Origin of the sequence: Halalkalibacter oceani (assembly GCF_040544555.1) — a bacterium.
Classification (GTDB): Bacteria; Bacillota; Bacilli; order Bacillales; family Bacillaceae_D; genus Halalkalibacter; species Halalkalibacter oceani.
Genome location: NZ_JBEPKD010000002.1, coordinates 171,608 through 229,278, shown reverse-complemented (window position 1 = coordinate 229,278; position 57,671 = coordinate 171,608). Strand labels below are relative to the sequence as shown.

At 48.3% G+C, this 57,671-nt stretch carries 58 protein-coding genes (2 of these 58 running past the window's edge); 47 read left to right on the top strand and 11 right to left on the bottom strand.

The genetic code is table 11. The features are described 5' to 3' along the window. From dnaJ to ABMB67_RS04540, 17 genes are all read left to right on the top strand, one after another. Window positions 1–896: the 3' portion of a molecular chaperone DnaJ gene (gene dnaJ / locus ABMB67_RS04620; RefSeq protein WP_251221652.1), read on the top strand. The gene continues 211 nt to the left of window position 1, outside the view; only the last 896 of its 1,107 coding nucleotides appear in the window; its start codon lies off the left edge, out of view; the stop codon is at window positions 894–896. Window positions 897–932: 36 nt separating this feature from the next. After that, window positions 933–1,871, top strand: a complete 939-nt coding sequence (gene prmA / locus ABMB67_RS04615) for a 50S ribosomal protein L11 methyltransferase (protein WP_251221802.1) — start codon at window positions 933–935, stop codon at window positions 1,869–1,871. A gap of 17 nt (window positions 1,872–1,888) precedes the next feature. Next, complete coding sequence (locus ABMB67_RS04610; protein ID WP_251221653.1) at window positions 1,889–2,641, top strand: 16S rRNA (uracil(1498)-N(3))-methyltransferase; 753 nt, start codon at window positions 1,889–1,891, stop codon at window positions 2,639–2,641. 5 nt (window positions 2,642–2,646) lie between these two features. Then, window positions 2,647–3,996, top strand: coding sequence for a tRNA (N(6)-L-threonylcarbamoyladenosine(37)-C(2))-methylthiotransferase MtaB (gene mtaB / locus ABMB67_RS04605; protein WP_251221654.1), 1,350 nt, complete (start codon window positions 2,647–2,649; stop codon window positions 3,994–3,996). A gap of 367 nt (window positions 3,997–4,363) precedes the next feature. Then, the gene (helD, locus tag ABMB67_RS04600; RefSeq protein ID WP_354571249.1) at window positions 4,364–6,700 is read left to right on the top strand and encodes an RNA polymerase recycling motor HelD; all 2,337 of its coding nucleotides are present in this window, start codon (window positions 4,364–4,366) and stop codon (window positions 6,698–6,700) included. A gap of 354 nt (window positions 6,701–7,054) precedes the next feature. Next, the gene (locus tag ABMB67_RS04595; RefSeq protein ID WP_354571248.1) at window positions 7,055–8,305 is read left to right on the top strand and encodes a M20/M25/M40 family metallo-hydrolase; all 1,251 of its coding nucleotides are present in this window, start codon (window positions 7,055–7,057) and stop codon (window positions 8,303–8,305) included. Window positions 8,306–8,357: 52 nt separating this feature from the next. Beyond that, on the top strand, window positions 8,358–9,947 hold the full coding sequence (locus ABMB67_RS04590; RefSeq protein ID WP_354571247.1) for an ABC transporter substrate-binding protein: 1,590 nt from the start codon (window positions 8,358–8,360) through the stop codon (window positions 9,945–9,947). A 98-nt stretch (window positions 9,948–10,045) separates the two neighbouring features. After that, window positions 10,046–11,005: an ABC transporter permease gene (locus ABMB67_RS04585; protein WP_251221658.1), complete on the top strand. Its 960-nt coding sequence runs from the start codon at window positions 10,046–10,048 to the stop codon at window positions 11,003–11,005. Window positions 11,006–11,024: 19 nt separating this feature from the next. Beyond that, window positions 11,025–11,957: an ABC transporter permease gene (locus ABMB67_RS04580; protein WP_354571246.1), complete on the top strand. Its 933-nt coding sequence runs from the start codon at window positions 11,025–11,027 to the stop codon at window positions 11,955–11,957. Between the two features lie 31 nt (window positions 11,958–11,988). After that, window positions 11,989–12,999, top strand: coding sequence for an ABC transporter ATP-binding protein (locus tag ABMB67_RS04575; protein WP_354571245.1), 1,011 nt, complete (start codon window positions 11,989–11,991; stop codon window positions 12,997–12,999). After that, window positions 12,983–13,969 carry an ABC transporter ATP-binding protein gene (locus ABMB67_RS04570; protein WP_251221661.1) on the top strand — a complete coding sequence of 329 codons (987 nt, stop codon included), beginning with the start codon at window positions 12,983–12,985 and terminating at the stop codon, window positions 13,967–13,969. Before ABMB67_RS04575 ends, ABMB67_RS04570 begins: the two co-directional genes overlap by 17 nt. Window positions 13,970–14,003: 34 nt before the next feature. After that, window positions 14,004–15,308 carry a CapA family protein gene (locus ABMB67_RS04565; RefSeq protein WP_251221803.1) on the top strand — a complete coding sequence of 435 codons (1,305 nt, stop codon included), beginning with the start codon at window positions 14,004–14,006 and terminating at the stop codon, window positions 15,306–15,308. A gap of 40 nt (window positions 15,309–15,348) precedes the next feature. After that, window positions 15,349–16,761, top strand: coding sequence for a M20 family metallopeptidase (locus ABMB67_RS04560; RefSeq protein ID WP_251221662.1), 1,413 nt, complete (start codon window positions 15,349–15,351; stop codon window positions 16,759–16,761). A gap of 26 nt (window positions 16,762–16,787) precedes the next feature. Continuing rightward, complete coding sequence (locus ABMB67_RS04555) at window positions 16,788–18,056, top strand: MFS transporter (RefSeq protein WP_354571244.1); 1,269 nt, start codon at window positions 16,788–16,790, stop codon at window positions 18,054–18,056. 168 nt (window positions 18,057–18,224) lie between these two features. Beyond that, window positions 18,225–18,740: a type 1 glutamine amidotransferase domain-containing protein gene (locus tag ABMB67_RS04550; protein ID WP_251221664.1), complete on the top strand. Its 516-nt coding sequence runs from the start codon at window positions 18,225–18,227 to the stop codon at window positions 18,738–18,740. A 308-nt stretch (window positions 18,741–19,048) separates the two neighbouring features. Next, entirely contained in the window at window positions 19,049–19,723 is a 675-nt protein-coding gene (gene deoC / locus ABMB67_RS04545; protein ID WP_251221665.1) for a deoxyribose-phosphate aldolase, read from the top strand. 147 nt (window positions 19,724–19,870) lie between these two features. Further along, window positions 19,871–20,131, top strand: a complete 261-nt coding sequence (locus tag ABMB67_RS04540) for a metal-sensitive transcriptional regulator (RefSeq protein ID WP_251221666.1) — start codon at window positions 19,871–19,873, stop codon at window positions 20,129–20,131. A gap of 529 nt (window positions 20,132–20,660) precedes the next feature. On the opposite strand, the gene ABMB67_RS04535 is transcribed toward ABMB67_RS04540, so the two are convergent. The 8 genes from ABMB67_RS04535 to ABMB67_RS04500 all read right to left on the bottom strand — a co-directional run bounded on the left by ABMB67_RS04535 (window position 20,661) and on the right by ABMB67_RS04500 (window position 27,713). Further along, complete coding sequence (locus ABMB67_RS04535) at window positions 20,661–21,848, bottom strand: chromate transporter (RefSeq protein ID WP_354571243.1); 1,188 nt, start codon at window positions 21,846–21,848, stop codon at window positions 20,661–20,663. Between the two features lie 16 nt (window positions 21,849–21,864). Next, window positions 21,865–22,173, bottom strand: a complete 309-nt coding sequence (locus tag ABMB67_RS04530; protein WP_251221668.1) for a PadR family transcriptional regulator — start codon at window positions 22,171–22,173, stop codon at window positions 21,865–21,867. Between the two features lie 374 nt (window positions 22,174–22,547). Then, window positions 22,548–23,216, bottom strand: coding sequence for a helix-turn-helix transcriptional regulator (locus ABMB67_RS04525; protein ID WP_354571242.1), 669 nt, complete (start codon window positions 23,214–23,216; stop codon window positions 22,548–22,550). A 288-nt stretch (window positions 23,217–23,504) separates the two neighbouring features. Next, a complete protein-coding gene (locus tag ABMB67_RS04520) occupies window positions 23,505–24,290 on the bottom strand; it encodes an ABC transporter permease (RefSeq protein ID WP_354571241.1) in 786 nt (261 codons plus the stop codon). A gap of 3 nt (window positions 24,291–24,293) precedes the next feature. Beyond that, window positions 24,294–25,085: an ABC transporter permease gene (locus ABMB67_RS04515; RefSeq protein WP_354571240.1), complete on the bottom strand. Its 792-nt coding sequence runs from the start codon at window positions 25,083–25,085 to the stop codon at window positions 24,294–24,296. Next, window positions 25,082–26,092, bottom strand: coding sequence for an ABC transporter ATP-binding protein (locus ABMB67_RS04510; RefSeq protein WP_354571239.1), 1,011 nt, complete (start codon window positions 26,090–26,092; stop codon window positions 25,082–25,084). The genes ABMB67_RS04515 and ABMB67_RS04510 overlap by 4 nt, the downstream gene beginning before the upstream one ends. A gap of 256 nt (window positions 26,093–26,348) precedes the next feature. Next, window positions 26,349–26,744 (bottom strand): DUF4395 family protein, encoded by a 396-nt coding sequence (locus ABMB67_RS04505; protein WP_354571238.1) that lies wholly within the window; start codon window positions 26,742–26,744, stop codon window positions 26,349–26,351. A 39-nt stretch (window positions 26,745–26,783) separates the two neighbouring features. Then, window positions 26,784–27,713: a Na/Pi symporter gene (locus tag ABMB67_RS04500; RefSeq protein WP_354571237.1), complete on the bottom strand. Its 930-nt coding sequence runs from the start codon at window positions 27,711–27,713 to the stop codon at window positions 26,784–26,786. Between the two features lie 277 nt (window positions 27,714–27,990). On the opposite strand from ABMB67_RS04500, the gene rpsU reads away from it, so the two are divergent. The 29 genes from rpsU to ABMB67_RS04355 all read left to right on the top strand — a co-directional run bounded on the left by rpsU (window position 27,991) and on the right by ABMB67_RS04355 (window position 53,791). Then, window positions 27,991–28,164 carry a 30S ribosomal protein S21 gene (gene rpsU / locus ABMB67_RS04495; protein ID WP_003323311.1) on the top strand — a complete coding sequence of 58 codons (174 nt, stop codon included), beginning with the start codon at window positions 27,991–27,993 and terminating at the stop codon, window positions 28,162–28,164. A gap of 20 nt (window positions 28,165–28,184) precedes the next feature. Then, window positions 28,185–28,628: a GatB/YqeY domain-containing protein gene (locus ABMB67_RS04490; protein WP_251194224.1), complete on the top strand. Its 444-nt coding sequence runs from the start codon at window positions 28,185–28,187 to the stop codon at window positions 28,626–28,628. A 169-nt stretch (window positions 28,629–28,797) separates the two neighbouring features. Then, window positions 28,798–30,138 carry an NfeD family protein gene (locus ABMB67_RS04485; RefSeq protein ID WP_354571236.1) on the top strand — a complete coding sequence of 447 codons (1,341 nt, stop codon included), beginning with the start codon at window positions 28,798–28,800 and terminating at the stop codon, window positions 30,136–30,138. Between the two features lie 23 nt (window positions 30,139–30,161). After that, window positions 30,162–31,157 (top strand): flotillin-like protein FloA, encoded by a 996-nt coding sequence (floA, locus tag ABMB67_RS04480; protein ID WP_251221676.1) that lies wholly within the window; start codon window positions 30,162–30,164, stop codon window positions 31,155–31,157. A 38-nt stretch (window positions 31,158–31,195) separates the two neighbouring features. Next, window positions 31,196–31,738 (top strand): YqfB family membrane protein, encoded by a 543-nt coding sequence (locus tag ABMB67_RS04475; protein WP_354571235.1) that lies wholly within the window; start codon window positions 31,196–31,198, stop codon window positions 31,736–31,738. Between the two features lie 214 nt (window positions 31,739–31,952). Then, window positions 31,953–32,243: a sporulation protein YqfC gene (yqfC, locus tag ABMB67_RS04470; protein ID WP_251221678.1), complete on the top strand. Its 291-nt coding sequence runs from the start codon at window positions 31,953–31,955 to the stop codon at window positions 32,241–32,243. 39 nt (window positions 32,244–32,282) lie between these two features. Continuing rightward, window positions 32,283–33,470 carry a sporulation protein YqfD gene (yqfD, locus tag ABMB67_RS04465; protein WP_354571234.1) on the top strand — a complete coding sequence of 396 codons (1,188 nt, stop codon included), beginning with the start codon at window positions 32,283–32,285 and terminating at the stop codon, window positions 33,468–33,470. A 5-nt stretch (window positions 33,471–33,475) separates the two neighbouring features. Continuing rightward, window positions 33,476–34,438, top strand: a complete 963-nt coding sequence (locus ABMB67_RS04460; RefSeq protein ID WP_354571233.1) for a PhoH family protein — start codon at window positions 33,476–33,478, stop codon at window positions 34,436–34,438. A 6-nt stretch (window positions 34,439–34,444) separates the two neighbouring features. After that, the gene (locus ABMB67_RS04455; RefSeq protein WP_285890064.1) at window positions 34,445–34,567 is read left to right on the top strand and encodes a hypothetical protein; all 123 of its coding nucleotides are present in this window, start codon (window positions 34,445–34,447) and stop codon (window positions 34,565–34,567) included. Window positions 34,568–34,601: 34 nt separating this feature from the next. Continuing rightward, entirely contained in the window at window positions 34,602–36,776 is a 2,175-nt protein-coding gene (locus ABMB67_RS04450; RefSeq protein ID WP_354571232.1) for an HD family phosphohydrolase, read from the top strand. After that, window positions 36,773–37,243, top strand: a complete 471-nt coding sequence (ybeY, locus tag ABMB67_RS04445) for an rRNA maturation RNase YbeY (RefSeq protein WP_354571231.1) — start codon at window positions 36,773–36,775, stop codon at window positions 37,241–37,243. Before ABMB67_RS04450 ends, ybeY begins: the two co-directional genes overlap by 4 nt. Continuing rightward, entirely contained in the window at window positions 37,227–37,616 is a 390-nt protein-coding gene (locus tag ABMB67_RS04440; protein WP_251221683.1) for a diacylglycerol kinase, read from the top strand. The genes ybeY and ABMB67_RS04440 overlap by 17 nt, the downstream gene beginning before the upstream one ends. Window positions 37,617–37,666: 50 nt before the next feature. Then, window positions 37,667–38,407 (top strand): DUF502 domain-containing protein, encoded by a 741-nt coding sequence (locus ABMB67_RS04435; protein ID WP_251221684.1) that lies wholly within the window; start codon window positions 37,667–37,669, stop codon window positions 38,405–38,407. Further along, window positions 38,404–38,805, top strand: a complete 402-nt coding sequence (locus ABMB67_RS04430) for a cytidine deaminase (protein WP_354571230.1) — start codon at window positions 38,404–38,406, stop codon at window positions 38,803–38,805. Before ABMB67_RS04435 ends, ABMB67_RS04430 begins: the two co-directional genes overlap by 4 nt. Further along, complete coding sequence (era, locus tag ABMB67_RS04425; RefSeq protein WP_251221686.1) at window positions 38,798–39,709, top strand: GTPase Era; 912 nt, start codon at window positions 38,798–38,800, stop codon at window positions 39,707–39,709. The genes ABMB67_RS04430 and era overlap by 8 nt, the downstream gene beginning before the upstream one ends. A 464-nt stretch (window positions 39,710–40,173) precedes the next feature. Next, window positions 40,174–40,320, top strand: a complete 147-nt coding sequence (locus tag ABMB67_RS04420; RefSeq protein WP_251194211.1) for a YqzL family protein — start codon at window positions 40,174–40,176, stop codon at window positions 40,318–40,320. A 42-nt stretch (window positions 40,321–40,362) separates the two neighbouring features. Beyond that, entirely contained in the window at window positions 40,363–41,118 is a 756-nt protein-coding gene (gene recO, locus ABMB67_RS04415) for a DNA repair protein RecO (protein WP_354571229.1), read from the top strand. A gap of 318 nt (window positions 41,119–41,436) precedes the next feature. Continuing rightward, window positions 41,437–42,324 carry a glycine--tRNA ligase subunit alpha gene (gene glyQ, locus ABMB67_RS04410; RefSeq protein ID WP_251221688.1) on the top strand — a complete coding sequence of 296 codons (888 nt, stop codon included), beginning with the start codon at window positions 41,437–41,439 and terminating at the stop codon, window positions 42,322–42,324. Further along, a complete protein-coding gene (gene glyS, locus ABMB67_RS04405) occupies window positions 42,317–44,395 on the top strand; it encodes a glycine--tRNA ligase subunit beta (RefSeq protein WP_354571228.1) in 2,079 nt (692 codons plus the stop codon). The genes glyQ and glyS overlap by 8 nt, the downstream gene beginning before the upstream one ends. Window positions 44,396–44,491: 96 nt before the next feature. Then, entirely contained in the window at window positions 44,492–45,127 is a 636-nt protein-coding gene (ccpN, locus tag ABMB67_RS04400) for a transcriptional regulator CcpN (RefSeq protein WP_354571323.1), read from the top strand. A 47-nt stretch (window positions 45,128–45,174) separates the two neighbouring features. After that, the gene (locus ABMB67_RS04395) at window positions 45,175–45,987 is read left to right on the top strand and encodes a pyruvate, water dikinase regulatory protein (RefSeq protein WP_251221690.1); all 813 of its coding nucleotides are present in this window, start codon (window positions 45,175–45,177) and stop codon (window positions 45,985–45,987) included. 408 nt (window positions 45,988–46,395) lie between these two features. Beyond that, complete coding sequence (locus ABMB67_RS04390; protein WP_251221691.1) at window positions 46,396–46,896, top strand: YaiI/YqxD family protein; 501 nt, start codon at window positions 46,396–46,398, stop codon at window positions 46,894–46,896. Window positions 46,897–46,929: 33 nt separating this feature from the next. Further along, on the top strand, window positions 46,930–48,729 hold the full coding sequence (gene dnaG / locus ABMB67_RS04385; protein ID WP_354571227.1) for a DNA primase: 1,800 nt from the start codon (window positions 46,930–46,932) through the stop codon (window positions 48,727–48,729). Window positions 48,730–48,784: 55 nt separating this feature from the next. Beyond that, window positions 48,785–49,903: an RNA polymerase sigma factor RpoD gene (gene rpoD / locus ABMB67_RS04380; protein ID WP_251221693.1), complete on the top strand. Its 1,119-nt coding sequence runs from the start codon at window positions 48,785–48,787 to the stop codon at window positions 49,901–49,903. A gap of 100 nt (window positions 49,904–50,003) precedes the next feature. Then, complete coding sequence (locus ABMB67_RS04375; RefSeq protein WP_354571226.1) at window positions 50,004–50,558, top strand: hypothetical protein; 555 nt, start codon at window positions 50,004–50,006, stop codon at window positions 50,556–50,558. A gap of 145 nt (window positions 50,559–50,703) precedes the next feature. Beyond that, window positions 50,704–51,075: a cytochrome c550 gene (gene cccA / locus ABMB67_RS04370; protein WP_251221695.1), complete on the top strand. Its 372-nt coding sequence runs from the start codon at window positions 50,704–50,706 to the stop codon at window positions 51,073–51,075. 205 nt (window positions 51,076–51,280) lie between these two features. Next, a complete protein-coding gene (locus ABMB67_RS04365) occupies window positions 51,281–51,988 on the top strand; it encodes a tRNA (adenine(22)-N(1))-methyltransferase (protein ID WP_251221696.1) in 708 nt (235 codons plus the stop codon). After that, complete coding sequence (locus tag ABMB67_RS04360; RefSeq protein ID WP_251221697.1) at window positions 51,985–53,106, top strand: Nif3-like dinuclear metal center hexameric protein; 1,122 nt, start codon at window positions 51,985–51,987, stop codon at window positions 53,104–53,106. Before ABMB67_RS04365 ends, ABMB67_RS04360 begins: the two co-directional genes overlap by 4 nt. 247 nt (window positions 53,107–53,353) lie before the next feature. Beyond that, window positions 53,354–53,791, top strand: coding sequence for an NUDIX domain-containing protein (locus tag ABMB67_RS04355; RefSeq protein ID WP_251221698.1), 438 nt, complete (start codon window positions 53,354–53,356; stop codon window positions 53,789–53,791). Window positions 53,792–53,847: 56 nt separating this feature from the next. Here the strand turns inward: ABMB67_RS04355 and ABMB67_RS04350 are convergent, their stop codons facing one another. The 3 genes from ABMB67_RS04350 to ABMB67_RS04340 form a co-directional block, all read right to left on the bottom strand. Continuing rightward, on the bottom strand, window positions 53,848–54,792 hold the full coding sequence (locus ABMB67_RS04350) for a 4-hydroxy-3-methylbut-2-enyl diphosphate reductase (protein WP_354571225.1): 945 nt from the start codon (window positions 54,790–54,792) through the stop codon (window positions 53,848–53,850). Window positions 54,793–54,954: 162 nt separating this feature from the next. Further along, window positions 54,955–55,449, bottom strand: coding sequence for a CarD family transcriptional regulator (locus tag ABMB67_RS04345; RefSeq protein ID WP_251221700.1), 495 nt, complete (start codon window positions 55,447–55,449; stop codon window positions 54,955–54,957). Window positions 55,450–55,595: 146 nt separating this feature from the next. Then, entirely contained in the window at window positions 55,596–56,132 is a 537-nt protein-coding gene (locus ABMB67_RS04340; protein ID WP_251221701.1) for a YqfQ family protein, read from the bottom strand. 416 nt (window positions 56,133–56,548) lie between these two features. Here ABMB67_RS04340 and ABMB67_RS04335 point away from each other — a divergent pair, with 416 nt between their 5' ends. Further along, on the top strand, window positions 56,549–57,671 hold the 5' portion of the coding sequence (locus ABMB67_RS04335) for a DEAD/DEAH box helicase (protein WP_251221702.1). The gene runs 233 nt beyond the window's last position; 1,123 of the gene's 1,356 nt are visible here — the first part of the coding sequence; its start codon is at window positions 56,549–56,551; its stop codon lies beyond the right edge, outside the window.

The following is a 57,671-nucleotide window of genomic DNA, read 5'->3' as shown; positions in this document are numbered from 1 at the left end:
CGGATCCAAATCAAGGCTTCGGTGGAGCTGGCGACTTTGGCGGGGGCTTCGGCGACATCTTTGATATGTTCTTTGGCGGCGGGGGACGTCGGAACCCGAACGCGCCACGGCAAGGAGCCGATTTGCAATATACGATGACGCTTGAATTTAAGGAAGCGGTATTTGGCAAGGAAACGGAGATCGAAATTCCGCGGGAGGAAACATGCCAGACGTGTACAGGTTCGGGCGCAAAGCCTGGAACGAAGCCAGAAACATGTTCGCACTGTGGCGGAAGCGGCCAATTAAACGTCGAACAAAACACACCATTCGGCCGTGTTGTCAATCGTCGCGTTTGTCATCATTGTCAAGGAACAGGGAAATTCATTAAGGAAAAATGTACAACATGCGGCGGCAAGGGGAAAGTTCGCAAGCGTAAGAAAATTAATGTGAAGGTCCCTGCCGGCATCGATCATGGTCAGCAGCTGCGCGTTTCCGGGCAAGGGGAAGCCGGGACGAATGGTGGACCTCCGGGTGACTTGTTTGTTGTCTTTAATGTGAAGCCGCATGAATTCTTCGAGCGCGATGGAGACGATATTTACTGCGAAATGCCGTTAACATTTGCCCAGGTAGCATTAGGGGATGAAATCGAAGTGCCGACATTAAATGGAAAAGTGAAGCTGAAAATCCCTGCCGGCACCCAGACGGGAACAAACTTCCGCCTGCGCGGCAAAGGAGTGCCGAATGTCCATGGTCGTGGGCAAGGAGATCAGCATGTGAAAGTCCGTGTCGTCACGCCGAAGAATCTGACGGAAAAAGAAAAAGACCTGATTCGTGAGTTCGCGCAAATGAGCGGCGGTCGGCCAGACGAGCAAAATGATAATTTCTTTGCCAAAGTGAAGCGGGCCTTTAAAGGATAATTGGCTGGAATTGAAAGGATGGAGTTGGAAAAGATGATGAAATGGTCGGAGTTCAGTATTCATACGACTGAGGAAGCAGTTGAGCCGATATGTAATATTCTGCATGAAGCGGGTGCAAGCGGGGTTGTCATTGAAGATCCATTGGACCTCGTAAAGGAATGGGGGATTCATTACGGCGAAATCTACCAGCTCTCTCCTGACGATTATCCTGAAGAAGGGGTGCGAATTAAGGCTTATTTCCCGGTGAATAGTTTTTTGGCGGAAACGATTGAGGAAATTAAAGAAGCGATTAATGGCCTGCTCGTCTATGATTTCGATCTAGGGCATAATCATGTGCAGATAGTCGAGGTTGATGAAGAGGACTGGGCAACGGCCTGGAAAAAGTATTATAAGCCTGTTAAAGTGTCAAAGTCGATCACGATTACGCCGACATGGGAAACGTATACCCCGCAGGAAGGGGAAACGATTATTGAACTTGATCCCGGTATGGCATTTGGCACGGGCACTCACCCGACGACGGTGCTCTGTATTCAGGCATTGGACCGGACGGTGAAAGGCGGGGAGAAGGTTGTCGATGTCGGTACAGGTTCGGGGGTATTAAGCATCGCTGCGGCAAAGCTCGGAGCAGAGCAGGTGCTCGCTCTTGATCTTGATGATGTCGCGGTTGTGAGCGCGAGACAAAACATAGCATTGAATCAGCTGGAAGCGAAAATTTCTGTCAAACAAAATAATCTCCTTCAAGGGATTTCCGGAACATTTGATATTGTCGTTGCCAATATTTTGGCGGAAATCGTTGTCCAGTGTATTCAAGATGCGGCAGCGATACTTAAACCGGGCGGCAGCTTTATTACATCAGGCATTATTAAGCGGAAGAAGCAAGAAGTAAAGGACGCGCTGCTCGAAGGCGGCTTTACGATCAACGAAGTCGTCGAAATGGAGGATTGGGTCGCCATTCTGGCGGAAAAGCAGGGATGAATAGAGGGCGATAAAAGATGCAACGCTATTTTGTAACAGAGGATCAGCTTTCACCAACGACGGCGATCATCACGGGTGAGGACGTCAAGCATATCTCACGTGTGATGCGGATGAATTCAGGGGATCTGATCATTTGCAGTGACGGAGCCGGCCGAACAGTGAAATGTCAAATTGAACAAATCGCCGAGAATCAAGTGACGGCGCGCATTATCGAAGAGCTGAAGCCAAACACCGAGCTTCCTGTTAAGGTGACAATTGCGCAAGGGCTGCCTAAAGGAGACAAGCTGGAATTCATCGTCCAAAAAGGGACGGAGCTCGGCGCTGTTGCTTTTCAGCCTTTTTCAGCTAGTCGCTCTGTTGTGAAATGGGAGCCGAAGAAGGTCGAAAAAAAAGTGGAACGTCTTGAGAAAATTGCCAAAGAAGCGGCGGAACAGGCGTACCGTGAACAAATTCCAGCTGTGCTGCCAGTAAAGTCCGCTGCCGGACTTGCCGCTTTCGCCGCTCAGTTTGATATGGTGATCATTGCCTATGAAGAGGAGGCAAAAGCCAATGAACAGCAGCGGTTTGCCCAATGTCTTCAAGCTCTCACTCCCGGTCAGTCAATCTTGATTATGATCGGCCCCGAAGGCGGATTGACGGAAGCGGAAGTCAGTCAATTCGTAGAGGCTGGAGCAGTGCCATGCGGCTTTGGGCCGCGAATTTTACGTACGGAGACAGCGGCGCTTTATGCACTTGCTGCGATCTCGTACCATTTCGAATTAATGAGGTGAACAAAATGCCTACTGTTGCTTTTCATACATTAGGTTGTAAAGTAAATCATTATGAAACAGAAGCCATTTGGCAGCTGTTTCAGCATGCCGGCTACGAAAAGACCGATTTTGAGGCCAGATCTGATGTTTATGTCATTAACACATGTACAGTGACAAATACAGGAGATAAAAAAAGCCGTCAGGTCATTCGCCGCGCGATCCGCAAAAATCCGGATGCTGTCATTTGCGTGACGGGCTGCTACGCCCAGACGTCGCCAGCTGAAGTGATGGCGATTCCAGGAGTTGATATTGTCGTCGGCACGCAGGACCGTGTGAAGATGCTTGATTATATTGAGCAATTCAAGCAGGAGCGCCAGCCGATTAACGGGGTTGGTAATATTATGAAGTCCCGTGTTTATGAAGAGCTTGATGTTCCGGCGTTTACAGACCGGACGCGCGCTTCGCTTAAAATTCAGGAAGGCTGTAACAATTTCTGTACGTTCTGCATTATTCCGTGGGCCAGAGGGCTAATGCGCTCCCGTGACCCGAAAGAGGTGCTGCGCCAGGCGAAGCAGCTTGTCGATGCCGGCTATAAGGAAATTGTTTTAACGGGCATTCATACAGGCGGATACGGGGAGGATCTGAAAGATTACAGCCTCGCCCGGCTGCTAGAAGACTTGGAGCATGTCGACGGATTAAAGCGCATCCGAATTTCTTCTATTGAAGCGAGTCAACTGACGGACGAAGTCATTTCGGTCATCGGCCGTTCAAAGAAGGTTGTCCGCCACCTGCATATTCCGTTGCAATCTGGCTCGAACAGTGTGTTAAAACGGATGCGGCGGAAATATACGATGGAGTTCTTTGGCGAGCGGCTGGAGCGGCTGAAGGAAGTTTTACCTGGACTTGCGGTTACATCCGATGTCATCGTCGGTTTTCCTGGAGAGACGGAAGAGGAATTTCAGGAAACATTTGAATTCATCGCTAAGCATAAATTCAGTGAGCTTCATGTTTTTCCGTATTCGAAGCGGACCGGCACTCCGGCGGCGCGGATGGAGGACCAAGTCGACGAACAGGTGAAAAATGAGCGCGTGCACCGGCTGATCGAGCTTTCAAACCAGCTGGCGAAGGAATATGCTTCCCAGTTCGAAGGCGAAGTATTAGAGATGATTCCGGAAGAAAGGGAGAAAGAAAATCCGGAAAGTGGCGTTTTCATCGGCTATACGGATAACTATTTAAAAGTAAGATTTAAGGGCGACGACCAGCTGATTGGCGAGCTGATTAAAGTGAAGATCACAAAAGCTGGCTATCCATACAATGAAGGGGAATTTGTTCGCGTATTGGATCATGAGGAGCTGAAGGAAGTCGTGAACGGCTAAACGGTTTCAAGCTGGAAGGAAGGCCGCTGCTTTCCTCCAGCTTTGATTGGTAAAAAAGAGGCTGGGATAAAAGGTTGTTTTTTGACCTTTTTCCCAGCCTCTCTAAGCAATGAGCGGAACCGCCACGATCTTTTAAAGCCCGTTGTGAGTGGGTTTCTCATAACGGGCTTGTGGCGTGTGAAGCCATTGCCAGTAGGTCCAAAGCTAGTTTTGTCTCAAGCTCTTTTTTTGATTGAAAATCATCCGATCCTATGCTAAAGTTATATAGATGCCCATCATTTAATTAAATTTATACGTATTTACCCTATTTTAATTATACGATGTGCGCATGTTGTTCGTCAAGTCTTTTTTTTAAGGAGTGTTTGCCATGAATGGAGAACTTCAAAAGGAGCAAAAACGGGTCGACAGTGTAATGGAAATCATTACAGAGGAAATCAGCCATTTAGAAGAGGAAACATCGAGGCGAAAAAATGAAGTCGTTCAAATCCGCAAACACTTTTGGGATGAAGTAAAGGTAAACACAGACACGTTTGATGATTACCTGGAGACGATTATCGGCTTGCGCCAGGAGGCTCAGGCTTTGTCCGTCAGCCAGAGCAGTCACCGGTTCGCTTCGAAGCGTTTGTCGACGTTACGACGGATGCGTGAGATTCCCTACTTTGGACGGATCGATTTTAAGGAAGAAGGTGCTTTGGCTCAAGAACAAATTTATATTGGCATCTCTTCGCTCAGCGATGCCAGTGGCGAAGATTTCCTTATTTATGACTGGAGAGCGCCAATCTCAAGCGTTTACTACGATTATCAGCCTGGTCCGGCTGCCTATGAAACACCGGGCGGGGCGATTGGCGGCATGCTGGAGAAAAAGTGGCAATACTTGATTCGCGAAGGCGTGCTTCAGTCGATGTTTGACACGAGTCTCACCATTGGAGATGAGATTTTGCAGGAAGTGCTTGGCAAAGGGACCGATAAACATATGCACAATATCGTCGCGACGATTCAACAGGAGCAAAACGAGATCATCCGTCATGACCGTGGAAGGCTGCTCATTGTTCACGGCGCGGCCGGAAGCGGCAAAACGTCAGCCGCCCTGCAGCGAATTGCGTATTTGCTCTATAAATATCGAGATCAGTTACATGCCGATCAAATCATTTTGTTTTCGCCGAATTCGATGTTTAGCAGCTATGTGTCCAATGTATTGCCGGAGCTTGGCGAGGAAAATATGCAGCAGGTCACCTTCCAGCAATATTTGAACCATCGGCTCAGCAAGGAATTCCAAGTAGAGACCCCTTACGAGCAATTGGAATATGTGTTAACCGAGACGGATGCTCCTGCATACAGACAACGGGTTGCGGCGATCAAATGTAAAGCATCCACCCGCTTTTTTCAGGCGCTTCAATCATACAGACAATCTCTCGAAATAGCAGGAATGCAATTCAAGGATATCATGTTCAGAGGGGAACCGGTCGTCACGGCACAGCAAATGACAGAGCGGTTTTACAGTCATGACACATCCCTTCGCTTCCATAACAGGCTTGAACGTTTGCAAGATTGGCTGATGAAGCAAATAAAAGAAGTTCAGAAGAACGAAAGGACTAAGCCTTGGGTTGAGGAGGAGATCGAGCTGCTCAGCGAGGAAGAATATCATAAGGCACACCGCTATTTGGCGGAAAAGCGCGGCTTTCAAAGAGAGGCAGTTGCCGACTACGAAATCGAGCCGGAAGCCCTTGCCCGACTAATTATACAGCAGAAAGTAAAGCCGTTGAAAAAGCAGATCAGGACGCTTCGCTTCCTCAACATAAAGGAGATGTACAGGCAGCTCTTTACAGATCCGCGGCGAATCAACCATTGGATGGAAGGAGAGATCCCGGAAGAATGGCACGAAATTTGTCAATTAACGCTCGAAATGCTGGACGAAGAGAAGCTGTATTATGAGGATGCTACTCCTTTTCTACTATTAAAAGAGCTGATTCAAGGCTTTCAAATCAACAGTTCTATTAAACATCTCGTTGTTGATGAAGCGCAGGATTATTCTTCGTTTCAATTTGAGTTTCTGCGGCGGTTGTTTCCTGCGGCTAAGATGACGGTGCTCGGTGATTTTAATCAGGCGATATTCGCCTATGCCAACGAAATGGTCGATTTCAGCACGCTTACAAGCCTCTATGGCGCGGATAAAACAAACGTGATCAATCTGTCACGAAGCTACCGCTCGACGAAACCGATCATCGAATTTACGCGAAATCTCGTTCCTCATGGCGAAAGGATCATTCCTTTTGAGCGTGCTGGTGAACGGCCTGCCGTGAAACAATTGACGAGTCAGGACGAACTGCACGGCTGCATTGCGGCTAAAGTCGCAGATTTACAAAGCGAAGGATTTTCCAGCATTGCTGTGATTTGCAAGTCGGCTGAGGAGAGCGGATGTGCCTATCAGGCTCTGTCTACCCGCATTGCTGACGTGAAACTAGTGAAAAGCAGCTCGGGCGAATACGAGGAGGGAGTCGTGATCATTCCGTCGTATTTGTCGAAGGGGATCGAATTCGATGCAGTGATCATTTATAATGCGTCGAAACATGTATATGGGGATGAAAGCCTGCGCCGAGTTTTCTATACCGTTTGCACGAGAGCGATGCATCAATTACAGCTTTACTGTGTCGGAGAGCCGAGCCCGTTTTTACGGGAGGCTTTACGGGAAGGAACTCTAGCTTAGTTGAATTCCATTTGCTGAAAAGGCCGGGGTGAGGAAAAAACATGGCAGTGGCTTCGTACTGCGCCTGCTGCTTCGAGCGTGAGCCAAAAGGGGAAAAATCTACTCTTTTGGCTCACGCTCTTCTTTTTGGGCGGCAGATGGCCTGGCAGACAAGTTAAGCAGAGCGATCTCACAAAAAAGTCTGTTAGATTTTATCACGAAAATGTTGTGAAGTTTTTTGTGGAGGTCTAAGATTCCAACTATAATATTTTGACAATTCTAAATTGTCTCAGTTTTCTGTATAGTTAATTCGCTCTACATCTTTTGGAGGATAGGAAAAAATCACATTTAAAATGACGAAGGAGGATTTTATTTATGACGATTAGCACAACTTCTTCAGAACGGGTGCAGGAAGCCTATGACAAGTTACTGGCAGAGGTGGTAACGCAAAAAGGATTGGCCTTTTTAAAAGACGATCATGAAAATACGATCAAGGAGCAGATCACGATCACGGAAATACCAGCGCCGCCTTTTAAGGAGCAAAAAAGAGCAGAGTTTATGCTAGCGCGATTAAAAGAGCTTGGGTTGGAAGAGTGCCGGATCGATGACGAAGGAAACGTCTTTGGAACGTTAAAAGGGACAGGGAATGGACCGAAAATTTTCGTGTCTGCCCATATGGACACGGTCTTTCCGGAAGGGGTCGATACGACGGTGAAAGAAGAGAACGGCATTCTCTATGCCCCGGGAATTGTCGATGATACGAGCGGCCTAGCTGAATTATTATCAGTTGTTCGTGCTTTTAAACAAACCAATATCAAAACAGTCGGCGATATCGTCTTTGGCGGTACTGTCGGGGAAGAAGGATTAGGAAATTTGAGAGGGGTGCGGGCTTTCTTTTTGAATAACCGGGATATCGACGGCTTTATCTCGATCGATGGCCCGGAAATTTCACGAATTTGCTATATGGGTACCGGCAGCTACAGATATAAAGTTACATACAAAGGACCGGGCGGCCACAGCTTTGGCGCATTCGGTCAGCCGAGTGCCACACATGCGCTAGGAAGAGCGGCGGCAGCCATTGCCGATATTCAGACGAATGCGGAGCCGAAGACGACATTTACGATTGGCGAAATCCACGGCGGCACGTCGGTTAATGCGATTGCCGAAGAAGCTTACATGCTTGTCGATTTGCGTTCCAATGATGCCGAAGAGTTAATGAAATTGGAAAGCCGGTTTCTCGATATCGTCCAGCAGGCTGTAGAGGAGGAAAATATCAGATGGAACAGTAAGGAAATGACGGTCTCACTGGAGAAAATCGGTGATCGTCCGGCAGGCTCGCAGCCCGATGATGCGCCAATTGTCCGGATCGCAGCCGGGGCGACTGAGGCGCTTGGAATTACGCCAAGCTTGGCCGGGCCGAGCAGCACGGACTCGAATATCCCGATCAGCCTTGGGATCCCGGCGGTTACGCTCGGAAAAGGGGGCAAAGCCGGTGGTGCTCATACGCTAGGGGAATGGTTTGATCCGACAGATTCATTTGTCGGGCCGCAACGGGCTTTCTTGACGATACTTGGAATGGCAGGCGTGGAAAATGTGGTCGAGCCGTTACTGCCGGTGAAAAGCTAACGAGCCTGAAGTCAAGGCAAATTCACTAAAAATGATGGGGGTCCTCATGCGTATGAAGAAACTATTTCTGCCGATGTTCATGATGATGCTGGCGATCGTGATCGCCGGCTGTAGCAGCTCAAGCACGATGGACTCTACAGATGATGAGAACAGCCCGAGCGACGGGACGGATGAAGAACAGGTGAGCGGCGGCGAGTTGCGGGCGGCGATCGGTCAGCAGCCTGAAACGCTTGACCCGCATATGAGTACGGGCGCGACGGTCAAATATGTGACGAGACATATTTTCGAAGGGCTTTTAGCCGCCGACTCTAGCTTCCAGCCGCAGCCGATGCTGGCGGAATCATGGGAGATTAGCGATGATGGCACGATCTATACCTTTCATTTACGAGAAGGCGTGGAGTTTCACAATGGAAAAGAGATGACAGCCGAAGATGTGACAGCGTCGATGAACCGCTGGCTGGAGCAATCCTCTGTCGCGACTCAGATTATGGGGGAAGACGCTTATTTCCAGGAGGAAGACGACTACACCGTCACGCTGCATTTGGAGGAAGCGAGATTAACAGCGATTGACGCGATCGCTTCGCCGAAGCAATTCGCCGGCATTATGCCGAAAGACGTGATTGAGGCTGCTGATTCCACCGGGATTACCGATTATGTCGGAACCGGTCCATTCAAATTCGTGGAATGGAGGCAGGATCAGTACATTCATTTTGAAAAATTTGATCAGTATCAGCCGGTTGATTTTCCGGCAGACGGACTGGCCGGAGAGAAAGTCGCCATAGTAGATGATCTGTTCTTTGACATCGTCACGGATTCCTCGACACAATTAGCCGGAATTCAAACAGGTCAATATGATATTGCCTATACATTGCCGAACGATAATTATGAACAGCTGTTAGATGATCCGGCGATTAACACGATGACGGATCTTTACGGGAATTCCTTCCACCATTTTAACAAAAAAGAGGGAATCTTCACCGATTTCAAGATGAGACAAGCGGTTAACGCTGCCGTCAGCAATGAAGAAATTATGCTGGGCGGCTGGTCACATCCGGATTTGTACAGCCTCAACTCAAGCTACATGGGCGAAAGCCAAGTGTGGTACAGCGAGGCAGGCGCAGACGAGTATGACCAGGCTGATCCGGATAAAGCGGCGCAGCTATTGGAAGAAGCCGGCTATAACGGCGAGGAGATCGTTATTTTGACAAACAATGACAGTGAGCTGTATAACACGTCAGTGATCCTGCATGAGCAATTGAGTCAGCTCGGGATGAATGTCAAGCTTGATGTATATGACCGGGCGACGTATTCTGAACGCCGGACAAATTCGGCGAACTGGGATTTACTGGCGGTTGGGTTGTCAACGGTCACTACGCCTTCCCAGCATTTGTCTCTCAGTGCCTCATGGTATGGATGGACAGAGGATGAGACGGTACATCAAATGCTGGCGGAGATTGAAGCAGTATCAACATTGGAAGAGGGGACGGCAATCTGGGATGATTTGCAGGCGTATTTATGGACGGAATATTTGCCGGGGACGAAGCACGGTGACTATTACTACTATATTGCAGCGAGAGACAACGTCGAAGGAGTGACGATTCTCGAAGGGCCGATTTTATGGAACACAAGTGTAAATAAGTAACGGAGGCAGGGGAAGCGGGCTTCGATCTGCTTTACCCCTGTCGCCCTGGTTGAAGCACCACTTATTCGAAAGATGACGTTGAATAAAGGAGTTTCGAAATGAAAAATTATTTACTATATTTGACGAAACGAGTCCTGTCCCTTATCCCTGTATTATTTGTCGTCTCAGTCATTGTTTTTCTCATTATTCATATGACGCCGGGAGATCCGGCAATCGTGATGCTCGGTGAGGATGCGACGGCAGAGCAAGTTGAGGAACTCCGGCAACAGCTCGGACTTGATCTCCCTTTACACGAGCAGTATTTGAATTGGGTGCTTGGTGCGCTTCAGGTTGATTTAGGCTCTTCTTATTTCATGAGGGAACCTGTCACCGAAGCAATCATGAACCATCTTGGACCGACGATTTCACTGACGATTCTTTCCCAAATGATCGCGCTCTTAATCGCGATTCCAATTGGTATTTTTGCCGCCAGACGTCGCGGTACAATGGCGGATCAATCGGTGATGGGTGTTTCTTTATTAGGAATGTCCGTCCCTAACTTTATTCTCGGCTTGCTGACGATGCTGATGTTTGGTGTCATTTTGCGCTGGCTGCCGGTTGCCGGCTATGCCCCGTTAAGCGCCGGACTTTGGGAGCATATGAAATATTTAATCCTCCCCGCTGTCTCCTTAGGAACATTACAGGCCGCGCTGATTACGCGCATTACCCGTTCTTCGATGCTCGAAGTATTAAATAACAACTATATTAAAAGTGCCAGAGCGAAAGGGGTGAAAGAAAGGCAGATTATTTACTTCCATGCGTTTCGAAATGCCTTTTTGCCAATTTTAACTGTAATCGGGCAAACGTTTGGCGGGTTAATTGCCGGTGCAGTTATTACGGAAACGATCTTTAATATTCCGGGTATTGGCCAGCTGACGATTAATTCAATCGAACGACGCGATTACCCGATCATTCAAGGTGTCATATTCTTTGTCGCGATTGCCTATGTCGGCATTAATTTATTCGTCGATCTCCTCTACGGCTTCATTAATCCGAGGGTCCGGCTGGAAAAGAACTAGAAAGGAGGATCAGATCGCCATGGAAATCGCTCAAAATAGCGGGAGAGTCATTGACGTTCAGCGCCAGCTGCTGAAAAATCAAAGAAGTTTGCTCGTTCGCCGCCTGCTCGGCAATAAGCAGATTGTATTCGGAAGTGTCATTTTAACGATGTTTATCCTGTTTGCTTTGATCGGGCCGATGATCGCCTCCTATGGTCCTTATGAAATGTCGGTCAGCGACCGGCTGCAGCCTCCCAATGCTGATCATTGGTTTGGGACGGACAATTTTGGCCGCGATATTTTTTACCGGGTGGCGATCGGCGCGCGAGTATCGCTCGGTGTCGGACTGTCAGTAGCGGTCCTTTCCTCAATTATTGGGCTGGTGGTCGGCTTATATGCCAGCTACTACCGGACGTTGGATCATATTCTGATGCGGATCTGTGACGGGCTCATGTCGATCCCGGCGATTTTACTGGCGATTGCCTTCATGGCCGCTTTAGGACCGAACACGATCAACATCGTCATCGCCTTAACGATTGTGTTCAGTCCCTATATCGCCCGGGTTGTCCGTTCGTCGGCATTGGTCGTCCGGGAGCAAACGTATATTGAAGCGATGAAAGCACAGGGGGCAAGGTCGTGGCGGATTATTTTAAAGCATATTGCTCCGAACACCATCTCACCTTTATTCGTTCAGGCATCGTTCATTTTTGCCGACGCGATTATCACGGAAGCGGGGTTAAGCTTCCTCGGGGCAGGAGTGCCGGCTCCGGATCCAAGCTGGGGAAATATTTTAGCTGACGGCAAACTGGTGATCTATAATGCCTGGTGGATGATTGTTTTTCCTGGCGCCGCTCTTATTTTATCGGTATTGAGTATTAATTTACTAGGTGACGGGCTGCGCGATTTACTTGATCCTCATGTTGGCAATAGCAAAAAAATCAAGAGGAAAAAGGCAAAAGTAAAGGCTGGCTAATTGACGAATATCGAAATGGGAGTGAAGAATGATGAAGAAGCAATCACTGTTAGATGTGCAGGAGCTAAAAACGAATTTTTATACGGAGCGCGGGGTTGTGACCGCTGTTGACGGAATCTCATTCTCCGTTGAAGAAGGAGAAATTGTCGGTGTTGTCGGAGAATCGGGCTGTGGAAAAAGTGTGACCTCCCAATCAATTCTTCGTTTATTCGATGAGAAATACTCGGTCGAATATGAAGGCTCGATCCTGTTTAAAGGGGAAAGTCTGCTCGAAAAAACATTGGCGGAAATGCAGGATATACGCGGAAACGAGATTTCAATGATTTTTCAGGACCCATCCAGCTCGTTAAATCCTGTCTACACGATCGGGCGTCAGGTGGCCGAAGCCATTTTGCTGCACAAGGATATTACCAGAAAAGAAGCCTATCAGAAAGCAGTCAAATTACTGGAGCTGACCGGCATCCCTTCGCCGGAAAAGAGGGCGCTTGAGTATCCTTATCAATTATCCGGGGGGATGCTGCAGCGGGTCATGATTGCGATGGCCTTGGCATGCGAGCCGAAGCTGCTGATTGCCGATGAGCCGACAACCGCTCTTGATGTGACGATTCAAGCACAAATATTGGATTTAATTGTGCGGCTAAATCAGGAAATTGGCATGGGAGTGATGTTTATCACGCATGATTTAGGCGTGGTCGCCCAGGTTTGCAACCGGGTGATTGTCATGTATCTCGGCCAGGTCGTCGAAGAGGCCGACGTGCGAACACTATTTACCGAGCCGCTGCACCCTTACACGAAAGGACTCTTACATTCCATTCCGAAGCTTGACGGGGAAAGGGCAGAAAAGCTGCATGTCATCGAAGGGACGGTTCCGTCTTTAACCAATGTTCCGACCGGCTGCCGCTTTGCCGACCGCTGCCCGCAGGCTGATGCGACGTGCCTTGAGCATGCGCCAGCTCTTGAGGCACAAAATGATGGTCATAAAGTGAGGTGCTGGCATGCAAGTGCTCAAAAAGAGGTGGAGACATATGTCGCTACAAACTAGCACACCGGTTTTAGAAGTCGAAAGCTTGAAAAAGCATTTTGTGATGACGGGGTCGTTCGGAAAGCTTGGTGGGGTGAAGGGAGTCGTCAAGGCGGTTAACAATGTATCGTTTACGATTCATCAGAATGAAACGTACGGACTCGTCGGCGAATCCGGCTGTGGAAAAAGTACATTAAGCCGCACCCTTTTAAAATTAATCAGCTCGACCGACGGCAAAGTGAAATATGCCAACAAAGATATTTTGCAGCTGAAGGGGAGTGAGCTGCGCCATGTCCGCAGAGATGTGCAAATGGTTTTTCAAGATCCGTACACTTCGTTAAATCCGCGGCAGCGCGTCGGCCAGATTTTAGAGGAACCGCTTCTCATTCATTCGATTGGCACGAAAAAAGAGCGAATGGAAATAATGAGCGACATGCTTGAAAAGGTCGGGATGCAAGCTGACCACTTTTACCGCTATCCTCATGAACTTTCAGGTGGTCAACGACAAAGAGTCGGGTTAGCGCGGGCGTTAGTCGTCAATCCGAAAATCTTAATTTTAGATGAACCCGTCTCCGCATTAGACGTTTCGATTCAATCGCAAATCATTAACTTACTGGAAGAATTGCAAGCCGAGTTTAACTTGTCCTATCTATTTATCGCTCATGACATGGGTGTCGTCCGCCATATTTCAGATCGAATAGGGGTGATGTATCTTGGAAATCTTGTCGAAGAAGGGCCGACGGAACGGATCTTTCAGCATCCACTCCACCCGTACACGAAAGCATTGCTTTCAGCAGTCCCTGTTGCCAATCCCGATTATAAAAGAGAGCGAATCATGTTAAAGGGGGAAATCCCGTCCCCCTTTGATTTACCCTCAGGCTGTGTTTTTCATACGAGATGTCCTTTTGCTGAAGAACAATGCAAGACGGAAGTACCACAAAGAACTGAAAACGCCGCCGATCATTTTGTCTCCTGTCATTTGTATCACTAATCGTTTTCAAAAAATGAAGAAAGCAGGTGGTTTCATGGTTTCGTTTGTCGCCACAGGTGACAGTTTTATTACGAGAAAAATCGCGGACAGAGGTTCATCGTTTACGGAACTGGCGGCTCTACTCAACAGTGCCGACGTCCGCTTCACGAATCTTGAAACGACGACTCATCATGCTGAAGGGGTTCCGGCAGCCGTAAGTGGAGGAACGTGGGCGATGTCACCGCCTTATGTGTTACGTGAGCTGAAGGACTATGGCTTTAATCTCATCGCCTGGGCAAACAATCATACGCTTGATTATTCGCATGGCGGTCTTCGCGCGACGGAAACGTATTTGAACGAACATGAATTTGTCCATGCCGGAGTCGGAGAGAACCTCGCGAAAGCCAGTGAGCCGCGCTATTTGGAAACACCGTCCGGAAGAGTAGCGCTCATTGCGGCGACATCGAGCTTTCATGAGTCGGCGGCCGCAGGGGAGCAACGGCCGGATATGGTCGGCCGGCCCGGAGTCAACCCTTTGCGCTATCACACGGTTCATCACATCACAAGGGAGAAAATGAATGAGCTGAAACGGATTGCCGACACGGTGGATATCAACGCGGAGCGTAATATCCGCATAAAAAATGGGTATGAGGTAGCAAAGCGCGATGGGACCTTTCCGTTTGGCCAATACCTTTTCAAAGAGTCTGAGCAGGAAGGAAAAGCAACGGCTCCGAATGCGGAAGACGTTGAGCGGATCACGAAGGCGATCTCGGAGGCGAAAAGACAGGCGGACTATGTCCTGCTGAGCATTCATGCTCATGAAATGAAGGGGGAATCGAAGGAGCTGCCAGCTGATTTTCTTGAAACATTTGCCCGCCTGTGCATCGACGCCGGGGCGCACGCCGTCATTGGTCACGGTCCGCATATTATTAGAGCGATTGAAATCTACAAAAACCGTCCGATCTTTTATAGTCTCGGCAACTTTATTTTCCAAAATGAAACGGTCACTCACTTACCGGACGATTTTTACAAAAAATATGGGCTCAGTCATGCCAACACGGTTGCCGACGCCCTTGATGCAAGATCCTTGCAAAATACGAGAGGCTATGTGACGCAGCCGGAAATCTGGGCATCGTATTTGCCATATTGGAAAATGGAAAATGGCGAAGTAAAGGAGCTGATGCTATATCCGCTTGAACTCGGCTTTGAAAAAACGCGCTACAACAAGGGAAATCCGGCGATTGATCGCAATAAGGAGATTTTGCTTACATTAAAAGAGCTTTCTAAGCCTTACGGAACGGAGATTGAGATTGAAGATGAGGTCGGTCGTGTCGTGTTGAAAGCCAGTGCGCTTGTCTGAGAATCAACGCAAATGAAAATATAGTAGGAGATGATGAAAAATGATTCCATCTGTAGCGTATCAGGAGCGTTTAGCCGAAATCATTGATAGCAAACGGGAGAAGCTGATCGGACTAAGTGATGACATTTGGGAGCTTTGTGAAACGAAATTTGAAGAATATCAGTCCGCCGAGCGGTTATGTCTCGCATTGGAAGAGGAAGGGTTTGAGGTTGTCCGCAATGCGGGAGGAGTCGCGACGGCGTTTACCGGGACATTTGGCAGCGGTGGCCCAACGATCGCCCTGCTCGGGGAATACGATGCCTTGCCGGGACTTAGTCAAAAAGCGGGGGTAGCTGACAAGGAACCGCTTCAGCCTGGCGGAAGCGGTCATGGATGCGGTCATAATCTTTTAGGAGTAGGAGCGTTGGCGGCCGCATTCGCCGTTAAGCACTATCTGGAAGAGCAGCGTATCCAGGCGACGGTCCGCTATTATGGCTGTCCCGCTGAAGAAGGAGGCGGAGGAAAGGCGTATATGGTGCGGGCTGGACTGTTCGATGATGTCGATATCGCACTGACATGGCATCCGATGGATGAAAATAAGGCAAATCATGCGACGATGCTGGCAACAGCGCAAATCTATTTTCAATTTAAAGGAGTCAGTTCTCATGCCGGCGCCAAGCCTCACTTAGGGAGAAGCGCCCTCGATGCGGTCGAGCTGATGAATGTCGGCGCCAATTATGTAAGGGAGCACATTATTCCAGAAGCAAGAGTCCATTACGCGATCACAAATACAGGCGGCTTTGCCCCGAATATTGTGCCGTCTGAGGCGGAGGTGCTGTATAAAGTGCGGGCGCCGGAAACAGGGCAGGTGAAAGAATTGATTGAGCGAATCACAAATATTGCGAAGGGGGCGGCATTGATGACCGGAACGGAAATGGAGCTGCAATTTGACGGATCCTCGGCCGAGCTGATCCCGAACTCCGCCTTGGCCGCTTTGCTAGCTGAAAATTTCAAAAAGATCGGGACTGAGCAATATACGCAGGAGGAAATTGATTTCGCCCGTACGATACAGGCAAGCTTTACAGAACAGCAGATGGACGTTGTCCGCCGCAATCAGAATAAAGCTATTTCAAATGACGTCACCCCTTTTTCAACGACGCTCGGCTTTATGCCGGGTTCGACAGATGTCGGGGACGTCAGCTGGAAAGTCCCGACAGGCAAAATTTACGCAACCACTTGTGCCTACGGGACTCCGTTTCATTCATGGCAGCTCGTGACCCAGGGAAAGTCATCGATTGCTCATAAAGGGATGCTCCTGGCCGGCAAGGTGCTGGCGGCAACAGCGGTTGATTTAATCGAACAGCCGGATTTAATCATTGAAGCGAAAAGGGAATTCCGTGAACAGCTCAACGGAAAACAGTACGAATCGTTAATCCCTGCTGATGCCAAGCCGTCACCGGTTAGAAAGGCGTAAAAACGATCATCGATCGAGGCCATGCCATGCTGCCGAGCCACTTTTTTAGAAAATATGCCATTTATGGCGGATTACTGTTTTTTGCGATTAATGGAATGGTTCAGCCTTTCTTTACGTTGTACGCTCAGGAAATCGGCGCATCGACGGCGGCAATTGGTTTTATGGTCACACTGCGGGCGTTGCTGCCGATCTTTATTGCGCTTCCCTCTGGTCAATTAATCGATTCAATTGGACCGATGAAAATGCTGATATTCGGTTGTTTTTTACTCGTGCTTTCCTTGTTTACGACGTTTATCGCCACAGGGCTGTGGACATTGGCTCTTTCGCAGCTATTATTAGGAGCAAGCATGGTGATCACGACTTCTTCCTTTCAAGTGATGGTATCAGAAGGTGATAAACGCGAACGCGACGGCAATATTAAAAAATACTCAATGGGGATGTCAGCTGGTGGAATGATTGGTCCGCTGCTCGGAGGCTTAATCGTCTCGCTTTTTGCTACGGATTTAATCGGGTATCGGATGTCCTTTCTTTTTTCAACGGCGGTGGCCGCGATCTGGTTGTTTGGTTCCATCGTTCTTTCACGTTATTATCCTCATCCTGACCCTGCCAAAGCCGCCGTTCAGCCGCGTGAGCTCCTCAAGGTACAAGGTGTCGCCAACAGTTATGTAAGCGGTGTTCACCTGACGAAAAACCGCGCTGTTCAATTTGGCCTGATCGGCACATTTTTAATTATGTACATTCAAGCAATCTATATGAGTTTTATGCCGCTTTACTTGCATGAGCTAGGTTATGGTACATGGATGATTTCAATCATTATCGCGGAAAAAGGTTTATCCGGTATACTGGCGATGCTTTTGCTCGGATGGGTGATGAAGCATGCGCAGCTTGAACGCATCTTGATTACGGCGGGAATGATTGCCGCTGTATGTGTAGCGATTACCCCATTGGTCAGCTTTCATATCGGAAGCATCATTCTTTTGGTGCTTGTTATGGGAGCTGCTGTCGGGATTAATATGCCTGTCAGCATGATGATTATGGTCAATCATACGAAGGATGCAGACAGGGGGAAAGTCATGGGATTGAGGCTTCTGATGAACCGCTTTTCACAGGTCATCAGTCCCGCCGCGTTCGGCTTGTTAGGGCATACGTTAGGGCTGACGGCTGCCTTTTATACAGGTGGTATTTTTCTTGTCAGCACGATGTGTGGCTTTTCGATTTTCAGTAGTCGAAAGTTGAAATTGACATCAGCTGACGGGGCCAATAAACAACAGCAAAAGCGGGTGCGGGCTCCGTAAAAATGATTCTTTACGAACCACCTGAAGGGGATATGGCGCAAGGAAAATCGACGCCATATCCTTTGTTTATTTTCAAGAATGACTCGACATTTTCTGTACCGATTCATATGTTTTATTTTGCGTGGACGGGGTATCGTAAGAGTAGACTGAAACAGGAGAGTGATATACGTGAGTAAGAAAATAGCTGTTGTCGTAACAGACTTATTTGAGGATTCTGAGTATACGGAGCCTGTCAAAGCATTTAAGGAAGCAGGTCATGAAATTGTGACGATTGAAAAAGAAAGCGGGACTACCGTCACAGGGAAGAACAAAGAAGCATCCGTAACGATTGATAAAGGCATTGACGATGTCAAACCGGCTGACTTCGATGCTCTCTTTATTCCGGGAGGCTTTTCTCCGGACATGCTTCGCGCCGATGATCGCTTTGTAACGTTCACAAAGCAATTTGCCGAAAGCAAGAAGCCGATTATGGCTATTTGTCATGGACCTCAGCTTTTAATTACAGCCAAAGTGCTGAAAGGCAGAGACGTGACTGGATATAAATCAATTCATGTAGACCTCGAAAATGCAGGGGCAAACTTGCATGACAAGGAAGTTGTCGTTTGTGGAGGAAACCTCGTCACGAGCCGGACGCCGGACGATTTGCCTGCCTTTAACCGCGAGTCGCTCAATGTATTGAAATAAGGATCGAGGCTGGGACAAAAGGGTGTTTTTTTACCTTTTTCCCAGCCTCTAAGCAATGAGCGGAACGGCCACGATCTTTTTAAAGCCCGTTGTGAGTGGATTTCTCACAACGGGCTTGTGGCGTGTGAAGCCATTGCCAATAGGTTCAAAGCTCGTTTTGTCTCAAGCTCTTTTTTTCGAAGGAAAGAAAGGGCGGCAAGCCGCTTTTCTTAAAGCAGGGCGAAAAGTTAGTCTCGTTTCTCTTTCGCTTTTATGCTAGGATTAAAAAAGATGTACGGACAACTTTTAAAGAAAAGAGGATGAGAACGATGACTCAATCTATTGCTTCATTTATTGATCATACAGCCTTGAAGGCAGACACAACAAAAGAGCAGATCATCACATTGTGTGAAGAGGCGAAAGCGTACCAATTTGCTTCTGTCTGCGTCAATCCGACATGGGTAAAGCTGGCTGCGGAGCTATTAAAGGATGAAGAAAATGTAAAAGTATGCACGGTAATCGATTTTCCTCTTGGCGCCTCGACAGCGGAGGTTAAGCATTTTGAAACCGTCAATGCGATTGAAAACGGAGCAGGCGAAGTCGATATGGTCATTAATATCGCCGCGTTGAAAGCGAAGAACGACGAATTCGTTGAACGCGATATTCGGACGGTTGTCGAAGCCGCTAAAGGGAAAGCTTTAACAAAAGTCATTATTGAATCATGCCTGCTGACGGACGAAGAGAAAAAGAGAGCATGTCAAATAGCGGTGCGGGCCGGTGCTGATTTTGTCAAGACATCTACCGGTTTCTCGACCGGTGGGGCGACGGTGGAAGATATCAGACTGATGAGAGAAACGGTCGGTCCTGACATTGGGGTGAAGGCCTCTGGCGGGGTTCGTGATTTAGAAGGAGCGCGGGCGATGATCGAAGCCGGTGCGACGAGAATCGGGGCGAGCGCGGGAGTCGCGATTGTTAACGGTGAAAAAGGCGAATCAGGCTATTAAGACGATTGACAGTTTTTGGGGATTTATTATATGCTTACGTGAGTATTATGAATGAAAAGCCGAGCCTGTATGAAAGGCATAGGACAAGCCTGACCTTAACGTGCCGATTAAGGAAGCGCGATATTTCGTGAAAGAGAGGGAGACTCAATGGAATATACGCCGGAGATGAAAAATCGTTTGAAACGGATAGAAGGACAAGTGAGAGGCGTTTTGCGATTAATGGAAGAAGGACAGGATTGCAAATCCGTTATTACGCAAATGTCGGCAGCGAAATCAGCGATGGACAAGGCGATGGCCTATATCGTTGCCAAAAATATGCAACACTGTCTGCTGGAACAAGTGGAAAAAGGCGAAGAGACAGAGGATGTCGTTGAACAGGCGATTCAGCTCCTTGTCAAAAGCCGCTAATCGTTTACAAGAGTGCGGGAAAAGGCGGGTGAGTCTGCGAGTCGATGTTAACGTGAGCAGTGGCGGGTTCTTCCTGCCAAGGGAGGAAGAAGGAGAAAGACCCTCATGTTCAGAAAATCGTCAACCGATTGTCAGGATTCCGCACCCCCGTACAAGAAAAAAGGTGGCACTCGCCACCTCAGACCGTAGACAAAACGCCTTTGAGAGATGACTCTCAAAGGCGCTTTTACGTTATTTTGTCTCTTTTGGGTTGGTGACTGACACTGGAGGATGTGTGTTTCTCCAGGGTCAGTTGGCTCATTTTTTCAGCAAAAGCAAGCATCGCCTGCATCCAACCCTTTCAGATTCGTTCAACGCCCTCCTGCGGAAAGCGTGACCCCATCCCGGGAGCGGGGTCGAAGCTCTGGATCGGGACAAATCCTTATACCACCTTTTTTCTTGAGGGCGGAACAGAAGCTGAGTTTGAGATAATAAAGGCGGCAGCTTTACGGGCCAGGCAAAAGGGAAAAACCACCTTTTTGTCTAAGCCTTACGCCAGTAAAAATCCGCCTGCTGCTCCTGTAAGGACAATGACCCACGGCGGCAGCTTCCAAAAGACAAGCATGCCAAACAAAATCGCCGCAAGGGCAAAATCAATAGCTGAGAGAATTGAACTCGTCCAGATTGGATGATAGAGAGCGGAAAAGAGAATCCCGACAACCGCCGCATTGACCCCCATTAACACTCCTTTGATCGTGGCGTTTTGCCGCAATAACTGCCAAAACGGCAAAGTCCCGAAAATAAGCAAAAATGCCGGTAAGAAAATGGCGACTGTAGCGAGCAGTCCTCCCTGCCAGCCATTGATTACCGCGCCGATATAAGCGGCAAACGTGAACAATGGACCAGGAACGGCCTGGGCGGCACCGTATCCAGCCAGAAACTGCTCTTCCGTAAGCCAGCCAGTCGGCACAAATTCCCGCTCAAGCAAAGGTAACACGACATGACCTCCGCCAAAGACAAGTGAGCCGGCGCGATAAAAACTGTCAAACAACGCTACCGCCTGCAGACTGGATACTTCCCGCAAAATAGGCAGAGCAACGAGTAAAGCGAAAAACAATGTTAAACAGCCCGCGGCAAACCGTTGCGAAATCGGGAATGTCCCTTCACTCTCCGAAGGTTCGATCGTTTGCCGGCGATAGAGCAGAAACCCGGCAACCCCGGCCGCCAGAATGACACCGACCTGGGTAAAGGCCGTTTGCCATAACAGCGTAACAATGAGCGCGAGGAGAGCGAGCGTCCTTCTTTGGACATCAGGTGTTAAATTTTTAGCCATTCCTAAAATAGCATGGGCAACGACAACGACAGCAACAATTTTCAGACCGTGGATCCAGCCGCTGTTCCCTAATCCAAACTGGTGCAAAGCTAATGCAAAAAGGATAAGAGCCACCACCGAAGGGAGGGTAAAGCCGATAAATGAGATAATTCCTCCCAATACGCCCGCGCGCATCACGCCGATCCCGATGCCAACCTGGCTGCTCGCCGGACCGGGAAGAAATTGACAGAGTGCAACTAAATCGGCGTAGCTTTTCTCATCGATCCATTTCCTTCGTCGAATATATTCTTCATGAAAATAGCTTAAATGGGCGATTGGACCGCCAAATGAAGTGAAACCGAGCCTTGTGGAAACAAGCAAAATTTCCAGCAAGGACTTGAACGTTGTCGTCCGGTTGTCAGGCATACTGATCACCTTCCTTTTACTCGTTTATTTCTTTAAAGAGTTCATATGCTTTCGCTCTCGCTTCGTTTAACACCAATTCCCCTTTAGCGGTTATCGAATAGTATTTGCGAATTTTTCCATCGACTTTCTGTTCTTCCTTCTCCAGAAGCCCATCCTCCTCCATCGAGTGCAGAATCGGGTATAATGTTCCAGCGCTGATCTGGTAGCCGTGCTCCTTCAATTCTTCCAGCATCCACAGGCCGAAAACCGGATGTTCCTTCGCATGATGGAGGATGTGAATGTGAATGAAACCTAAAAACAGTTTGCGCAACACTTTTTCCTCCAAAGCACCATTCTCCTTCCAGTAACTAGTGATATCGAAACCCGATATCGAGAATCTAACAAAACGTTTTATTTTCTGCAAGGGCGCCGGAACATTCTTAATAAAATCTTTACATGAATAGGAGTGAAGTGATGAAGGAAGGGAGGCAGAGAGGGGATGGTTTAAACAAGAAGAGCTTGAGTCAAAACGAGCTTTGACAAGTCGGCAATGGCTTCACACGCCACAAGCCGGTTGTGAGTGGGTTCCTCACAACCGGCTTTAAAAGATCGCGGCGGCTACGTTCATTGCTTAGAGGGTGGGTCTAAAGTATTTTACCTACATCACTATCTGAACAAATGAAAAAAGGGTAATCCGCCACTCCTGAAATATAACTCAATTTAGCTATTAATATCAGATATATGGAACGGAATCAATTTATCCGATTTGTCTCGGTGCCATTTCAGCGTTATAGCATCATTTGCTACATGTTGATTAATGAAAACAGACTGGATCGCCTGAACCGTTCGCTGTGTATCAAAAATGTTGAAAATGCTGAATGACCAATTTGTTTGCACAGTTAACTTTCCATTATCATTGAAAACTAATAAATCATCCGCTATAGGTTTAAAGAACACATTTTTAGATTTTATATCTGCATGAATGGTTGTATTCCAATCTCTGTCTGGATTTTCTCCATTGTAACTAATATCCCTGATCAGATTAACATTACTTAGTTCCAGACTGTTTACATTAGCTTGAAATGATGTAGTGCTTACTAATGTATTGATTAACAATACTGCTAAAATAACTACTACACTTACTAACATCTTTTTTTGTTTAAGGCCGAAGTTTAATTTTCGCACCATTTTCTCATCCTCTCTTAGTAAAAAATCTAAAGAAACATGAAAGCAGTCGCAAAGGACAATGACCATTTCTAAGTCCGGGTAGCTCCTCCCAGTTTCCCAACTTGATATCGTTGATCTTGACACTTGTAATTTTTCAGCTAATTGCTCTTGAGTTAAATGGTGGTCCGCTCTTAGCTTTTTGATTTTTCGTGATAAATTCATCATTTGTCTCCTTTCTGAGATTAGAATATTTGAGAGTGAAGGAAATGACTAGATAAGCTCTTTCACATCCTGATTTTTTCAGAGACAAGATTCTTGTCATCGTTGATATAGCAGCGTTTCTTAACCTTTTTCTTCACAGATCAAGACAATAGTAAAAGAGCACGATCCTCAAGTAGGAACAATGCTCTTCAAAAAAACCGTCTTTATTTATAGGATGGACATTTAAATACTAGGTTCCGCTTCGGGAAAGTGTCAAAATGTCCGCAGGATTGGCAATGGCACTTCTCATCAATTCCCGGCTCCGCGGTATTTTTTCACTCCGGCGTTCCAGAGCAGGACGGAGAGCGTTAAAAAGATCACACCCATCACCGGTGTCAGAAAGGCGTACCCATACCATTCTTCCCGCTCGAGGAAATAAGCGGCCGGGTAGACGCCGACGAAGGCGAACGGTAAAATCCAAGTGAGTACGAAGCGGATGACACGGTGGTAAATGTCGACCGGATAGCGGCCGTAGTTGCCGATGTTATACATCATCGGCATAATATCAGTGCGGCTGTCCGACCAGAAGCTGATGCTGGCAATTGAGATAAAAATACCAGCGTAAATTAGCGTGCCGCCGCCGACCATCGCAACAAAGACGAGCGCGTCATACCAGGCAAAGGACAAACCGAGAGTTGATCCGGCGTAGAGCATGATCACAATCCCGGTAATCACGCCGAATAACGATTCAAGCTCCATCCTTTCCAAAATAATTTGAAACAGGCTGTAAATCGGTCTTGTCAGCACCCGGTCGAATTCGCCTTTGACAATGTAGCGCTCATTGAAATCCCAAATGTTGAAAAACGCGCTAAAGAAGGCGTACGGGACGAGAAAAAAGCCATAAATAAAGATGATTTCCTCCCGGTTCCAGCCACTTAACAAAGTAGTATGGCCGAAGACGACTAAAATAAAGACAAAGTTAACCGCTTGAAACAATAAGTCTGAAAAAATTTCAACAACCGTATCGACGCGGTACGTGAGCCGTGTTTTTAAATATTGTGAGGCATATTGAAAGAAAATCGATAAATAGAACATCAGCTAACCTCCTTGCACGATCAGCTGTTTTTTCGCCAACATCCATAAAAGCTGAAGCGGGATCAGCAAAACCACTGCCCAAAACGCTTGCAGCAGGAGGGCAGTATACATTTCATTGCCGCTGAATCCTTCAGTGAAAATCATGCTTGGAATATAGCTGATCGCCTGAAATGGCAAATACATCATGACCGACTGGGCCCACAGCGGATAAAAAGAAATCGGGAGAAGCAGGCCGGAAAATAAATCAATCACGACTCGTTTCGCGCGAATCAAGCCCGAATTATTAAATAAGAAAAACGTTAAAATCCCCGTCAGCAAATTGATTTGTGTGTTGACAATAAAGCTGAACAGAAGAGAAACGAAAAAGAAGAGCCATGTCGTTGCGCTGGCGGAAAAGCTGACCGGAAACAGCAAAGCGACGATCACCATTCCGGGCACGGAAAAGAATAACAGACGAAAGATGCCCTCGCCGAGCGCCTGCATCGTTTTCATCCCTAAATAGTTGTAGGGCCGGATCATTTCAATCGCGACTTTCCCTTCTTTAATCTCCATCGCAATCTCGCGGTCGATATTATTGAAATAGAAGGCGCGCGCCATCCAGGCTACGGCGATATAGGTCGTCATCTGCAGCACGCTCAGTCCTTCAATGTCTTCCTTGCCGCCATAAATCGCTGTCCATAAAAAGTAATAGGCGGCGATATTAATGCTGTAGATTAAAATGCCGCTATAATAATTTGTCCGGTAGGCGAGCATCATCAAAAAGCGGATCCGAATCATTTCAATATAGGAATTCATGAGATCGCCATTCCTTCTTCATAAATCTTGCGGATAATTTCCTCTGTTGACACTTTGTTCAGGCGGACATTGCTGATCGGATTAGCCTCAATAACGGTGCTGATCAGCTTTGATACAGCGCGCTCATCGCCATTCAACTGAGCGAGCCACGTCGTTGCGTCTTTCTGTTCCCAGTAGACTTGCGGAAGCTGGGGCAGATTGGCAGCCGCGACGGGTTCAAGAAACTCGAACTCGACCTGCTTTCCTTCGACCGCCCCGGCCTGAAGCTGATCAAGTCGCCCGTCATAGACGATTTTTCCTTCATCGAGGAGCACAACCCGTTCACACAGCGCTTCGATGTCACTGAGATCGTGCGTAGTCAATAAAATCGTCGTATTGTACGTTTCATTGATTTCCTTTAAAAATTCCCGGATTTTCAGCTTGACGAGCACATCAAGCCCGATTGTCGGCTCATCCAAAAAGAGGAGCGGCGGGTTGTGGATCAGGGCGGCGGCTAATTCACAGCGCATGCGCTGGCCGAGAGAAAGCTTGCGGACCGGCTTGTCCAGCAACGGCCCGATGTCCAAGGTTTCAATCACATGGCTCATATGCGAGTTGTAATCTTCATCAGAGACACGGTATACCTTCTTTAACAGTCTGAAAGACTCCTGCACGGCAATATCCCACCAGAGCTGAGAGCGCTGGCCGAAGACAACACCGATTGTCCGGACGAATTGTTCACGCTCTTTGTGCGGATTCATCCCATTCACGAGCACGGTGCCTGATGTCGGCGTCAGGATGCCTGTCAGCATTTTGATCGTCGTTGATTTACCTGCCCCGTTTTCGCCGATATAGCCGACCATTTCCCCCTGCTTAATCGTTAAGGAAATATCATCGACGGCAGCCATCACCTTATAATTCCGCGTTAATAAATCGCGAAAGGCGCCAGTCAGCCCGGAGCGGCTCGAATACGATTTAAACTCTTTTCGTAAATTAGTAACCTGTATAATATTTTGCTTGATGTCCATTTCTCTTCCTCCAAGCTCTTACTCTATTAAAACAAAGTATAGTTTACCTCTAAGGAAGGATGACAGCAAGCATCTGGCCTGATTCCGTGACGATCGGACAAAACTTGGCGGCATATAGCAGCAATCGCTTTCCTCATAACGGGCTTTAAAAGATAGTAACGCTTGTCCAGCTTAGGGGCCGGGCAAAAGGCAACAACCTTTGGCCCGGCCTCGCTGAAACGGCACATACTGATTCAGATTGGCATGTTTTGGCATGTTACTGATTCTTCCACATAAGGTAGCGATACCGGATCGTGCAGCCGATGCAGAAGCCGAAAAGAGCAAGGAGTGCAGCTGCCGCGACGGCAATGCCAAAAAATAGAGTGAGTAGACCAGCGTTTAAAAGAGAACTGATTAACGCCAGCCCGAGGCAGATCGTCGCGATCCACTGGTTGAAGAGCTGCTGCTGGCAGTCCTCCTGAATATAGGAAAATAGAGGCTTTCTCAGAAAAGGTCTTGTGACTTCAATTAGTGGATTGCGCTTTCTCAGCAGAGTAATGACGCCATTCAGAAAAGGAAGCAGCAAGATCCAGTGTGAAAAAATCAGACCGGCGGTAACGGTGACCACGATAAAAAGCTGGTTCAATTGGACGAGAGGTTTTGGAATTCCCAAGATGTCACCTCCTTATGATTGTCTGGTCTTACTGTCCCGCTAACGGAGATCAGCATGCAGCCACTCGATAAAGCGGGTAAATGGTGTGACGAAAAATAGCATAACGAGAGAACAAACGACATTAAAGATTAAACTCGCATGCGCCAACTGCATCATCGGTGTTGAAGTAAGGCTGCTGGCAAGTTCACCGAGCCAGCCGATTAAAGGAAGAAACAGGAGCACGCCAAGTACATTTAACCAGATGTTAGCATAGGCGACCTGCTTCGCGTTTTTACCAGAACCGATACTGGCGAGATAGGCGGTGATACATGTGCCGATGTTTGCGCCGAGCATAATGGCAATGCCGGCCGACAGTTCCAGCAAATGATCATTCATGAACCCCATCGCGATAGCGGTAGTCGCCGTGCTTGATTGAATCAGCGCCGTCAGGACAGTGCCGATGCCGATACCTAACAGCTCGTACTCATTCGTTAAGTCAAAAAACGCATGGACAAACGGGATCGTTGCCAGCGGATAGGCGAGCTGCTCCAGTCCGTTCATGGAAATAAAAATACAGGCAAGGCCAAAAAACAAGCAGCCAAATGAGTAAGCGGCAGAATGAGGCAACAGCAAAAAAAGCAAGCCTAAAAGCAGGAGCGGCCCAATGAAGAGGGTAAGGTCAAGTGCCAGCAGCTCGGTTGTCATCGTCGTGCCGATATTCGCTCCGAGGATGATGCCGATTGAGTTTCGGAAGCTGAGCAAGCCGGCAGCGACAAGGCCGACCGTCATCACCATAATCGCCGAGCTGCTTTGCAGAACCGCTGTCGCGAAAGCCCCGATTAAGAGCCCCATCCAGGCTGTGCGCGTCATCCGTTCAAGCAGGGATTGAAACCTGCTTTTTCCCAGGTGCAGCAATCCGGCGCGCATCACCGTCATCCCAAATAAAAATAAAGCAATAAAAACAGCAAGCAAGGAAAATAACTCTTTCATGACGCCACTCACCTCTCTCTTCACTCTATGGACAATCGCTGACAAGCATGACAAAAAAGGAAAAAAATCTATGAAGCAGCGAATGGAAGGAGCGGCGCGAAAAAAGATATTATTTTACTCACGAATAAAGGGGAGATAAAGATGATGAAATCGCCTTTTTTTTCGCTTATTTCCTGATTTTAAGTTGACCAGCATATCTCTCTATATTATAATGCTATAAGACGTGCATGAAGAGGTGTATGTCTTGAGTTGGTTGTTTCGGAGGGAGGGAAATATAATGGCAGAAACTCGTGTTCGCAAAAACGAATCGATTGATGCTGCACTTCGTCGCTTCAAGAGATCACTCTCTAAAGAAGGAACGTTGGCTGAGGTTAAAAAGCGCAAGCACTACGAAAAGCCGAGTGTGAAACGCAAGAAGAAATCTGAAGCAGCAAGAAAACGTAAGTTCTAATTGGTGAGAGGGTGTTTCCATTGAATCTTCTTGAACGTTTAAATCAGGATATGAAGACTGCGATGAAGAACAAGGAAAAGCAAAAACTCTCGGTCATCCGTATGGTAAAGTCGTCGTTGCAAAACGAGCAAATTAAGCTCGGACGTGAGTTGACAGACGATGATAGCCTTACGGTGCTTAATCGCGAACTGAAACAACGCAAGGATTCCCTCCATGAGTTTGAACAAGCAAACCGTGAAGATTTAGCTTCCAAGCTACGTGATGAAATTACTGTGCTTGAAGACTATATGCCAGAGCAGCTTTCTGATGAAGAGGTTTCGCAGATCGTTCAAGCAACGATTAAGGAAGTCGGAGCTACCACCAAAGCAGATATGGGTAAGGTCATGGGAGCAATCATGCCGAAGGTTAAAGGAAAAGCTGATGGTGGTCTTGTGAATCGTCTCGTGCAACAACACTTATCATAACATATGACACAAACGCTTCATCTCTTACAAAACGGGGGATGAAGCGTTTTTTGTGTAAGGCGATTTGATAAAGAAAAAGCTAGAGGATAAAATAGTTTTGAAAGAAGTGAAACCATCCATGCCGGTTATTCGTAACAAGAAGGTAAGAAAAAAAGAGAGGAGGGAAGGTATGGGGGAAAGGCGTCAGTGGCTGGCTGTGTCCCTGTTGCTGTTTGTCGTTGTCTGCTGCTTCCTTGTTCCGGCATCAGCTGTACATAGCAATGAAGAGCAGGGAGACGGACCACTCGTTTATTATATCCCGGTGGAACAAACCGTTGAGCGCGGGCTGGAAGCTTTTATGAAGAGGTCGTTTGAGACGGCGATTGCCGAGGGCGCGACACATTTGGTGCTTGAAATGGATACCCCGGGGGGAGCCGTCGATGCAGCGGGAGATATCGCCACGCTCATCCAGGAGACGGACATTCCTGTCATTACATTTGTTAGAAGCAAGGCGATTTCAGCGGGGGCTTACATCGCGCTGAATACGGATCAAATCATTATGACGCCGAGGGCAACGATGGGGTCAGCGAAGGTTATTGACGGTGCGGGAAATGCAGCCGAAGAGAAAACGCAGTCATACTGGCTTGCGGAAATGCGCGGAGCAGCTGAATTAAACGGGCGCGATCCGGTCTATGCGGCGGCGATGGCCGATGAGCGGATTGATCTGCCTGAACTTGGCGCCCCCGCCGGAGAGCTGTTAACCTTAACCGCCGATCAGGCGCTGGAGATCGACTATGCGGAAGCGATTGTGACGAGCCGCGAAGAACTGTTGGCCCATCTTGGCTTAGAAGATGCGGTTGAACGCGAGATGGAGATCGCGTTTGCCGAACAGTTGGCGCGCTTTGTTACCCACCCAATCGTTATCCCGATCCTGTTGTCAGTCGGCAGTCTCGGCCTGGTACTCGAATTGTATTCACCCGGGTTCGGGATTCCGGGCATTATGGGCATTTCAGCGTTGCTGCTATTTTTCTTCGGTCATATGTTTGCCGGTTTTGCCGGACTTGAAGCACTGATTCTGTTTATCATTGGCTTTATCCTGATTTTGGTTGAGATTTTTGTTCCCGGGTTTGGAATTTTCGGTTTGCTCGGGGTCGGAGCGCTAATCGGCGGGATGCTGCTGGCATCGTTTTCGACGACGCTCATGTTGATTTCTCTTGCGATTGCTTTTGTTGTAACGGCGATTGCCGCTCTCTTTATTTTCCGCTATTTCGGACAAAGAGGGCCGATGAAAAGGGTGATCCACACCGATTCGACCAGCACCGAAAAAGGCTATATTAGCAATGTGACAAGATCAGAGCTGATCGGCGCCAAAGGGGAAACGCTGACTCCTCTTCGACCATCAGGTTCTGCGATTTTTGGCAAGGAACGGCTTGACGTCGTTACCGAGGGAAGCTATATTGGACAGGGAAAGCAAGTAGAGATCGTCTATACCGCCGGATCTCGAATTGTGGTACGTGAAGTAAAGGAATGAAGAAAAGAGGAGGAATGTGAAAGATGCCATTGGATATTACGATTTTAATCGGGCTGGCAGTCATTATCATTTTGTTAGCGGTGCTGTTTACATTTGTACCGGTCATGCTGTGGATTTCCGCATTAGCTGCAGGAGTTCGCATCGGAATTTTCGAGCTTGTTGGAATGCGCTTACGTCGTGTTATTCCAGCCCGCGTTGTTAATCCGTTAATCAAAGCGGTCAAAGCGGGTCTTGATCTTAGTACGTCAAAGCTTGAAGGGCACTATCTTGCCGGAGGGAACGTCGACCGCGTCGTTAATGCGCTGATCGCCGCACAGCGTGCGAATATTGATCTGAGCTTCGAGCGTGCGGCAGCGATTGATCTTGCCGGGCGTGATGTGCTTGAAGCGGTACAAATGAGCGTTAACCCAAAGGTTATTGAAACACCGTTCATTGCCGGTGTGGCGATGGATGGGATTGAAGTAAAGGCGAAAGCACGGATTACGGTGCGAGCCAATATTGACCGCCTTGTCGGGGGTGCCGGTGAAGATACGGTTATCGCCCGTGTCGGGGAAGGGATTGTTTCGACAATCGGTTCGGCCGATAACCATAAGAAGGTGCTTGAAAATCCGGATATGATTTCGCAAACCGTCCTTGCAAAAGGGCTCGATGCCGGAACGGCATTTGAAATTCTCTCGATTGATATTGCCGACATTGATATCGGTAAAAACATCGGGGCAGAGTTGCAAACCGATCAGGCGGAAGCCGACAAGAAGATCGCTCAGGCGAAAGCGGAAGAGCGTCGCGCGATGGCCGTAGCGAAGGAACAGGAAATGAAAGCGAAGGTCGAGGAAATGCGCGCGAAAGTTGTCGAAGCGGAAGCCGAAGTACCAATGGCGCTTTCAGAAGCATTGCGTAAAGGCAACATGGGCGTCATGGACTATATGAATTATCAAAACGTGATGGCCGATACCGACATGCGTGATTCGATCAGCAAAGCAACAGATGGCAACGATTCTCATGCAGACAGAAATCAATAAGAGATGTCTCCCCAAGATGATAAGGAGGAGAACGCATAATGGAAAATTTGCTTAGTCTAATCTTCGAAAATATCTTCCTCGTCTTAATCATCATCGGCGGGATAATCAGTTTCCTCGGCCGTTTAGGCGGCAACCAGAATGAGCAGCAGCGGCAGAAATCACGACCGCAGCAGCAACGGTCCGGCCGTCCGCAGCAGGGCCAGGGGAAAATCGACTGGCGTGAGATTTTCCAGCAGGAGGAAGCGAAGCCGGAACGTCCGCGCAGGTCGACCTATGCCGGTCCAAGTGGCTTGGAGGAAGAACAGCCCCGGCAGACAGCTGAGGTGCAGTTTGAGAGTCCGATCGCCGAGATAGAAGAGGAGCAGCGGCAGCTGAAGAAGCGCTACGAGGAGGCGCGTCGCCGGCAGCAGCGGGCAGCTGAGGCGGCCAGGAGCAGCGAGCAAACGCCACAAAACGGGCAGCTCGATCTTCAGTTAAACCGTTTGTCCAACAATGAGGCGATGAAAGCTGTTATCTGGGCCGAAGTGCTTGACCAACCGCGGGCGCGCAAGCCGCATCAAACGTTTCAGCGTCCCCGCTAATTCAAAAAAGCAAGTCTTACTGGATTGCATCCAGTAAGGCTTGCTTTTTTTGTTGTTGAAATGATTCGGTGCTCTAACAAAGGGGTCAAGCACTTCACCTTCACCGTGGAAACGGCGCGGAGGACCAGCGATTGAGAGAAGTCACTTTATGAGATTTGAGTGCTATCCCACGCCGCTTTCACATAAAGATGAAGGAGAGGGGGTGCAGGATAAAATGAAAAAGGTTAGGCAGCAGCTGACAACATGGATGACAAAGCAATTGCAGCTTCCCGCTGATGTCATGATGGACCTGCCACGGATTACGATGATCGGACAGCTTCATATTTACATCGAGAATCACCGTGGGGTCTTGCGCTTCTCGAATCAGGAGCTTAGATTGCTCTTGAAAAATGGTCACCTCTTAATCAAAGGAGATCACTTTGTCATCAAGACAATTTTGCCTGAAGAATTGTTGCTGGAAGGAAGAATTGATCAGGTTCTGTATATAGATGATACCAATACATAAGTGACGTATACCGAGCGTTAAAGGAGGAGACAATTAACAATGAATGCGACTATGATCAACCTGATGCACGGCTATGTGCGTGTCAGCGTCGATGGCGCTTATCCGGAGAGACTGCTTAATCGTTGCATCGAGGAAAAGATTACAATTTGGCACATTCGCCGCATTAGCGAGAATCGGATTGTTTTCTATATGTATGTAAAGGATGTCAGGCGGTTAAGGCCGCTGCTGCGTCTGACAAGCTGTAAGGCGACATTTATTCAAAGGCGCGGCGGACCGTTCTTTTTCAAGCGGATGCTTGGACGTTCCGGCTTTGTCGCTGGCCTGTGCGGCTTCTTTATCGTGATGTTCGTCTTATCCAATATGATCTGGCATATCGAAATTAAGGGTGCTTCTCCACAGGTTGAGCATGAACTGCGCCAAGTAATGACGGAAATGGGTATCAAGCGGGGCGCATTTCATTTCTCGCTTCCGAGCGTCGAATTAATTCAGCGCGATGTAACAGAAGCGGTGGCCGGCGCGACGTGGGTCGGCGTCCGGAAAAAAGGGACGACCTTTGAGTTCGAGGTCGTCGAGCAGCAGCTGCCTGAGGAAGCGGAGCGTCACAGTCCGCGGCATCTGATTGCGACAAAGGAAGCGGTCATTCATGACATTTTCGTTGAGCACGGCCAGGCGATGGTCAAGCCGAATGATTTTGTGCGCAAAGGCGATATTCTCGTCTCCGGATATATTGGTAAAGAAGGCCGGGCGGAAGTTGTGCCGGCACAGGCGGTTGTACGTGGGGAAATTTGGTACAAGTCAACGGTTTCCATTCCTCTTGAGACGGTGTTCACGACATTGACCGGCGAAAGACAGACAAAGCATTATGTAACATTTTCCGATGTTAGTGTGCCGATCTGGGGCTTTTCGCGGCAAACGTTGGAGCAGTATCAGCCTTTTGAGCAGGAAACTCCAATTCGGATCTGGAAATGGACGCTTCCGTTAACGTATAAACGAGTTGATTATTATGAAACAGATCAGTATGCCCGCTCGTATACAAAGGAGGAAGCGATCGAAGCAGCAAAGGAACGGGCTCGTGTCGATTTAGTGAAGCATTTACCAGAGGAAGCGGAAATACTTGGCGAAAAAGTTTTGCACGAAGCCTTGGGGAATGGTAAAGTTAACTTACAGATTCATTACCAAGTACTCGAAGATATTACATCGGAGAAGCCGATTATTCAAGGAGATTGAGTCTATTGTCAGAAACGAAAACCATTCAGCTAGAAGTGAAGAATGCGAGTGAAACCCAGGCACTTCTCGGTCCGCATGATCGACATTTAAAGCGGATCGAAGAATTACTTGCTGTTACGCTTGTGACAAGGGGAGAGGAAGTCCTTGTGACAGGTGAAGCAGAAAAGGTCGCGCTTGTTCATTCTATTCTTGCAGCTTTGATTGAACTGATTAGAAAAGGCATAACTGTATCCGAACGGGATGTGGTTTACGCGGTACAGCTTGCTGAGACGGATCGTCTTGATGAGCTGAATGAGCTCTATAATGAAAAAGTTGCCGTCAACGTTAAAGGGAAGCCGATCATGGCCAAGACGCTCGGTCAGCGTCACTATGTGTCGGCTATTCAAAAGAAGGATATGGTTTTTGGAATCGGACCGGCTGGTACAGGAAAAACCTACTTGGCTGTCGTAATGGCGGTCACTGCCCTTAAAGAAGGGCGGGTCAAGCGGATTGTCCTGACGCGGCCGGCGGTCGAAGCAGGTGAAAGCCTCGGCTTTTTACCCGGCGATTTAAAAGAAAAGGTCGATCCATATTTGCGTCCCCTTTACGATGCCTTACACGATGTCCTTGGCGTCGAGCAGACGACCCGCTTAATGGAGCGTGGAACGATTGAAGTCGCTCCGCTCGCCTACATGCGCGGCCGGACGCTTGACGATGCGTTTGTTATTCTGGATGAGGCGCAAAATACGACGAAGGAACAGATGAAGATGTTCATTACCCGTCTCGGCTTCGGCTCGAAAATGGTGATTAATGGCGACTTGACACAGATTGATTTGCCAAAGGGCAAAAAGTCCGGATTAAAGGTCGCGATTGACATTTTAGCTGGAGTGAAGGATATTGCTTTTATTTATTTACAGCAGTCTGATGTCGTGCGCCACACGCTTGTTCAGCAAATTATCCAGGCCTACGATCAAAGCGAGGACGAGTGAGGAAAAATGGAAAGAGAAGACGTCTTTTTAGAGGAGGCGCTTTATACGGAAGAGGCTGACTCGAAACTGGTTGTCATTTGCGCTGTTTGCGGAGATGATGCGGAGGCAGCCTCTTTTCTTCAAAAGTAAAAGGGATACTAAAGGGGAACCGGGGTGAATTATCATGAGAAGACGCGCACCGATAGATCAGCAAAAATGGTGGAAACAGCTTCGCGATCATCAGTATATTCGAACAATCCTTTTTTTTATCATGGGGATTCTTCTTTACCTGCTTATGCTGGGCAGCGTGATTCCGGACACGCTCGATGTGCGCCTTTCGCAAATCGCTGATCGGGATATTCGGTCTCCTATTACCGTAGAAAATAAAGTGGAAACGGAACGACGGCAAAATGAAGCGATTGATGCCATCTCTCCTGTCTATGACCAGAAACGTGAATATGCGCAAAACCAGGTCGTCAAAGTCAATGATATTTTTGAGCTTGTCATTCAAGTGAAAAATGACTATGAGACAGCCGCAGCGGAGGCCGAGACGGAACGAGAGCTTTCGCAGGAAGAGAAGCTGAATGAACAGCTCGCTCTTGTCGAGCAGGAGCTTTCTGATGGGACAAGCAATGATCTGAGCGAGGAAACATTGCTGACGTTGCTTGCTGCCTCGCCTACGCAGCTGCAAATTGCCAGGGAAGCGACTTCCAATGCCGTATATGAGATAATGAGTGAGCGGATCACGATTCGGGATCTCACTGAAGCAAAGAGTAACGTCAGCAATCAAATTGCGATTTCCACCGTCAGTAATCGCTTATTGCAAGCGATGATTGAAATCGCCCAATTTGCGATTATTCCAAACTACATTTATGACGCCGAAGCGACTGAACGACTGCGCCAGGAAGCGGCAGAAAGTGTCGAGCCGGTCATTATCCGCGAAGGGCAGCTGCTCGTCGAAGAAGGAGAGATTATTAATCATGATCTCTATGAACAGCTTCGCCTCGTCGGTCTGTTGGACGATTCCTTTAACATTTATCCGTACATCGGACTTGCGCTGCTCGTCGTGCTTATTATCAGCATGCTTGCTTATTATGTGAATGAATCGCAGACGTCCGTTCAACGAAATAACAGTCATCTGCTGATGTTTACGCTGATTTTTATTTTGACCGTTTCGTTGATTAAAGTCACAAGTATTTTAGAAATCTTTCAAGTTCAGGGGATTGGCTATGTTGTTCCAGTTTCCTTGGGAGCGATGCTGATTACGCTGCTGATCCACACCCGGCTTGCGATCTTTTCAAGCATCATATTTGCCGTCATCGGCAGCGTGCTTTACAGTGATCCGAACAGCGCCGGAACGTTTCATTTCACTTATGGCTTTTATATGCTGTTCAGCTCGTTCGCTGGCGCGTATTTTCTAAGTCGTTCCACGCGGATTTCGCGGATTTTACTGGCGGGGCTGTTTGTTTCAGCGATTAATATTATCGCTGTAGCATCCTTGCTCTTTTTGAAAACTGTGCAGAGCAACTGGTTCGAGCTGGGCATGCATATCGGCTTTGCCTTTTTGTCCGGCTTCACGGCAGCCGTGCTGACAATCGGACTTCTGCCATTCTTTGAGGCAGGCTTCGGCATTCTGTCGACGACTAAGCTGATTGAATTATCCAATCCGAATCATCCGCTGCTGCGAAAAATTTTAGTCGAGACACCGGGAACGTATCATCATAGCGTCGTCGTTGGCAATTTGTCAGAAGCAGCCTGTGAAACGATAGGCGAAAACGGTTTACTCGCCCGGGTCGGCTCCTATTATCACGATCTTGGAAAAACAAAGCGCCCTCATTTCTTTATTGAAAACCAGATGAAAATGGAGAATCCGCATGATAAAATATCACCACAGCTTAGTAAAACGATTATTATCGCCCATCCGTATGATGGGGCTGATATGCTGCGGGAATACAAAATGCCGAAAGAAATTATTGATATTGCCGAGCAGCATCACGGAACGACATTATTGAAATATTTCTACCATAAAGCGAATCAGGATTCTGATCATCCATTGCCTGAAGAGCAATTCCGCTATCCGGGACCGAAAGCGCAAACGAAAGTAGCCGCGATTGTCGGGATTGCTGACAGCGTCGAAGCGGCTGTCAGGACGATTCAAAAGCCGACACCTGATAAAATCGAGTCACTTGTCCGGAAAATCATCCAAAGCCGTCTGGAGGACGGGCAATTCGATGAATCGGATCTTACGCTGAAAGAGCTGGATAAAATTGCTGTTTCCATCTGCGAAACGTTAAAAGGGACCTTCCATCAGCGGATTGAATATCCGGAGGATGCAAAAGGAAAGGGAGACAAAAAATGAAGCTAACTGTTGATATGAATGATGAAACGTCGACAATCACGGAAGCCCAGCAAAGCCTCGTGCGAGAGCTGCTGAAAAAAACCGCTGAACTTGAAAAGCTGGAAGGGGAGACCGAGGTGTCGGTTACATTTGTCAGCCTTGAGCGTATTCAGGAGATCAACCGTGACTATCGCGGCAAGGATCAGCCGACAGATGTCATCTCTTTTGCCTTAAATGATCAGGATGAAGAAGAGCTTGAGGTCGTCGCTGAAGGTCTTCCGAATGTATTGGGGGATATCATCATTTCGGTTTCTCATATCCGTTCCCAGGCCGAGGAGTACGGTCATTCCTTTGAACGGGAGCTTGGCTTTTTAACAGTGCATGGGATGCTTCATCTGCTCGGCTATGATCATCTCACTGAAGAAGAAGAGAAAGACATGTTCTCTCGCCAAGAGGATATCTTGAGCGCCTATGGACTTTCGCGATAGAAACAGAAGAGGAGTCAAGCGGTTACTGGCAGCCTTTGCTTTTGCGTTACAGGGAGTCCGTGATGTGGTCACCCATGAGAAGAATATGCAGCTTCACTTGATCATCGCAGCCGCTGTTCTTGCGCTGGCAGGTTTATTAAGGCTCCCGCTTTTGCACTGGGTTCTTCTACTCTTGGTGATAGCTGGAGTCTTTGCCTTGGAAATGATGAATACAGCAGTGGAGCGGGTCGTCGACCTTTGCACTGAGGAGTTTCACCCGTTAGCCAAGCGGGCAAAGGATATTGCCGCCGGTGCTGTCTTCATGTATTGTTTGTTTGCCGTCGTGATTGGTATCATCCTGTTTCTTCCACCAATCCTTCGACTGCTGAAATAGGACGGGCTGTCGTGAGTGTCAAAGAGTCTGAGCGAAAGGAGCAACCTCCCGTGTGGAAGAGGTTTCAGAAAAACATTATTGCTGGTATTATCTTTTTATTGCCGGCTATTGCAACAATATATGTCTTACAGCTCCTGTTTGGACTGGTGGATGCTTTTCTCGGTTCCTTCATTACAGGAGTGCTGAAGGCGTTAAATATTATCACAACGCATGATGGACGCATTTACTTTCTTGGCGTCTACACCCCTTTCTCTGAACGGCTTCTCGGCATCGGTTTTGTCTTGACCATTCTTTTAGTGACCTGGGTTGGAGCGATGCGGCTGCAGGGAAGGGGAAAAGGGATTTTCGGCTCGATTGACCGGACATTTCGTAAAATTCCGATTGCCAATTCGATTTATACTTCCGTTGAGCAGGTGATTCATGCGTTTGCCCAGGAACGAACCTCGTTTAAAAATGTGGTGCTGGTGGAATATCCCCGTAAAGGTCTTTATACGGTGGGCTTTCAGACGGGAGAGTCAAAAGGCGAGGTTCAACGGCTGACGGCGAAGGACTGCATTAATATTTTTCTGCCGACAACACCAAACCCGACCTCCGGCTGGCTCGTCCTTGTGCCGAAGGAGGATGTCATTGTGCTCAATATGTCTGTTGAACAAGGACTAAAGTTTATTATTTCAGGCGGGGTTGTCGTCCCTCCTGATCCGGGATCGGTTGTTGATCAGATGGAAACAAAAGTAGATGAAGCGAACATGGTCATTCATGTGCGCTCCAAGCGAAAGGATGAAAAAGAATGACCACCGACCGACAGTTAATCGCGGAAGCCAAGCGTGCCCGCGAGCAAGCGTACGTACCTTATTCAAAATTTCCGGTAGGAGCTGCGCTTTTAATGGCAGATGGCACGATTTATCATGGGGCGAATATCGAAAACGCCTCCTTCGGCCTTACCAATTGTGCAGAGCGTACCGCATTGTTTAAAGCATATTCAGAAGGAAACCGCGATGTGAAGGCAATCGCCGTCGTCGCCGATACAAACCGTCCCGTTCCGCCCTGTGGGGCATGTCGCCAGGTAATGGTGGAACTGTGCCCTCCTGATACGAAAGTAGTGTTAACCAATTTAAAAGACGACATCGTCGAGATGACGGTGGCAGAATTGCTCCCCGGAGCATTTACAGCGGAGGATATGGATGAGTAATCAAACAACATTTAAATCAGGCTTTGTCTCAATTATTGGCCGTCCGAATGTAGGGAAATCGACATTGCTAAATTATGTAGTCGGACAAAAAATCGCGATTATGTCTGACAAACCGCAGACGACGCGCAACAAAATTCAAGGTGTCTATACGAGTAACGAGGCGCAAATTGTTTTTATTGATACGCCGGGGATTCACAAGCCGAAGCACAAATTGGGCGACTTCATGATGAAGGTCGCGCAAAATACGCTCGGTGAAGTCGACCTGATTTTATATGTCGTGGATGCGGCAGAAGCGTTCGGACCTGGTGAGGAGTTTATTATAGAACGACTCAAGTCGGCCTCCACCCCTGTTTTTCTCGTCATTAACAAAATCGACAAAATTTCACCCGACGATTTGCTCGGTGTGATTGAAACGTATCGGACGAAACATGATTTCAAAGAGGTGATCCCGATTTCGGCTTTGCAGGGGAATAACGTTCCGGCTTTAATGGAGCAGATTACGGAATACCTTGATGAAGGGCCGCAGTATTATCCGAGCGATCAGGTGACAGACCACCCGGAACGCTTCGTCGTCGCTGAATTAATCCGCGAAAAGGTACTTCATTTAACGAGAGAGGAAATCCCTCATTCCGTTGCAGTGAATGTCGAGCAAATGAAGCGGCGGGAAAACAACGATACCGTCTACATCGGGGCGACGATCATCGTCGAGCGCACCTCACAAAAAGGAATCATCATCGGCAAACAGGGCGCGATGCTGAAAGAGGTCGGCAAACGGGCCCGCACCGACATCGAAACCCTTCTCGGCTCCAAAGTCTATCTCGAGCTCTGGGTCAAAGTCCAAAAAGACTGGCGCAACAAACCAACCCACCTCCGCGACTTCGGCTTCCGCGAAGACGAATATTAGGCAAAAACGCCACAGGGCGCCCTATCCCTGTGGCGTTTTTGCCTAAGAGCGAGCGAAGCCGGCGCCAACTCGAAAGTGAAAAAGATGGCAGCGGCTTCGTTCTGCGCAAAGCCTGTACCAAAGTAAGACGCTTTGGTACAGGCTGTAAAACATCGGCGCAGACTTCGCACGCTGCTTCAAGCCTGAAAAAAGGTGAAAACCAACCTTTTTATCTCAGGCTTGCGCCGCGGAGTCGCTCCCAATTCGGAAACAGGGCGCTCTATCCCTGTGGCGTTTTTGCCTGGGCGAAGGGCCATTGTTTTTTTAAAAGAAAACGATTATGATGAAAGAAAGCAAGAAAAATTTGTCATTGTGTCGTTGTCAAGAGCGGTCAATTAGCAATATTTCCTTAACATGATTACAGGTAAACAAGGTCATCATACAAGTATAGAGCGTTGACGTTTATGACGAAAGGTGGAAACTGTATGCTCGATTTTTCCTGGAAAATCTTTTCAATGACGGGTAATCTGGATACGTACTTGTTAATGAAAGAGCTTGAACGTGAGTCGGACGATCAGTTTGGACAAGAGGACACGGAGGAAAGTGAAGCATTTGACGCTCCAACCCATTAAAAGGTATTGACACCTCACAATCAGACCGTGTGGTGAACCTCAATGATGCAAAAAGTAGAAGGAATTGTGATACGGACAACCGATTATGGAGAATCAAACAAAATTGTCACCCTATATACACGGGAATTCGGAAAGATAGGTGTCATGGCACGAGGGGCGAAAAAGCCGAAAAGCCGGCTAACGGCGGTGTCGCAGCTCTTTATTTATGGAACCTTTCTCTTTCAGAAAAGCACCGGACTCGGAACGCTCCAGCAAGCGGAGATCATCGATTCCTTTAAAGAAGTCAGGCATGATCTGTTTTTGGCGGCCTACGCGGCCTACATCGTCGAAATGACCGACAAGCTGACGGACGAAAAGCAGCCGAATCCGGCGCTGTTTGACCTTTTAGCGAAGACGCTTCATTATATCGATGAAGGGATGGACCGCGACGTCCTGCTGTATATTTTTGAAATGAAAATGCTTGCCGTAGCTGGAATTCGCCCGGAGCTTGACCAATGTGCAAGCTGTGGCCGCGCCGATGAGCCGGCTGCTTTTTCGGTTAAAGAGGCCGGATTTTTATGTGAGCGCTGCTTGTATCGCGATCCGCATGCTTACCGGTTGACGACTCAAGTAGCGAGGCTGTTGCGGTTGTTTTTTTATATTGAGCTAGATCGGCTTGGACAAATTTCCTTGAAGCCGGAGACGAAACAACAGCTGAAAACGATTATTTCCAGCTACTACGATGAATACTCAGGGTTGAAATTAAAATCAAAGCGGTTCCTTGAACAGCTTGAGCGCATGGACTTCCCGCCTTCATAAATATTGACAGAGCAGTGGAAGTTCAGTTATGATGCTACTAAATGAATAACGTGCGAAGAAGGAAAGAAGTACTTGTCAGCAAGTAAAGAAAGCGAACCTAGGATGGTGTGAGCTAGGGATTTACCCTGATAAAGGAAGGCACTCCCGAGCACAGAATGGTAAAGTGATTTAAGCGGAAGCTCCGTTTAAATAAATAGGGTGGAACCGCGGGAAACAAGCTCTCGTCCCTATGTCATGCGCATGACATAGGGATGGGGGCTTTTTGTATGAACAGAAGAGCCGCTTGGCGCTTTTTCGATACTTCAAGGAGGGTTTATTGTGAATGTACAAACGATGATTTTAACGTTGCAACAGTATTGGTCAAAGCAAAACTGCATGATTATGCAAGCCTATGACACCGAAAAAGGAGCCGGAACGATGAGTCCGTTTACGCTCTTGCGGACGATTGGACCTGAACCGTGGAATGTCGCCTATGTTGAGCCATCGCGGCGGCCGGCTGATGGCCGTTACGGTGAAAATCCGAACCGGCTTTATCAGCATCATCAGTTTCAGGTAATTATGAAGCCGTCTCCTTTAAACATCCAGGAGCTGTATCTTGACAGCTTGAAAGCACTTGGCATTGATCCACTGGAGCACGATATCCGCTTCGTTGAGGATAACTGGGAAAATCCGACGCTCGGCTGTGCCGGATTAGGCTGGGAAGTGTGGCTCGATGGGATGGAAATTACTCAGTTTACCTACTTCCAGCAGGTTGGCGGACTTGAAGCAAATCCTGTTTCAGCGGAGATTACATATGGACTGGAGCGGCTCGCCTCCTACATTCAGGACAAGGAAAATGTCTTTGAGTTGGAGTGGGTCGAGGGCTTCACATACGGCGATATTTTCAAGCAGCCGGAATATGAGCATTCGAAATATACGTTTGAAGTGTCGGACAGTCAGATGCTGTTTACTCTTTTTGGTACGTATGAGCAGGAAGCGAAGCGCGCGCTGGACGAAAACCTTGTTTTTCCGGCCTATGATTATATTTTAAAATGCTCTCACACCTTCAATTTGCTTGATGCGCGTGGAGCGATTTCGGTGACGGAACGAACCGGCTATATTGGCCGTGTTCGCAATCTCGCCCGGGCTGCGGCGAAGATTTATTACGACGAACGGGAACGTCTCGGTTTTCCAATGCTGAAGAAGGAGGGAGAAAGCCATGAGTAAACAAGATTTTCTGTTAGAAATCGGAGTCGAGGAATTACCGGCTCGCTTTGTCACCAGCTCAATTGCGCAGCTGCAGGAGAAAATGGAAAAATGGCTTGCCGACGAGCGGCTTGATTATGAAAACATACAGGCCTTCGCTACGCCGCGAAGATTAGCGATTTTGATTGAGGGGTTGGCTGACAGTCAGCCGGATATTGAGGAAGAAGCGAAGGGACCAGCGAAGAAAATTGCGCTTGACGAAGACGGAAACTGGTCAAAGGCGGCCCAGGGCTTCGCTCGCGGACAAGGTGTAACAACCGATCAACTTTTCTTTAAAGAAGTAAAAGGAGTCGAGTATGTGTACGCCAACCGCTTTATTGCCGGCAAAGAAACGCGTGACCTGCTTCCGGCGCTGAAGGAGCTGATTTTAAGCCTTCATTTTCCGAAAAATATGCGCTGGGGAAGCCATGAGCTGCGCTTTGCCCGTCCGATCCAATGGCTGATCGCATTGTATGGTACCGAGGTAATTCCGTTTGAGATTACGGGGATCGAAACCGGAACGACAACGTACGGCCATCGTTTTCTCGGAAAGAAAATTGAACTGAAAACGCCGAAAGAGTATGAGCAGGCTTTACTGGCGGAATACGTCATCAGCCGGCCGGAGGAGAGAAAGCAGGCGATTCGCAGTCAGCTAGAAGAAATGGCGGCGGAGAAAAACTGGGTCATTCCGATTGACGAGGATTTACTGGAAGAGGTTCATCATCTCGTGGAGTACCCGACAGCGCTCTCCGGCAGCTTTGATAAGGAGTTTCTCGCTTTGCCGAAGGAAGTGCTGATTACCTCGATGCGGGAGCATCAACGTTATTTTCCGGTCGAGAATCAACAGGGAGAGCTTCTGCCTTATTTCGTCACCGTCCGCAATGGTGATCATAAGCATTTGGACAATGTCGCGCGCGGAAATGAAAAGGTGCTGCGGGCCCGTCTCGCTGACGCCGACTTCTTCTATCAGGAAGATCAAAAAGTAAAGATTGAAGATGCCTTGAAGCGTTTGGAGAACATCGTTTATCACGAAGAGCTCGGCTCAATCGGCGACAAGGTTAGACGGATTCAGGAAAGTGCTGATAAGCTGCTCGCCGCTCTTGAGGCCGATAGCCGGACAGCTGAGGTGACACGGCGGACAGCGGAAATTTGCAAATTTGACCTCGTGACGCAGATGGTCTATGAATTTCCGGAGCTTCAAGGCCGCATGGGGGAAGTGTATGCTGAGCTGGCGGGGGAACAAAAGGAAGTTGCCAAGGCGATTAATGAGCATTATCAGCCGCGCTTTGCCGGAGATGCGAGTCCAGCGACTCTTGCCGGAGCGGTTGTCAGCATCGCCGATAAGCTCGATACGATTGTGACTTGTTTTGCGATCGGTCTGATTCCAACCGGCTCCCAGGATCCTTACGCGCTCAGACGGCAGGCGGCGGGAGTTGTGCAAATGGTTACGGATCATCAATTGGAAGTCGAGCTTGAAGATTTGATTGAAATCGCCTTAGCTGTTGCCGAAGAGCAGAAGCTGCTGAAGCGTCCGCGTCAGGAACTCAAAGAAGAGCTTGTTCAATTTTTTGCGCTGCGGGTAAAAGCCGCCCTTCAGGAAAAAGCCGTCTCCTATGACGTGATTGATGCGGTGTTAGCCGAGCGGATCGGTCATATTCCGACGCTGATCAACAAGGCGCTGCTCATCGGGGAAAAGCACGACCAGCCTGATTTCAAGAAGGTTGTTGAAGCGCTCAGCCGAATAACCAATATCGCCAAAAAAGCGAGCGGTACTGGGGAGATCAACGAAGAGAAATTTGAGAAAAAGGAAGAAAATGAGCTGTATTCGTCTTATTTGACGGTAAAAGACGGTGTTCCACAAGCGTTAGCTGAAGGGAAAGTGGAGCAGGCTTATCAGCTGCTTGCTGACTGCGAACCGGTGATTCACCGTTATTTCGATCATATTATGGTCATGGCGGACGATGAGGCACTTAAAGCAAACCGTCTTGCGCAAATGCATGCTTTTGCAGAAGTAATTCGTTCATTTGCTCATTTTCAGGCGCTCGTGTTGTAAAGAGGAAGAGGCTCAATCGTTTTACTTCTGAGAATAATCATATATAATAATTTTAGATTAGAAGGGCACGGTGCGTGCTAAGGACGGTGAGTAGCTATCGAACTAACAAGCCGGCAAGAAACTATTGTAGAAATCGTCAAAAATAATGGTCCGATTACGGGAGAGCAAATTGCAGAACGACTTTCGTTAACAAGAGCGACGCTGCGTCCGGATCTCGCCATTTTAACGATGGCCGGATATTTGGATGCCAGACCGCGAGTAGGGTACTTTTACACAGGCAAGTCCGGAACTCAGCTGTTAGCTGAGAAGGTTAAGCATATAACGGTGAAGCATTATCAGTCGCGTCCGGTTGTCGTGCAGGAAGCGGCTTCCGTTTACGATGCGATCTGTACGATGTTTCTTGAAGATGTCGGCTCCCTGTTTGTCGTCGATAAGCAGGCGACCCTCGTCGGCGTCCTCTCGCGAAAGGATTTGCTCCGGGCGAGCCTCGGGAAGCATAGTCTCGAATCGATCCCGGTCAGTATCATTATGACGAGGATGCCGAATATTACGGTCTGCAAGGCAGATGATTTGATTACCGAAGTCGCCAAAAAGCTGATTGATAAGCAAATCGACAGTTTGCCGATCGTGACAGAGGTTGATTACGGTTCGGGCTTTGAGGTGACCGGACGGATTACAAAGACGAATATTACCGCGCTTCTTGTTGATTTGGCGAATGATGAAATGATTTAATGAAGGGCTCGGACAATCAATTATTGGAAGAAGCGAGGGAGGTCATGATGGAAGGAATAAAGCAACGTCCTGTCGTGTACGTCGTTTCCGATTCAGTTGGTGAAACGGCAGAGTTGGTCGTCAAAGCAGCAGCAAGCCAATTTAGCGGGGCAGGCTTGGAAGTTAGACGTATTCCCTATGTAGAAGATAAAGCAACGATCGAAGAAGTGATCATTCTCGCCCAGCAGGCAAGGGCGTTGATCGCGTTCACGCTCGTCGTTCCGGATATGAAGAATTATTTACTGGCAAAAGCGAAGGAAGTCAATGTCGAGACAGTCGACATCATCGGACCGATGCTGGAAAAGATCGGCGTGATCACGAATGAGGAACCACGCTATGAGCCAGGTTTAATTTACCGCCTCGATGAAGATTATTTCCGCAAAGTCGAAGCGATTGAATTTGCTGTCAAGTATGATGACGGCCGTGATCCACGTGGCATTGTCCGGGCGGATTTAGTGTTAATCGGCGTTTCACGGACATCAAAAACTCCGCTTTCGCAGTATTTGGCCCATAAACGCTTAAAGGTGGCCAACGTCCCGCTTGTTCCGGAAGTGGAACCGCCGCAGGAGCTGTTTTCGATTGCGCCGAAAAAATGCGTCGGGTTGAAGATCAGTCCGGAGAAGCTGAACGACATTCGGGCGGAGCGTCTGAAAGCGCTCGGTTTAAAGGCGCAGGCAAATTATGCCAACCTAGACCGGATTAAGGAAGAGCTGAAATATGCGGAAGAAATTATGGAACGGATCGGCTGTCCGGTGATCGACGTCTCGAATAAAGCGGTCGAGGAGACGGCGAATCTGATTTCCAGTATGTTTCAGAAGTAGGCGGGGGTTCTCTGGGGAGGGATCAGATGTCTCTCGGAGAATGGCAATGGCTCCGTTCGCTACTCGACTAGAGAGGAGAACTTCACTCTTCTCTAGTCTTTTACATACTGTAGCGACTCCGCACATTGCTTCGGGCTTGCTCCAAAAGGTAAATTTCAACCTTTCGGAGCAAGCCCTTAATCTTTTTGCTAGTCAAAGGAGGAAATGTTGCGTATAATAAAGAATTGTGATTCTTATTGAATTTTAAACGCATAAATTGAAAAAGAACAAATAAATTTAAAAAGTCAAGACTTTTTCTTCGTTTTTTGGAAATGATAGTAAAGGTATAAGAGCAAATGAGGAATAAATTGGTTTGTTCGACAAAAATCAACGCATTTCTTTTATTTTAGGGCAGGATTTTTGAAGGAGGTGTTGAATTCAACTACCATGAATCCTTCATTGCAAACATTATATGTGGATGCTGATGCGTGTCCGGTGAAAAATGAAATCATTGACACGACTCAGGCTTTTCAGTTGAATGTTATTTTCGTATCTTCCTACGCCCATCATATTAAGGCGCCGTCTTTCGTCAAAATCGTAACGGTGGACAGTGAGAAAGAAGCGGTGGATTTATATGTGATGAACCGCATAAAAAAAGGCGACCTGTGTGTAACCCAGGATCACGCACTCGCTTCTATCTTATTGGCAAAGGGAGCTGTTGTATTATCGCCGCGCGGTCATCTTTATTTAGAAGATACGATTGATCAAATGCTTGATGCTCGTTATGTTTCACAAAAACAAAGACGCATGGGGGCGAAGACAAAAGGGCCAAAAGCTTTCACAAAGACAGATCGTTTGCGATTTGCCCGGCAGCTTAAGGAAATTCTTGCAGAAAAAGCAGGAAGATCGCAAAAAAGCTCGAATGTTTAAAGACTTGTGAAGATGTAAGTTGGTGATGACACAATGAGCATTCGGATACCTGAAGAAAAGGTGGAATTGATAAGACGCTCGTCAGATATTGTTGAGGTGATTGGCGAACATGTCCAGCTGAAAAAACAAGGACGGCAATACATCGGTTTATGCCCTTTTCATGGCGAGAAAACCCCGTCTTTCTCTGTTTCTGCCGATAAGCAGCTTTATCACTGTTTCGGCTGCGGGGCGGGAGGAAATGTTTTTTCGTTTTTGATGGAGCTGGAAGGTCTGACGTTTGTTGAAGCGGCACAACAGCTGGCAAAGAGGGCAAATATTGATTTGCCGGACATCGTCGTAAACCGGGGAGCTGACAGTAAGGAAAACGGTCCGCAAAGCATCATGCGGGCAGGCCATGAACTGGCGGCGAAGCTCTACCACCATGTCCTGACGTTAACGGAGGAAGGCAAGGCCGGACGGGAATATGTCTCAGAGCGCGGTTTTACAAAAGAACAGATCGAGCATTTTCAGATTGGATTTGCGCCGGATCGCTGGGATGCCCTGACAACGATCTTGTCGAAGCGGCAGTTTCCTCTCGACATCATGGCGCAGGCAAGCCTGCTCGGCACCCGCCAGCAGGACGGCGGCCATTTTGACCGCTTCCGGCAGCGATTGATGTTTCCGATTTGGGATGGACAAGGAAATGTCATTGCCTTTGGCGGACGCACCGTTTCCGGAGAGCAGCCGAAGTATTTGAACAGTTCGGAGTCGCCGATCTTTCAAAAAGGAAGAACGCTTTACGGCCTTCATTTAGCCCGTCCGACGATGCGCAAGGAATCGACAGCGGTGCTGTTTGAAGGGTATGTCGACGTGATTGCCGCCTGGGGCGCCGGAGTGCGCAACGGAATCGCGACGCTCGGCACAGCCTTAACAGAGGAACAGGCCAGGCTGCTAAGGCGAAATGCTGAAACGGTCATCCTTTGTTATGATTCCGACCAGGCCGGCACAGATGCCGCTTTTCGCTCGGCAGGTCTGCTTGAGGAGGCAGGCTGCTTTGTGAAAGTGGCGCAAATGCCTGATGGCCTTGATCCCGATGACTATATTCGAACTTACGGCGCTGAACGGTTTCAATCGAATGTAATAGGGGCTAGCCTGACGATGATGGCTTTTAAAATGCGCTACCTTCGTCAAGGGAAAAATCTACAGCACGAAGCGGACCGAATGCGCTATATTGAAGAGATCCTGACAGAGATTTCTACCTTGCAGCGCGCCGTCGAACGCGACCACTATTTAAGACAGCTGGCGGATGAATTTTCCCTGTCGCTTGAAGCGTTGAAGCAGGAGCAAATTCAGATTTACCGCTCGCGACGCAGGAAAGAGCAGGCGCACCGGACGGAGCAGAGAAAGCCTGTTCCAAAGCATTTTGAAAAGAAAAAGCTGCTGCCGGCCTATCATAATGCCGAACGGCTTCTGTTGGCTCATATGCTGAGGGATGCTGAGATTGCCGAGCGCGTCCAGGAACGGATCGGCGGTGAATTTAATATTGATGATCACCAGGCAATTGCAGCGTACCTGTTTGCTTATTACGGAGAAGGCCATCCGCCGAATCCGGGTCACTTTATTCAAGAGCTGGCCGATGAGCGGCTGAAACGCATCGTAACTGAGCTTGCCATGCTCCCTGTAAATGAGAATTGCCAGGAGCAGGAATTGCTTGATTATATGGCTCAGATTGAAAAGTACCCAAAAAGGGTACAAATAGAGCAAAAGGAATTGGAGATGAAGCGGCTGGAGGATCCTGTAGAAGCAGCCAGGCTTCTTATGGAAATCAATCGCCTGAAGCAGGAGCTTCATTAAAAGAATCGACCCCGGCATGTAGCTTTAGTTGTGAACAATGGAAGGAGGGGATCGAATGGCAGATAAACCAATACGCCCACTAGCGGAAGGTGAGTTGTCGATCGATCAGGTGAAAGAACAATTAGTCGAGACAGGAAAGAAGCGAGGAGTTTTAACGTATAGCGAGATTACAGAGAAACTGGCGGCGTTTGATCAGGACTCCGACCAAATGGACGAGTTTTTTGAATACCTTGGCGAACAGGGTGTGGAAATACTAAATGAATCAGATGACGTCCCGAATATTCAGCAGGCGGTCAAAAATGAAGAAGAATTCGATCTGAATGATTTGAGCGTGCCTCCAGGGATAAAGATAAATGATCCGGTCCGGATGTACTTAAAAGAAATCGGACGGGTTCCATTGCTTTCTGCCGAAGAAGAAATTGAATTGGCAAAGCGGATCGAACAGGGCGATGAGGAAGCGAAGCGCCGTTTAGCGGAAGCGAACCTCCGTCTCGTTGTCTCGATTGCCAAGCGTTACGTTGGCCGGGGCATGCTGTTTCTTGACCTGATTCAGGAAGGAAATATGGGTCTGATCAAAGCCGTTGAAAAATTCGACTTTGAGAAGGGCTTCAAATTCAGCACATACGCAACATGGTGGATTCGTCAGGCGATCACGCGGGCGATCGCGGACCAGGCGAGAACGATCCGGATTCCGGTTCACATGGTGGAAACGATTAATAAGCTGATCCGCGTTCAACGTCAGCTTCTCCAGGATTACGGCAGAGAGCCGACGCCGGAGGAAGTGGCGGCGGAAATGGAATTAACGCCTGAGAAAGTGCGTGAAATTCTGAAGATTGCTCAGGAACCTGTCTCTTTGGAAACGCCGATCGGGGAAGAAGATGATTCCCATCTTGGTGATTTTATCGAGGATCAGGAAGCGCTCGCTCCTTCTGATGCGGCGGCCTATGAACTCCTGAAAGAACAGCTGGAAGATGTACTTGATACGCTGACCGACCGAGAAGAAAATGTACTGCGCCTGCGCTTCGGGCTTGATGATGGCCGGACGCGGACATTGGAGGAAGTCGGAAAAGTATTCGGCGTGACACGGGAGAGAATCAGACAAATTGAAGCAAAGGCTTTACGCAAGCTTCGTCACCCGAGCAGAAGTAAGAGACTGAAGGATTTTCTTGAATAGAATGTTGCTAATGTGTAAAAAGGGTCAGATTCCGACTAATGCAGTGTCAGAGTCGGCCCTTTTTTGTTCCCTTATCAGGTAAGGCTTGGGAGGAGAAGGGATGAACGAGCAAAGAAAAACAACGATTATCAATGAAATCAAATACTGGAAAAAGTCAAAGCTGTTACCGGACCAGTATTGTGATTATTTACTCACGCTTTACACAGAAGGAGAGCACGATATTGAGCCGGAGCCGGAACAGAAACGCTCGCTTCATCTGCGCTTTCAGCCGAGTCGGACGCTTCTCATATGTATCATGGTGCAAGCGTTGTTCTTGTTGGCTCTTCTTGTCATTTATTTTACAGAGTTTCCATTGGGATTGCAAATTTCCACTGGGGTATTTTTTACAATCGCCATTATCCTGCTGGCTAATCGAACGAAACGGCAGACGCTTGCTCTTTCGTATTTGTATTTGCTGGAGGCCGCTGTGCTTCTCTTTTTACTGACGATTCACGCGGTCGTGACAATGTTTGCCGGGGAAACGCTCTACATTGCGCTGGCGACCTTTATTCATTGCCTGGCGTGGTTTATGATCGGCTGGAAATGGAAGCTTCGGTTCTTTACGATTGCCAGCCTGCTTGGCGGTCTGCTCCTGCTTTACTTTATATTTCGTTAAAAGAGTGACAAAAAACGCAAATCTGCCGCAGGCCCTTTCTTTTGGAATCAAATTCAAGTAAAATGAGAAGGGTAATCTTAAGCGTCTACATAAAATTGTTTGACGACAAGCGTTGAACGTATGGTGATTAAAGGAGGATTTAAGAATGAAGGGAAGACCATTAATGCCTTTCGCGATCACAGCCATTATCGGGATTCTTCTTATGGTGTCGCTCTCTTTCATCGGGCTAAACGAGCGGGCTGAAATGAACGCAGACGGTGAGGAAGCAGAAGAAATAGAAGAATTTGAAGATCCGATTGCAGAAGGTCAAGTGTTGGCTGAACAATCATGTATCGCCTGTCATGGCGGCGACCTGAGCGGTGGCGCAGGTCCGGCTTTAACTTCGCTTGAAGGGACATACACGGTTGAAGAGATTGCGAACATTATTCAAAATGGACAAGGAAGCATGCCTGCAACTGGTTTAAACGAAGTTGAAGCAGATGCGGTCGCGCAATATCTATTATCAATTTCTGAATAAGGGTTGCGGCAAGGCGAATGTCATACGGAGCAGGCTGTTTGCTGCTGTACCCGGTTAGAAACAGATTCCTGCTCAGGGATGTTTTAAAAGGACGAGAGCCTTTTGAGACATCCCTTTTTGCATAAACGGCCAGACAGCAAGTACAATGGAGGAGAGGAGCATTCCTTTCTGTTTTAAAAAAACAAGTAAAGCAACAGGTGATGCTATGAATGAAAGACAATTATCAAATAGGCTCATTAAAGTAGCTGATTATGTCCCGCCAGGAGCAACCGTAGCGGATATCGGCTCTGACCATGCGTATTTGCCATGCTATTTATGCCTGCAGCATGCCGGCACGAGAGCGATTGCCGGGGAAGTGAATGAAGGGCCGTTTCAATCGGCGAAGGAGCAGGTGGCGCGTACGGGCTTAAGCGGACGGATTGATGTCCGCAAAGGCAACGGACTTGAAGTCATTGAGCCCGGAGAAGCCGATGTCATTACGATTGCCGGCATGGGAGGCAGTTTAATCACTTCGATTTTGGAAGAGGGCAAGGAGAAGCTTGAAGGCGTGTCACGTCTCGTTTTGCAGCCGAACGTCGCCGCGGAAGTGATCCGGGCCTGGCTAAGAGCGAATCAGTGGGTTTTGACCGCTGAGGAAATTTTAGAGGAAGATGAGAAGGTGTACGAGATCCTTGTCGCGGAACGGGGCGATGATGCGGGCCTATACGCCGGGGACGTCGAAAAGAAGCTTTTGCTCGGCCCTTATTTACTTAAGCAGAAAAACGAAGCCTTTCAAAAAAAATGGCGTCACGAGCTGACGAACTGGAAACGAATTCTCGACCAGCAGGCTCGCGCGACCGAAACCGAAGAGCTGCGGCAAAGGCAAAAGCAGCTGCAAAACCAAATTAACATAGTAGAGGAGGTTCTTGGATGACAAAAGCAGTTAATGGACAAGCATTGATTCAGCATTTTGAAGCGTGGTCGCCAAAAGCATATGCCGTTGAAGGAGATAAAATCGGCCTGATGCTCGGCACGTTAAACAAGCCTGTACATAAAGTAATGGTCGCGCTCGATGTGCTGGAAGACGTGATCGATGAAGCGATTGAAGAGCAGGTTGACTTCATTATCGCTCATCATCCGTTACTCTTCCGGCCGTTGAAAAAAATTGATCTGACGACCGCGCATGGCCGGATCGTTGAGAAGGCGCTTAAGCATGACATTACGATCTATGCCGCCCATACAAATTTGGACATTGCCAAGGGCGGTGTCAATGATATGATGGCAGAGGCGCTTGGCCTGAAGGAAACAGATGTGCTTGCCCCGACTCAGACCCAGCAGCTGAAAAAGATCGCCGTCTTTGTTCCGAAAACCCATATTGAACAAGTTCGGCAGGCGATTAGCCAAGCTGGGGCAGGGCATATCGGCGCATACAGCCATTGTACGTTCCAAAGCGAGGGCACCGGTACCTTCAAGCCGTTGGAAGGGACAAATCCATTTATCGGCGAACAGGGCAAGCTGGAGTATGTCGAAGAGCTAAAGCTGGAAACAATTGTGCCCGCTGAGCGTCAGAATCGCGTCATTCAGGCGCTGATCAAAGCCCATCCATATGAGGAGCCTGCCTATGATATTTACCCGCTCGATAATCAGGGAGACGTGCTCGGGCTTGGAAGGATTGGCAAGCTGGAGGAAGCGGTCAGCCTCGGTGAATTTGCGGAGCAGGTAAAGGCAGCCTTTGAGGTGAGCGGCGCTCGCGTCGTCGGTGATTTGGCGAAGCCGGTGCAAAAGGTCGCCGTGCTTGGCGGAGATGGCAACAAGTATATGAAGGATGCGATTTTTAAAGGAGCTGACGTCATCGTAACCGGTGACGTGTATTACCACGTCGCCCACGATGCGATGATGGACGGGCTGGCGATTGTCGATCCGGGTCATAATGTCGAGAAGGTGATGAAGGAAGGCGTCAAGCGCTATTTAGAGCGCTTCATTGCTGAGAAAGGCTATCAGACGACGGTCATCGCCTCAAGCCGAAATACCGATCCTTTTACATTTGTCTAGTCGAATGAGGACTGGATGATGTATAATGAAAGCGAACTGGAAAACTGCAGCTAGGGTTCCGCTGATGAAAGGTCTGTGACCGAGGGCTGCATCTTTTGCAAAACGTAAAAGGCACCTATTGACATAAAAGGTCCGAGGGGAAAGGTTCAGTGTATTTGTGATGCGCTGGGATCTTTCCCCTTTTTTGTCGTGTCAAAAACGTGCTTGCAGGAAGTGTGGAATCATTGGGAGACAGAGGAGGAGAAGGATGAGAATAGACGATATTAGACCGGGAGTGGCGATGATCGTGTTCAACGAGCAAAACGAGGTTCTTTTGCAGAAGCGGGGAGATGTAGGCCTGTGGGGGCTGCCTTCAGGACATGTCGAGCGCGGAGAAACGGTGGAGGAAGCGGCGATCAGGGAGATGAAAGAAGAAACGAATCTTGAGGTGGAAATTGTCAGGCTGATCGGTGTCTATTCGGAGCCGGAATCTCAAGTATTCGTTTATCCGGATCAGCGGGCTGTTCATTTTGTTACCGTCTGCTTTTTAGCAAAGGTTGTCGGCGGAAAGCTGAAAGGCGACGGGGAAGAGACGATTGATGCAACATATTTTCCAACTGATGCGCTGCCTCAACAGCTGCTGACGATGCATCCACAATGGCTCAGCGACGCTCTCGCCAACAAAGAAGCGGCGTTTATCCGCTGAAAAAAAGATAGCGCACAAGGTGAAAAAGACGATGTGCGCTATCTCTGAAATTATTATTATTTTTTCGCTTTTACCTTCGGAAGAATTTTCTGAAGGGTTACTTTGCGTTCACGGACCCATGTTGAAGGGTCATGTTCGTCATAGCTTTCAAGAAAGCTGATGACTTCCTTTGTAATCGGAGTCGGGGTTGAGGCACCTGATGTCACGCCGACGGTCTCGACGCCTTCGAGCCATTCGAGCTGCAGCTCGGTCACATCGCCGATCCGGTATGCGGTCGTTCCGGCAATTTGCTCCGACACCTGCGCCAGACGATTTGAGTTATTGCTTTTTGGATCGCCGACGACGATCACAAGGTCGCAATCCTTTGCTTGTTCCGCTACAGCCTCCTGCCTCACCTGGGTCGCGAGGCAAATTTCATTATGCACCTCGGCCGTTGGAAAGCGTTCCATCGCCTTTTTCATAATTTCACTGACATCCCACTGGCTCATCGTCGTTTGGTTGGTAATAATCAGCTTGTCGGTTGTCAGCTGGAGCTGTTCGACATCGGCGACAGATTCGACGAGATGGACGGCATGCGGCGCTACACCAATCGCCCCTTCCGGCTCAGGGTGGCCTTTTTTCCCGACGTAAATAAATTGATACCCCTCAGCCTGCTTGTCTCGAATGAGGTCGTGCGTCCGCGTTACATCGGGGCAGGTTGCGTCGACGACGGTCAGTCCCTTTTCCCGTGCCAGCTTCCGCACCTCCGGCGATACGCCGTGAGCGGTAAAAATCACGGTCCCTTTTTCAACCTTCTTCAAAATTTCGACCCGGTTTGGTCCATCTAGTGAAATAATCCCGTCTTCTTCGAAGGCATCAGTCACGTGCTGGTTATGAACAATCATCCCTAAAATATAAATCGGACGAGGGAGATCCAGGTTGGCCGCAGCCTGACGTGCCAGCACCATTGCATCAACAACACCATAGCAATAGCCGCGCGGGGATATTTTTTTTACTTTCATTGTAGGCCTCCTAGTCGCTCTGTTCGTAACAGGGCATACTTGTGACTGTTCAGTTCATTAAGAAATTCCCTGAACATGACAGCACCATCCGTTATGATAACGAATGGTGTCTATTATGTCTTCTTCAATTAGTATAATAGAGATTGCTTTTCGTGACAATGATTACGCTTGTTTGACTTCCTGCAGGGCCGAGTCAATAAATTCGTAGGCCTGCTCTTCGGTCATATCGTTCATCAGAATCAGTTCACTGGCAATCATTTGTCTTGCTTTCTGCATATGGTTTCGATCTTGAATATGGAGGCCGTTTGCCCGTTCAGTCTGCTTTCTGGATAGAGAGGAAATCAAATGGGCGGCGTCGATAATGCTGCCGCTTTTAAGAAGGTTCTCCGTATCACGTGAAAAGTGACTTGTAGATGGCGGAATTTCCGGTCCGTTTTGCAGCGCTTCTACAAGTGCATCTAATTCCGAAGGATCTATGACTTTACGCAATCCGGAATCCCCAATGCGATTTTCCGGCAGCATAAGCTTTACATCCACGAGCGGGAAATCAAGAACGAAATATGAATGTGTCTCACCTAAGACATCCTTCACTTCAATATCTTGAATCGTACCGGCACCGTGATATGGGTAGACAACATGGTCACCAACTTTAAACATGAGCATTCCTCCAATCGAGTAGTAGTTATAGTATACCACAAAAAAAAGCAAAAATAAAATTTTACTACTCCGGGTTGAAGGTTGTCAATAAAAAAGTAAGCAAAATGGGCTAAAATTTCAGAGGAAGCTGAAATTGCCGTCAATCGCTAAATATAGAGCTTCGGTAACGGCATTCCTTCAATCGTTTTCTTTTCCGGCTGCTTGGGTGCTGGCTCCGGCGTAACGGGTACTGTTTCTTCTTTCTCTTCTTCGACCGCCAGCGGTAAAGTCGTCTCTTCGGCAGCGGTTTCCTGCTCATCAGAGGAGCTTCTCATAATTCGCCAAATGGTCGGCAGGTTGCGAACGAGCGGGCCGTATTGCTGCACCATCGGCACTACTTGCTGGGTCAGGCCGAGAACGCGCTGCGCATTCGTCAGCATCGTCGTCCAGTTAATTCCCCCGGCTGCGGCAGAACCTGGACCTAAGCCGACCGCTCCGCCTATTCCGCCCGCGCCACCTCCGAATAAGCGCGCCAATAAGCCGCCTCTAACGGCCTGCCCGCCTCCCATCAGACCGGCAGCGGGGAACTGTCCGAACTGGCCGGCGCCGGGCGCGAATGAGCCTGCCTGTGACATCATGCCGCCCATCGCAGGCGGAGGCTGCATTGGAATCGGGCCAAAAGGAGGACCAAAAACTTGCTGCATACTGATCCTTCCTCCTTTCGTCATTTTTTATAAGGTCAGAAAATATAAGAAAATATCAGGTTGATGTGAAGAAACGTGCCGGCTCGTGCGCTACGCAGGTCAATGTCAAAAGAGCTTGTAACGGCTCCACACACCGCTTCTTAGAAAGGACGCTACATGGTTTTTCTGCTATAAACGTCTACACTCTAGTCATATGCACGAGCCCTTCAAGTGGTGAGGGAAATGAGAAAAGGAAAGGGCTCGAAACAAAACGAGCGTTGCCCGGGGGCCAGCCAAAAGGTAAAAACAAGCCTCTTCATAAGTAAATTAGCCACAGTATGGCAAACTATGATAAAATGAACCATTGCAAACAGTATATTTCGCTACGGTTTTAGCTGGAAGGAACATCGAAATGATGAATGAAAGTAGGAAGGTACATGATCTCAAAAAATTTTCAACGATTTGAATTAAAGCCATTTTTAATAGAAGCACTCGATGCGCAAGGCTTTTCCATGCCGACGGAAATCCAGGAAAGGCTGATTCCGGCGATTGCGAACAAGCGGGATGTCATCGGACAATCACAGACGGGAACGGGAAAAACGCTTGCTTTTTTACTGCCGATGTTAAATCGGATTGATCCGGAGAGAGCAGAAGTACAAGCCGTCATCACCGCGCCGACGCGTGAGCTAGCCTCTCAGCTGTTTCAGGAGGTAAAGAAGCTGCTTGAATTTGATCAGGCAGGCATTCAGGCGAAGCTGCTCGTTGGCGGAACCGACCGGGCGCGAACGATTGAAAGCTTAAAGTCCCAGCCGCAGCTCGTTGTCGGGACAGCCGGCAGACTGGCCGACCTCGTCGGTGAGGGCGCGTTAAAGGTTTATACGGCAGACATGCTCGTTGTCGATGAAGCTGATCAAATGCTTGATATGGGCTTTATCGAAGAGGTTGACCGGGTAGCGTCACGGATGGCTGAACAGCTGCAAATGATGGTCTTCTCGGCGACCGTGCCGGAAAAGCTTCAGCCATTTTTAAAGAAATATATGCAGGATCCGCGCCATGTGCACGTTGAACCGAAGCATGTGACAGCTGTTAAAATCGAGCACAGGATCGTCCCGCTCCGCCATCGTGAGAAGCTGAGCTTCATCGTCGAGCTTGCTCAATCGTTAAATCCGTATTTGGCGATTATTTTCACGAATACGAAGGAGCAGGCCGATGAAGTCGCTGACGCGATGCTTGCCGCTAACCTGAATGTTGAACGACTTCACGGCGGCTTGCAGCCGAGACAGCGTAAACAGGTGATGAAGCTCGTTAACGATGTCAAGGTGCAATACCTTGTCGCGACCGATCTCGCCGCGCGCGGGATTGATGTGAAGGGGGTTAGCCATATTATCAACTACGGGCTGCCGCAGGATTTGGATTTCTATATTCACCGCGTAGGACGGACAGGCCGGGCCGGAGCTGATGGCATCGCCTATACGATTTATGAGGAGCAGGATCAAAATGCTGTTGCCAAGCTGCAGAAGCGCGGCATTCACTTTACTTTTTATGATTTCAGACAAAATA

Coding starts and splice junctions, on each gene's coding strand:
- glyS (WP_354571228.1), top strand. CDS start 42,317: ATGAGTAAACAAGATTTTCTGTTAGAAATCGGAGTCGAGGAATTACCG.
- ABMB67_RS04555 (WP_354571244.1), top strand. CDS start 16,788: ATGCTGCCGAGCCACTTTTTTAGAAAATATGCCATTTATGGCGGATTA.
- ABMB67_RS04590 (WP_354571247.1), top strand. CDS start 8,358: ATGAAGAAACTATTTCTGCCGATGTTCATGATGATGCTGGCGATCGTG.
- ABMB67_RS04585 (WP_251221658.1), top strand. CDS start 10,046: ATGAAAAATTATTTACTATATTTGACGAAACGAGTCCTGTCCCTTATC.
- floA (WP_251221676.1), top strand. CDS start 30,162: ATGCCATTGGATATTACGATTTTAATCGGGCTGGCAGTCATTATCATT.
- deoC (WP_251221665.1), top strand. CDS start 19,049: ATGACTCAATCTATTGCTTCATTTATTGATCATACAGCCTTGAAGGCA.
- ABMB67_RS04575 (WP_354571245.1), top strand. CDS start 11,989: ATGAAGAAGCAATCACTGTTAGATGTGCAGGAGCTAAAAACGAATTTT.
- ABMB67_RS04420 (WP_251194211.1), top strand. CDS start 40,174: ATGCTCGATTTTTCCTGGAAAATCTTTTCAATGACGGGTAATCTGGAT.
- ABMB67_RS04395 (WP_251221690.1), top strand. CDS start 45,175: ATGGAAGGAATAAAGCAACGTCCTGTCGTGTACGTCGTTTCCGATTCA.
- ABMB67_RS04430 (WP_354571230.1), top strand. CDS start 38,404: ATGACCACCGACCGACAGTTAATCGCGGAAGCCAAGCGTGCCCGCGAG.
- ABMB67_RS04375 (WP_354571226.1), top strand. CDS start 50,004: ATGAACGAGCAAAGAAAAACAACGATTATCAATGAAATCAAATACTGG.
- yqfD (WP_354571234.1), top strand. CDS start 32,283: ATGAATGCGACTATGATCAACCTGATGCACGGCTATGTGCGTGTCAGC.
- ybeY (WP_354571231.1), top strand. CDS start 36,773: ATGAAGCTAACTGTTGATATGAATGATGAAACGTCGACAATCACGGAA.
- ABMB67_RS04360 (WP_251221697.1), top strand. CDS start 51,985: ATGACAAAAGCAGTTAATGGACAAGCATTGATTCAGCATTTTGAAGCG.
- ABMB67_RS04515 (WP_354571240.1), bottom strand. CDS start 25,085: ATGAATTCCTATATTGAAATGATTCGGATCCGCTTTTTGATGATGCTC.
- recO (WP_354571229.1), top strand. CDS start 40,363: ATGATGCAAAAAGTAGAAGGAATTGTGATACGGACAACCGATTATGGA.
- helD (WP_354571249.1), top strand. CDS start 4,364: ATGAATGGAGAACTTCAAAAGGAGCAAAAACGGGTCGACAGTGTAATG.
- mtaB (WP_251221654.1), top strand. CDS start 2,647: ATGCCTACTGTTGCTTTTCATACATTAGGTTGTAAAGTAAATCATTAT.
- ABMB67_RS04560 (WP_251221662.1), top strand. CDS start 15,349: ATGATTCCATCTGTAGCGTATCAGGAGCGTTTAGCCGAAATCATTGAT.
- ABMB67_RS04455 (WP_285890064.1), top strand. CDS start 34,445: ATGGAAAGAGAAGACGTCTTTTTAGAGGAGGCGCTTTATACGGAAGAG.
- ABMB67_RS04595 (WP_354571248.1), top strand. CDS start 7,055: ATGACGATTAGCACAACTTCTTCAGAACGGGTGCAGGAAGCCTATGAC.
- ABMB67_RS04540 (WP_251221666.1), top strand. CDS start 19,871: ATGGAATATACGCCGGAGATGAAAAATCGTTTGAAACGGATAGAAGGA.
- ABMB67_RS04355 (WP_251221698.1), top strand. CDS start 53,354: ATGAGAATAGACGATATTAGACCGGGAGTGGCGATGATCGTGTTCAAC.
- ABMB67_RS04535 (WP_354571243.1), bottom strand. CDS start 21,848: ATGCCTGACAACCGGACGACAACGTTCAAGTCCTTGCTGGAAATTTTG.
- ABMB67_RS04345 (WP_251221700.1), bottom strand. CDS start 55,449: ATGTTTAAAGTTGGTGACCATGTTGTCTACCCATATCACGGTGCCGGT.
- era (WP_251221686.1), top strand. CDS start 38,798: ATGAGTAATCAAACAACATTTAAATCAGGCTTTGTCTCAATTATTGGC.
- ABMB67_RS04610 (WP_251221653.1), top strand. CDS start 1,889: ATGCAACGCTATTTTGTAACAGAGGATCAGCTTTCACCAACGACGGCG.
- ABMB67_RS04440 (WP_251221683.1), top strand. CDS start 37,227: ATGGACTTTCGCGATAGAAACAGAAGAGGAGTCAAGCGGTTACTGGCA.
- prmA (WP_251221802.1), top strand. CDS start 933: ATGAAATGGTCGGAGTTCAGTATTCATACGACTGAGGAAGCAGTTGAG.
- ABMB67_RS04570 (WP_251221661.1), top strand. CDS start 12,983: ATGTCGCTACAAACTAGCACACCGGTTTTAGAAGTCGAAAGCTTGAAA.
- rpsU (WP_003323311.1), top strand. CDS start 27,991: ATGGCAGAAACTCGTGTTCGCAAAAACGAATCGATTGATGCTGCACTT.
- yqfC (WP_251221678.1), top strand. CDS start 31,953: ATGAAAAAGGTTAGGCAGCAGCTGACAACATGGATGACAAAGCAATTG.
- ABMB67_RS04510 (WP_354571239.1), bottom strand. CDS start 26,092: ATGGACATCAAGCAAAATATTATACAGGTTACTAATTTACGAAAAGAG.
- ABMB67_RS04350 (WP_354571225.1), bottom strand. CDS start 54,792: ATGAAAGTAAAAAAAATATCCCCGCGCGGCTATTGCTATGGTGTTGTT.
- ABMB67_RS04580 (WP_354571246.1), top strand. CDS start 11,025: ATGGAAATCGCTCAAAATAGCGGGAGAGTCATTGACGTTCAGCGCCAG.
- cccA (WP_251221695.1), top strand. CDS start 50,704: ATGAAGGGAAGACCATTAATGCCTTTCGCGATCACAGCCATTATCGGG.
- ABMB67_RS04475 (WP_354571235.1), top strand. CDS start 31,196: ATGGAAAATTTGCTTAGTCTAATCTTCGAAAATATCTTCCTCGTCTTA.
- ABMB67_RS04520 (WP_354571241.1), bottom strand. CDS start 24,290: ATGTTCTATTTATCGATTTTCTTTCAATATGCCTCACAATATTTAAAA.
- ABMB67_RS04565 (WP_251221803.1), top strand. CDS start 14,004: ATGGTTTCGTTTGTCGCCACAGGTGACAGTTTTATTACGAGAAAAATC.
- dnaG (WP_354571227.1), top strand. CDS start 46,930: ATGAGCATTCGGATACCTGAAGAAAAGGTGGAATTGATAAGACGCTCG.
- ABMB67_RS04525 (WP_354571242.1), bottom strand. CDS start 23,216: ATGAATTTATCACGAAAAATCAAAAAGCTAAGAGCGGACCACCATTTA.
- ABMB67_RS04500 (WP_354571237.1), bottom strand. CDS start 27,713: ATGAAAGAGTTATTTTCCTTGCTTGCTGTTTTTATTGCTTTATTTTTA.
- ABMB67_RS04365 (WP_251221696.1), top strand. CDS start 51,281: ATGAATGAAAGACAATTATCAAATAGGCTCATTAAAGTAGCTGATTAT.
- rpoD (WP_251221693.1), top strand. CDS start 48,785: ATGGCAGATAAACCAATACGCCCACTAGCGGAAGGTGAGTTGTCGATC.
- ABMB67_RS04485 (WP_354571236.1), top strand. CDS start 28,798: ATGGGGGAAAGGCGTCAGTGGCTGGCTGTGTCCCTGTTGCTGTTTGTC.
- ABMB67_RS04450 (WP_354571232.1), top strand. CDS start 34,602: ATGAGAAGACGCGCACCGATAGATCAGCAAAAATGGTGGAAACAGCTT.
- ABMB67_RS04340 (WP_251221701.1), bottom strand. CDS start 56,132: ATGCAGCAAGTTTTTGGTCCTCCTTTTGGCCCGATTCCAATGCAGCCT.